We start from the raw sequence: 57,671 nt of genomic DNA on the forward strand, positions 1-57,671 counted from the left end.
GTGGCCTGGGTGCATCCGTTAACTTGCTCCATGTGTTGGTGGCTGGGGTATATTCATCAAACCATGCAACCTGGCCGTCCCAATGTCCATCCTGAATACCACAAACCAGATAAATTTTGTCGTTCATCGCGAAGGCACCGGCGGCTCCACGTCTTCGATCCGCGGGGATTTCCGGTCCCATTCGCCATTCGTTTTTTGCAGGGTTGAAAATGTAAATATTTGGAATAGGTAATTCATGAGGATAACTTCCTGTGAACGCGCCAAGTACATATATTTCATCTTTGAAGGAAACAGCCTGGAAATGGCTCATTTCAATAGGCGACTTGGCCAGGGTAGTCCAGTTGTCCTTTTTTGGATCATACTCGTCTACGGTTTTAATACCTCGTCCACCCAACAAATAAAGTTTTCCATTGACCGCCGCCATGGCGTTTTCGTGACGTTTGTCGGGTAAGTTTTCAGGCTCAACCACCTTCCATATTTGTGCCTGTGCTAATAAGGAAGAACTGCAAATTATACCAATCAGAATGGCAGATTTGAGAATGGTTTTCATGTTTGGCTTTATTGAGATGAAAAAGGGCTCATCCGTGAACAAGCCCTTTGGATCAATAAATATAAAGAATTCCCTGTTCTTTTGAGGGTGGGGTTTTCTTATTTCTCACCAAACATCAGGATTAGTTTATTAAGCCCTTTATGAACAGGTTTTGTATTGTAAACTTGATGTTCTCCTGTGTAGATCAGAGTTAACCACGGAGTGTACGAAGTGCGGCACTGAGTTACGCGGAGTTTGATTGGAAGCTATAAAAAAATGGGATAAATATTTTGTATTATAAACTCAGTGTTACTTCATGCATAACTCAGTAAACACCGTGGTAAATAACGGTTTCATAAAGTGGCGTGAACATCCTTTACTACATCTATATGAAAAACAAAATTTCATCCAACAGATTATCAATGAAAGTGTGCTTGATGATACATACACACTACCTAACAGTTAACCACGGAGTGTACGAAGTGCGGCACTGAGTTACGTGGAGTTTGATTGGGAGCTATAAAAAAAATGGGATAAATATTTTGTATTATAAACTCAGTGTTACTTCGTGCATAACTCAGTAAACACCGTGGTAAATAACGGTTTCATAAAGTGGCGTGAACATCCTTTACTACGTCTATATGAAAAACAAAATTTCATCCAACAGATTATCAATGAAAGTGTACTTGATGATACATACACACTACCTAACAGTTAACCACGGAGTGTACGAAGTGCGGCACTGAGTTACGCGGAGTTTGATTGGGAGCTATAAAAAAAATGGGATAAATATTTTGTATTATAAACTCAGTGTTACTTCGTGCATAACTCAGTAAACACCGTGGTAAATAACGGTTTCATAAAGTGGCGTGAACATCCTTTACTACGTCTATATGAAAAACAAAATTTCATCCAACAGATTATCAATGAAAGTGTACTTGATGATACATACACACTACCTAACAGTTAACCACGGAGTGTACGAAGTGCGGCACTGAGTTACGCGGAGTTTGATTGGGAGCTATAAAAAAAATGGGATAAATATTTTGTATTATAAACTCAGTGTTACTTCGTGCATAACTTAGTAAACACCGTGGTGAATAACGGTTTCATAAAGTGGCGTGAACATCCTCTACTACGTCTATAAGTAAAACCTCAAACAAAATCTCATCCAGGAAATTATCAATGAAAATGACTTGAGGATATATAGCCACTCAATAACATTTAACCACAGAGTTTACGAAGTATGGCACTGAGTTACCCAGAGTTTGATCAAATTACATATCGGATTTTAGCTTCAGCGTACTCCGTTCATACTGCACTGGGACCAGGATTGCTAGAACATGCCTATAAAGAATGTCTTTTCTATAAAATGATGAAAGACGGTCTTTTGGTTGAAAAGGAAAAACCGATGCCCTTGATTTTTGAAGACGTAAAACTGGAATGTGGTTACCGGATTGACTTATTGGTAGAAAATGCCATTGTGCTTGAGCTTAAATCCGTGGAGGCTTTGCACGATGTCCATTCGTCACAAGTTTTGACTTACATGCGGTTGGGTCAATATAAAGTCGGTTATCTTATCAATTTTATGTGAGCAGCTTAAAAAATGGGTTTAAGCGTTTTGTACTGTGAACTCGGTGGTGAATAATAGTTAACCACCGAGTTACTCGGAGTATGGCACTAAGGCACACATAGTTTGATTTGGAAGTTTAATGTTTTGTACTGTAAACTCGGTGTCGCTCCGTGCATAACTCAGTCAACTCCGTGGTAAAAAGCAGTAAACCACGGAGTTTAATTGGGTAAAAGCCCACACTCATTACCAACAATAAGCCCAATCACGTGCATCTAAAAGCTAATAGCTTTTCTTATCGGTTTCGAAACCAAGCTTTTTAAGCCCGGCCTGCACTTCAGGGTCTTTCATGAAGTACTTCCATAACAGTCCGGTTCGGTAGTTTTCAATCATCACGATGATAGGTCCCTGATCGATCGCCAGATGGGAGTCAGCATACCAGTTTTTGGTTTCGTTAAATGCATCGACAAAACCATACTCACTCCAGATCTTATCACCCAGATCATAATAAAAATGCCTCAAAGCTTTCATCGATTCTTTGGCGGTATATGGGAAAGATGAAAGTGCGGCAGTAGGAGTAATGGTTCCAAAGTCATTCGTCGGCGAATGGGCATTGTATCCGTCATACGTATCACTGGCGGTAAGCCCCCATGAGTTTTCACCATATCCTTTAAATTTTTTAGGGTTTTCAACACAGTACTTATAGTTAATTAAGGTATGGTTGGTGTTTTGTTCCCAGTAATTGGCATATTGATCCCGAAGACCTCGTGGATCCAGCCCCACAAATGAATAGTGGGCGAAAAATAGCGGTCCGCCATATTCAAAGCCTAATGGAAGGGTTATCCCGTAATATTGATGTCCATTTTTGAAATGTGAACTCTCCGTCCAACACTTTTCGTACGTCTGTTTTGTAATAGGGTATCGGGGTGATGAAGCACCTAATATATAGGTGATTAAAGTTTCATTATAACCCCTCAGTTCAAAATTCATCGCCCAGCCGTTGTTCGGACTCCAGTGCCAGAAGAGTTGATCGGGGTTTCCTCTCGTATACCAATCCCATTCGATCTCATTCCAAAGCCATGTAATGCGGGCACGAAGCGAATTTTCAACACTATTATCCTTGTCAAAATATTGTCGCGCCGTTAATAATCCTTGAAAGAGAAACGCGGATTCAACCAAATCACCGCCGTCATCTTTGCGTCCGAATGGAATGATTTTACCAGTGGCTCCATTAAGCCAGTGAGGAAAAGCGCCGTGGTAATTATCGGCTTTCGATAAAAATTTTACTGTTTTAAGCAATCGGGCAGCTACTGAATCACGAGGGTACCAGCCGCGTTCGGCAGCGACGATCATGGCCATGATACCAAACCCGCTACCTCCGGTTGTTACTACTTCATCTCCATAGTCAAAACTTTTATTGCTTCGCTCGCGAGCCAAACCACTTACTGGGTGAGCAAAATCCCAGAAGTATCTGAAAGTTTGTTTTTGCACGAGTTCCAATAACGCAGTATCAGAAAGGTTTTTAGGCCGATTGGCAGGATTGAAAACTACAGGTTTTGCCGGCGATTTGTCTTTTTTCTGTGCAAAAATGGGATGTGTTATAAGCAGCAGTGAAAAAAGTGCGGTATAGATGTAAAGAAATAGTTTTTTCATTAAATAAAAGTTTTCGCCACTCACCGTTTTTCGGTTTGTTGCAGGTTTAGGACTAGACGCATACTTGCATTGGATGGTTATTTGCGCCGTATAGTTGCCAGTTTATTTTTTGAGCATTGATAATCCAGGAATTTCCTGAAGACTCAGAGGCCGGGGCCAGAAAAGGCAAGTTTTTTTAAGCCCGTTTTCAGTTCCGGAGCACTCATCATGAGGTTCCATATCAATCCTGTTCTGTAATTTTCGATCATCACGATAATCGGACCCTGGTCGATGGCTAGATAGGAATCGGCAAACCAAAGTTTGTCAAGACTACATGCGTCGTAAAAGCCATATTGTCCCCAGAGTTGATCTCCCAGTTTATAGTAGAAGAAATGAAGCGCCTTCATAGATTCCTGGGGAGTGTATGGAAAAGCCGATAAAGCAGCCGTCGGCGTGATTACACCCAGGTCATTCGTTGGAGAGCTGGCGCTATATCCTCCGGGAATATCGCTGGCTGTCAACCCCCAGAAGCTGTCACTATATCCACGATATTTCAGCGGATTGGTTTTGCAATAGGTATAGTTGATCAGCGTATGGTTTTTATTTTGGGTAAAATAATTGGCATATGCATCAGACAAGCCGGTTGGGTTCAGACCTAAAAAAGAATATTGAGAGAAAAATAGCGGACCTCCATAGTTCTCTCCCAACGGAAGCGTGTAACCGTAATAAGTCTTGCCATTCCTAAAATTATCTTGTCCAGTCCATCCATTGGTATAAGTAACTTTGTCAATTGAATGAGTAGGAGAGGACGCCGCGAGCACATAAGTGATCAGACATTCGTTCCAGCCTCGGATCGGTAGGTTCATATCCCAGTTATATTCCGGGCTCCAATGCCAGTAAAGTACGTTCTCATTGTTTTTCCGAAACCAATCCCATTCCACGTTTTGCCAGAGTTGATTAATATCGTTTCTCAATTTTGTTTCGGCTGCGTCTGGGCCATCGAAATATTGCCGTGCCGTAAGCAAGCCAGCCATGAGGTAGGACGTTTCAACCAAGTCAGCTCCATTATCTTTTTGACTAAAAGGAACAACCTTTCCTGTACCGCCATCGAGCCAATGCGGTAAAGCACCATGAAACTTGTCAGCCTTTTCCGTCAGAAAAGTCACGATTTTTTGTGTTCTTTCTAATCCTTCTTGTCGGGATATGAATTTTCTTTCCACGGCAATCGGGATGGTCATTATTCCAAAACCACTTCCTCCTGAGGTAACTGTGTTTCCTGAAGTATTCCGTTCGCGCGCGAGTCCACTCACAGGGTGACCAAAATCCCAGAAATATTTAAATGTCTGTTTTTGAACCAGGGTAAGCAGTTCTTCGTCGGATACACGCGGAAATTTGTCGGTCGAGTCAAGCGCAGTGGTGAGTTTGACTGTGAGCTCGCTTTGCAACTTGCCGCCTGACTTTGATTTTAAATTGGTCGACACCGAAACTACATATTTGGTCAGTGCTTTAAGGTCTTGTTCTGGTTGGATAATAACGGTGCTGTCGCTGTCCTCAAAAAATGAAAGCCATGGCACAGCATCTCCGGTTTGGGTTCGGAACGATATGTTCTCCGTGGCAGACTGCTTGTCTAACGGGGCACTAAAGCTGATCCTTATTTCCGGTTTGGCAGATACGTCTTCATATTCAAACCCATCGAATGCGCTATCCACCTCCAAATTTGCAAAAGCAAAGGAAGCTGGTTTCTCAATTGGTGGCTCGGGATTCCCGTCTTTCTGACAGGAAATCCCAAACCATACAATATTGAGTAAGATGAAAATTTTCCTACAATTCATTACTTTCCGCGCGCTTCCAGCTTCACCAGCGCGTCAACGTCAGCATCTGAAAGAGCTATATCGTAAATTCTGACTTCGTCTAGTGATCCGGTTAGAAAACTCGCCCAACTTTGCGCATCAGCTGCAACTGTCTGGCTGGGATCGGTTTGGAACTGGGCAGTTCCAAAAACCATTTTCCCCGAATTTTTCCAGTTGATATTTCCAAAATCTTTAACCGCATTGGTGTAAGTTTTAGAACCGTTTACATATAGGTTGAATGTTGAAGTCGTCCCATCGTAGCTTACAGTAATATGATTCCAGGAGTCGAACAGATTGATCAGACCGTCTTTTGAAACCCAGGCATCCAATGAATCATTCTGAACGTGCGCCCTGAATTTCCCATTTTCGTTGGTTCCGCCATTCTCAAAAAACGTCTCCATATTTCCCCAGAAATTCTTGGTGTTCGAGAGTGTAACCAATCCGATAATCCCGCCCGAAGCGGTGGTTGACTGGCTGTTAACCCAATAAGTCATCGTGAAACTTTTCAAACCCAGGATTTTCGGCGTAGGAGTAAAAAGGACATACGCATTTGTGGCCCCTTTCAAAGCCTGGCCTTTTATCCCACCGGCAAATGTAGTCCCGGTATTTTCTCCGTTCGTTTTAGATACTGTCTCTGCATATGATCCATCAAATGGGAAATATGCGATCAGATTCGAAGGTGCGATATCTGCGGAAGAGGTATATCCGCCAATTGAGACATCGGGCGCGTAACTTTCCGGGTCGAACTTCTCGTAACAGGAATACAATCCTGTAGACAATATGCCGGACGCTATGATATATAAGATTTTACTTTTAGACATCGTATTAGAATGTTATGATGAAAATTAATAACCAGGATTTTGGACAAGCAGTCCCGCGCTGATATCGATCTCATTCTGAGGGATCGGCCACACTTCATTCTTGCTTGCTTTCCAGCCATTTGGTCCAAAAATCTCGGCGCCTCTTCCCTGGCGGATCACATCAAAGTAACGGTCAAACTCCATGGCCAGCTCTACCTGACGTTCATGCCATATGGCAGTTCTTAACGCAGCTTTATCGGTTACAGTAACTTTCGGCAGGATCGTTTTGTCGGCTCCTCTCGCACGGGCCCTTACCAACTCCAGTGAAGCAAGTGCCTGAGCAGAGTTGCCTAGTTCATTCGCAGCTTCTGCGTTCATCAGCAACACTTCTGCATACCTGATTATTCTTACATTCTGCTGTGAGCCTTCGTTATATCCACTTGCAAATAATCTGAATGGCACATACGACTTTTGATTGTACAAAGGATTGTCGCCCACGGCGGGAATTGCATCGCCATCTGGCGTAGTTTCGCCTCTAAAAATAATAGTTGCGTCTCTTCTCGGATCGCCTTTTTCAAATGCGTCTGCCAATTGTTGAGTGGGTACATTGAAGCCCCATCCGCCGCCAATTACGCCTCTTACGCCTTGAACCTGAGAGTATTGTGAGTTGGATGCGTCCGCGTTTCCAAGAATCAGTTCATTCTGTATTTCAAAAATGGATTCGGTCGAATTCTCATTTTCTACACGGAAAAGCGCTTCAAAATCCGGAAACAGGGAGTATGTTCCCAAGGCCATTACCTGGTTAGTTAAATCGAAAACTTGTTGCCAGTTAGCTTGATACATTGCTATTTTGGCATGAAGTGAAAGAGCAGCACCTTTCGTAACCCTCCCAACATCGGCTGATCCGTACGAAGTAGGCAATACAGTTTCGGCTTCAGCCAGGTCCGACTCAATTGCCTGATAAACTTCCGCTTTTGGAGTTCTTGGCAGGTTATATTCTGTGGTACCAGTAGGTAAATGTAGCCGAAGTGGCACGTCTCCAAAAGCTCTCACCAGCCTGAAGTAAGAGTAGCCACGAATGAATTTCGCCTCTGCAAGATATCTGGCTTTCAGATTGCCGTCCATATCTATTGCTGGGAGGTTGTCTATTACTTGATTGGCATAGTTGATGTTCTGGTATTGCCCGGTCCAAAAACCAGATAGCTGCCCATCACTGGATCCTACTGTGAAATCGTCATAATTATTAAAAAACGTGGCATCGGAGGCTGTGCTTCCCTTTTCTGTTTCGTCTGAACCAACGCTTTCTAATGCGATTGGCGCAAACGCCGTATTGTTCCAGCCCCGTAGGTTTGCATACATCGCATTGACTGCTTTTGTCGCATCTTCCTCATTTTGCCAAAAAACGGCACCCGCCACCTGCCCTTGCGGGTCGGTTTTTAGAAAACTATTGTCACAGGCAGAGGGAAGGATCAGCATACCAACTAACCCTGAGTATAATCCCGCTTGTCTGAATATATATATTAAGTCCTTTTTCATGATCTTTTTTTGAGTTATATCAGAATGTAACATTGATACCAAAGTTGTAAGTCGCCGAAAGCGGATAAACGTCGGCATCTATTCCGGCTCTGGTAGGTTTGTTTTCGTTAGCTCTTACCTCAGGCGATAACCCTTTGTATTTGAAGAAATTAAGAGGATTTTGCGTATTCACATATAATCTCAGTTTCTTCAATTTCAACTTCTCTGTGAGGGTTGTCGGGAAGGTATACCCAAGCTGCGCGTTTCTTACTCTGAAGTAACTTCCGCTCTGAACATAGAAAGAGTTTGGCAGGTAGTTACTTCCACCTCCAATATTGGCAGATGGATAGGTATTTGAGGTTCCCTCCCCATGCCAGCGATTGTCAAAGTAATCTTTGGTAAAGTTTTCATTTCCATATCGCCATCCCAGATTTGCATTATAAACGTCAACTTTTGCAACGCCCTGGAAATCAAGCATAAGGTCGAACGCTTTATAATTTGCGCTCATATTGATACCATATGTAAACTTTGGATTTGGATTGCCTATCACTACCCGATCGAGGCCAGTTATCGCTCCATCCGGACTGCCATCGGTTCCGCTCAGATCCCGGTATTTAAAGTCACCCGGCTTTGCACTTGGTTGTGCCGATTTGTTTACTTCATCCTGATTTTGGAAAATCCCGTCTACGATATATCCGTAGAAAGAACCGATGGGATCGCCAACGCGGGTACGTGTCGCCTGTGCACCGCCGGTAAGTCCCAAACCTCCGTCGTAGATAGGGTTAGCGCCTGTAGATACCGACAAAACTTTGTTATTGTTGACTGCACCGTTGACTCCGATAGAATAGCTAAAATCGGAATTGATATCATCACGCCAGTTCAATGCAAACTCCACCCCTTTATTTTGGAAGTCGGCCTGGTTGCCAATAATACTTCCGGATGCGGTTCCGATTGAGGCTAACACCGGGATATCGAAGATAGCTCTCTCTGTCTTTTTAATATAATAATCCAATTCAACAGAAAGCCGTGACTTCAGGAAAGCTGCCTCAATTCCGACATCGGTACCAACTCCTCTTTCCCAAACCGTTACAGGCGGGATGATCGAATTAATACTCGCTCCAGTGTAAAGCTGTCCACCGAAAATTGGAGATAAAGCTCCACCAGTTGCGACTGTCAGGGTCGACAGGTTAGATGGCACTGATGCATTTCCGATCTTACCCCAGCTCGCACGAAGTTTCAGGTTGTCGAATATATGCTGTGAGCCCATAAATGACTCATTGCTTATAACCCAGCCTCCGCCAATGGATGGGAAATAACCCCATGCATTGCCCCCCTGATAAAATTTCGAAGAGCCATCGGCTCTAAGGGAAGCATTTAAAAGGAAGCGGTCATTGAAAGAGTAGTTGACACGGCCAAAATAGGAAGCATATGTTGCCAAATCTCCTTTGTCCGTAACGTTGCGCCCATCGGTGTCGCCAAGTACCAGATATAAATCGCCCTCACTAGAATTAGGGACATTCAACGCGCTTGCCGTTAGTTCATACATTCTGTCTTTTTGCGCAGATTGACCCAAAAGGGCAGTGAACGAATGCTTGCCGATATCTTTTGTGTAAGTCAAAGTATTTTCGAAAATCCAGTATCGGGTTTGTGGCCTCACAAATTTCAGCGAGCTGATTGTATTCCTCTGCTTAAAGGTTGCAGTGTATTCCGGAACGTAAGTCCGTGTTTCGTCCTGCGTGTACTTTCCGCCAAAACTTGTCCTGAATGTCAATCCTTTAACGATGTTTATTTCGGCATATGCGTTAGCTGTTAACAGCGTCTTTTTCGTCACCTGGTTGTAAAAATCAACCGTTGCCTGTGGGTTGAAATTGTTACCATCACCCAAATTATAGTCAGTCGGGTCACCATATGTACCGTCAGAATAATAAACTGGAACTACGGGACCTGCGGCATATAACTGTCTGAAAATTCCACCAGCTTCGTCTTTGGAATTACTGAAAGCACCAGTAGCTGAGTACCCGATTTTCACATTCTTAAATACCTGAAAATCGTTTTGCAGACGGGCAGTATAACGTTTATAATTGTTATTTTCTACAATACCGTTTTGATCCAGATAGCCGAGCGAAAAGTTGTAAGTGGATTTTTCGCCACCACCGCTGACGGATAGCTGATGATTGGTCAAGAGCGCGTTGCGAAGTATCTGATGGTACCAGTCAGTACCTTCGCCATATTGAGAAGCATCGAGAATATCTCCTTTACCGTTGATTTGGCTCAATTCGTTGACCATTGTGGCATATTCATTTGCATTGGCCATTTTGATCTGGTTGGTAACTTTTTGATACCCAACGAATCCGTTGTAGTTTACAACCGCGTTTCCGGCTTTTCCTTTTTTAGTCGTTATCAAAACCACCCCGTTCGCAGCTCTCACACCATATATGGATTGGCTGGATGCATCTTTCAAAATATTCATCGATTCTATATCACCTGAGTTCAGGAAACTGATATCATCGAACCAAACACCGTCTACAACGTAAAGTGGGTTAGCGCTTCCGTAAGCGGTTCCTGCACCACGAATACGAATTTGAGGAGCCTCACCAGGTTTCCCTGAGTTTGTAACCTGAACCCCGGCCACTTTTCCCTGCAAGCCACTTACTGCGTTCATCGAAGACTGCTTTGAAATTTCAGCACCTTTGATCTGAATTACCGATCCGGTCACGTCAAGCTTTCTTTGAGCTCCATATCCCACTATTACTACCTCATTAAGCGCCTTCGCATCGTCCTGAAGGACTACATCAATATTGCTTTGAGTTCCAACTGTGATTTCCTGAGGGGCCATTCCGATCATGGAGTAAACCAGGATAGCACTTTGAGAGGGGACTTTTACACTATACAGTCCCTCCGCGTCGGTGGGAACTCCAGTTGTCGTTCCCTTGATTAAAACACTGACGCCGGGAAGCCCCGAACCATCAGCCGCAGTGACCTTACCGGTTACAGTGATGTCTTGCCCCACCGAAGCAAAACTCCACATCAACAGCAATCCTACAAGTGTGCTTCGTAGATAAGTTTTCATTGAATATTGATTTGTGATATAACTATTGTAAGAAATTATTGTGCCCAAATGTATCACTAATCGCTATTGCAATTCAAAAAGGGCACTACATCACCATTACATCAATGAGAATTATGCAATCATTTGTAGGATATGTAAGCGTATTTATTTCTTTTATTCAATACGCTAAATGTCCATCATATATTGAACAAGATTTGAATCTGCATCCAAACCGAGCTTTTTTCGCAGCCGGTAGCGTTTTATTTCCACACCCCGGGCTGAGATTCCCAATGCCGGTGCCATTTCTTTGGTAGATAAATTCATGCGGAGGCACGCCGCCAGTCTTAATTCAGATGGTGTTACGGAAGGGCAGGTAGAACGCAGTCTTGTGAAGAATTCGTCGTGTACTTCATTGAAGTTCTCTTCAAAAAGTACCCAGTCTTCTTTGCCGGCGACATTCTTTTCGATACTGTTCAGAAGCTTGTTATAATGGATATTTGGCAATTGCTGCCCCATCTCTTCTTTTACCTGTTTCAGCTCGTCTCTGATTTCTTCAAGTATTTCGTTCTTTCGGACCACGTTGATCGCTACGTTACTAATCTGCTGGCTCTTGTTTTTGATTTCTTTTTGGAGATTTTCATTTTTCATTTCCATGATTTTCTTCTCACTCTCGATACGTTGCTGCCTTAATTTCTCTTCCTGTTCTGCCAATAAGTTCTTTTTGTGCCTGGCCAGCCTTTTTTCCTGATAAAAAACGAGACCGGCCAGCAGAAAACAGCCTATAATGATGAAGGCAATTTTGGCGAGCAAGGTTTCATACCAATAGGGTGCGACATTGAATTCAAAAATTGTCGGCTTCTCGTTCAGCGTGTTGATGAGTTCAAACGTATAGGATCCACCTTGCAAATTTGTAAAGTCGGCAAAATTGAGTTCTGTCCATTCGGACCATTGGGAAGACAATCCCCGCAATCTGTATTTGTATTGAATATTGTTTCCATATTGTGGGGTAGAAAAAGTGATACGGATGGAACGGGCTTTATATGGAAGGGTCACATTGTTGGTTATATTGAAATCCTCCCCTGAATTCTGGAGGTTCGTGATACGTCTGATCACAGAGCCCGCCTGACTCTGATATGGTGCGTCGGTCATTTTTTTGTCCGAAAGCGCATATCCATTATCCAGGCACAGGAAATAAAAATGATCGTCCAGGCTAACGATGTTTTCATTATTCCTGACCAATGATACATTCAGAACCTGATTGAAAAAGTTAGGGTGATGGTATTCGAGCCTGTCATTAAAAACCCGGAACCAGGCCCCATTTGCACCTTCCCTGATTTTGTAAAACTCCGCCTGCACCGGAAATCGTTTGCTGGGCGTGAGATTACCATTGGTGTCTGCGTCGAAGAAGCGGTTGGCTGATCGCACATATATATTTTGTTCCAAGGAATTGATTTCTACAGAAAATTGACTGGGAAGCTCTTTCCCTGCCTCGTATTCTTTCCAGTAAAGTGCTGAATCGAGAGTAGCATTTAACCTTGTTCTGAATAGTCCTTTATATGCATGAGCAAGCCAGAATGCTCCACTTTTGTCTCTCGCCAGCTTGCGGATCGGAATAGTTGGTATGCCTTTTACGGCTCCTGAGTAAGTCCATTTTTGATTTTCTTTCTTTCGATAAGTATGCAGCCCATTATAAGAAGCCTGCAGGAGAATGGTATCAGATCCGCTTCTGGCAGGAATCAGAACCCAACCACCATTCACATTAGAAATTTTGTGGGCTCCGTTCTGATCAATTCTATAGGTACCGTCATTATGACCGCAGATGAGTTCACCTTTAGATACCGTGAGGTTCCAGGTTTGCCCTTCCAGGCCTGATATCGGAACGAATTTTTCCGCTGAATTCCACTTTTTTACGAAGACACCGTTGTTTGATCCTACGTACAGATTGCCATTCCATAGTGCAGCGGTGTAGGTGGTTCCCAGCTGATTATCTGCCGCTTGGTAGGTAAGTACCGGTGCAGACAGTTTGACCAGATCTATACCGTTGTCGAGTCCGGCCCATAGGTTATCTTCCTGATCTTTGGTAAACGAGAGCACTGTATTATTCTGTAGTCCATTTTCTTTACTGATCCGGTAAAGCAGTTTTCCCTCATGATCTGTTACGTATATCCCGTTTTTAATGGTTCCGAAAACATACAAATTTCTTTTGCTGAGATATACCGCCTTGTTAAGCACGTTTCTGGTTAATTCTTTCGATAGTGGTGTCGTCCACGGAGTAAGCTGATCCCCATCCAAAATATAAATGCCCTTTTTTGCCGTAGTGACCATTATCTTTCTGTTGTAAGGCAAAATGGAAGTTACGGTGGCTGAAGACAATTCCTGCGTTACTGACAGTTCCACAAATCTTGTGTCCTTCAACTCGTAAAGTCCTTTTCCTATAATTTGAATCAGCAGCCGATCATTGATGTAGTTCAGAAACATGAAATTGTGGTTGCCAGCCGCTCTGATCTCTACGATATGCTTTCCATCGTATCTATATATACGCGCAAAGGATTGGAAAAAGATGTATTTCGGGGTTTTTAGAATGCTCCATATCTCTTCAGTTTTCAGGCTGGCCAAGCCTTTGTTTTTACTTAGAGATATATACTTCAGTTTGCCGGTGGGTAGATTTTCCCAATATCCGAACTCGCCGTATCCACCAACATATATTCTTTTTTTTCCTTGCGGCGGGAACGATTGATGTTTCAAATCAACTGGACTTGAATTGTCGCAAAGAACGGAGCGAACAATTTGTCCATTGGGGAAAGGATATAGCTTCCAGGAAGATCCATCAAACTCAAGAAGACCGTCGGAATTGGCGGTGTATATAAAGCGGTCGGCACTTTGACTAATGCCCCAATTCTGATTATGGGCTTTATAAGTATCGAGGGAATAATTGGTGATCAACGGCGTTTCCTGACCGTATCCGTAATGGGAAAATATGACGAAAGTAAGTATACATATAATACCAACCCGTATATTTACCGTTCGGCTTAAGATAACCGATCGTGAGTAAGTATAGTTGGAGGTGTATTCAAAAGCCATTTAATAATCTTTTTTTTCCAGCTGGTAGACATGTTTTGGGCTACTGGCGCTGTTATTTATTGTAAACGAATTTTATGAGAAAAGTAATTTTTTTTATTGTTCTTTCCATATCAACTTCATGGGCTCAAATAAAGCCGTCTGATAAAAATACCCGAAATAATCTTAAATATGATTTGAATGAATCCGGTTCGCACTATATCCAGGCGACATTTTTAAATCAGGCCTGGGTGCGGTTGAATGAAAATAATCCTGGAACAACCGTTTTTGGTGATCCTCAATCCAATACATTCGATGTTGGTTTGCGCAGAACAAGGATTCAGCTTTTTGGTCAGCTGACGGACCGTGTCTTTTTTTATACACAGTTTGGTCAAAACAATTTCAACAAAGCGAGCGGTTACCCTGCCGGCAACAGAAAATTGCAATCCTTCTTTCATGATGCCGTTGCTGAATACGAAGTTCAGCGTAAAGGAACAAACTTTATCCGTTTCGGTGGAGGCCTGACCGTGATCAGTGGCCTCTCCAGATTTACGCAGCCCAGTGTTACTACGATTATGACGATGGATGTGCCCGTGTTTTTACAGGCAACTGTCGATCAAACGGATCAGTTTAGTAGAAAATTAAGCGTATACAGCCGAGGGCAGGTCGGGAAGGTCAATTATCGCGTAGTGGTTTCCGATCCTTTTCCGATCAATTCAAATGGAAGTACTCCTCCGGGTATCGGGGTCAACTCGGTTTTCGCGCAGAAGAATTTCAAAAAGCAGTTCCAGGGCATGTTGATATATAGCTTCTTTGAAACCGAAACGCTTACAACGCCGGGATATATGACGGGTACTTATTTGGGTAAAAAGAAAGTACTCAACCTTGAAGCGGGGATTATATCTCAGAAAAATGCCACATGGAGGCAGGAAGCTGGTGATACAGTTTACAATAATATGACCTTATGGTCGGTGGCTGCATATGCTGATATGCCGATTGACGCTACCAAGGGAACGGCTTTTTCCGGATATCTGGGCTATTTTCGAACGGATTATGGTAAGGGATATCTGCGTTACAATGGTGCAATGAATCCGGCAACCGGAACCAATATGCCGATCGCTGGTGCAAGCGGAACATGGGGAAACGCATTTCCAATGTTTGGAACCGGAAATGTCGTTTATGCGCAAGTTGGATATAAGTTTAGGGAAAATCTTCTGGGCAACCAGGGAACGCTGATGCCATATGCTTCTTATCAGCGCGGTGACTATGAAAGGTTAGACAAAGCCTCAGACTATTATAATATAGGACTGAACTGGCTCATTCAGGGGCATAATAGTAAAATCACGCTTAACTACGATAGCCGTACCGTTTACAAAAATAGTGCACCTGACCCGAATATCCTGACAAAGGATGGTAGAAAGGGTGGGTTTGTTATTCAATATCAGATCTTTATATAAGGAAAGTGAGAAAGTGGGGGTAAAGCGCTCTCGTTCGGGGCAAAAAAATACCCGATGATACTGAAATCATCGGGTGTTTTTTAAAGCATATCAGATTTAAAGAGTCAACGCGGCGTTCATATTGCGAACCGCTTCGGCTGATTTCTCAAAAGCAGCCTTTTCCGCATCGCTCAGGCGCAGGTTGACGATTTTCTCCCAGCCATTTTTGCCCAGAACAACCGGAACTCCCATACATATATCTTTCTGACCATATTCTCCATTCAGATAAACGCTGCAGGGAACGATTCGTTTCTGGTTGCGAACTATACTTTCTACCAGCATCATGGTGGCGGCTCCGGGAGCGTACCATGCAGATGTTCCGATTAGTTTGGTAAGTGTCGCGCCGCCAACCATTGTGTCAGCTGCGACTTTTTCAAGCTTTTCAGCAGAAAGAAAACGACTTACCGGAATGCCATTATACGTAGCAAGTCTCGTTAGCGGGATCATCGTCGTGTCGCCGTGACCACCGATCACCATTCCGTGGATATCCAGCGGTGATACGTCCATGGCCAGAGCCAGGTACGTTTTGAAACGTGCACTGTCCAGCGCGCCTCCCATACCGATCAGGCGTTTTTTTGGAATTCCGGATTCTTTGAATGCAAGGTATGTCATGGTGTCCATCGGATTGGATACCACAATTACTATGGCTTTCGGAGAGTATTTCAGGAGGTTTTCTGTAACTCCTTTTACGATACCCGCATTAATTCCTATAAGTTCTTCGCGCGTCATTCCAGGTTTGCGTGGAAGACCTGAAGTGATTACTACAACGTCTGATCCTTTGGTTTTTTCGTAATCGTTTGTTGATCCGATTGGCTTGGTATTAAAGCCGAGTAAAGCGGCAGTTTGATACATATCCAATGACTTCCCTTCGCTCACGCCTTCCTTGATGTCTAACAAGACAACCTCTTCGGCTAATTCGCGACGGATAATGTTATCAGCAGTGGTTGCGCCAACCGCTCCAGCCCCTACGACAGTAATCTTCATAAACAATCAGGTTTTAATGAAAAGAAATAGTATTCTAAATGTTGCCTTAAATTTAGAATACATAATTTGTTAAAACCACACTGAGTGAAATTTTTTATGTATAAAGTAATAGTAGGGAAGTGGCATGCAATTTTTTATGTATGTTGAAGGTTATATTGGTGTTTTTAAACTCTTTGGTATTGATCAATGGACAACGAATCGTTAATAAGTAAAATTTTAAAGTCAGTCTTTTTTAAGAAAGCGACCGGTAAGGCAGGGAAATATGCAGGAAATGCATCCAGAATGTATGGCTTGGCGCAGGACGTGTTAAGCAAGATGAACTCGACCGGGTTGAAAGATAATCTGGTAGCTGTGCAACAGAGCGTTTTACAATTGGTGAGGCTCGTAAAAGCATATGCATCGGGAGAATACAAAGGGGTGCAGTTAAAAAGTATCGTTGCGGTGATCGCAGTATTGATATATTTCGTATCTCCTATAGACTTTATTCCTGATTTTCTTCCTGTCATAGGAATTGCGGACGATATGGCGCTTATTGTATGGCTTATGAAGAGTCTCAGCGACGAAATCCAGAAATTCAGCGAGTGGGAGAAGAATGAAAAAACAATTAAAATAGGCTAAAGTCGGTCGTTTAATTTAATTTCTTAAAAAAGAATAGTTAAATTTGTAAACATAAAAAATTAAAGAGATATGGAATTTTCAGCCGTTTTAGCATTTATGGGATTAGGTGGTCAAGAGATCTTTTTGGTGGCATTGTTCGTGTTGTTGTTCTTTGGAGCAAAAAAGATTCCTGAGTTGATGCGTGGTTTGGGTCAAGGGATCAATGAATTCAAAAATGCAACAAAAGACGTAAAAGAGAGTATCGAAAAAAGCATGGACGACCAAAAATAAGGTCTGAGCTGTTTTAGGAAGGATATAGCAGAGCCGTTTAATTCAATCTTAAATGGCTCTGATTCTTTATTGATAACCCCACAAAAAAATAGATTTTGAAAGAATACCTGACGCTGACTGCCATCCAGAATGACATACGTGAAAATAATTTGACGTGTGTGGAGTTAGTGAGTCATTATCTTCAGCAAATAGAAGCAAATGCACATCTCAATGCTTTCGTAGAGGTTTACGGCGAAGAAGCACTTCAGAGAGCCGCGTTTGTAGATACCAAAATAAAGAACGGAACAGCCGGCAGGCTAGCAGGCTTGGTTATTGGCCTCAAGGATGTTTTCTCTTTCGAAGGCCATTCCGTTCACGCAGGCAGTCGAATCCTCGACTCTTATAAAGCCCCATTTACCGCCACCGCCGTTCAGCGATTATTGGACGAAGATGTGATTGTGATTGGAAGACAAAATTGCGATGAATTTGCGATGGGATCTTCCAATGAAAATTCATTTTTCGGTCCTGTTCTCAATGCATTAGATACCACAAAAGTACCCGGAGGTTCTTCCGGTGGCTCGGCAGTTGCTGTTCAGGCCGGGCTTTGCCATGCGTCGCTTGGGAGTGATACCGGTGGATCTGTGAGACAACCAGCTGCTTTTTGCGGTGTAGTTGGGACGAAACCATCATATGGTCGTATTTCAAGATGGGGACTTATTGCGTATGCGTCATCCTTTGACTGCGTTGGTCCGATCACCAAAAGTGTGGAGGATGCCGCTTTGCTTCTGGAAATTATGGCGGGTGAAGACGAATTTGACAGCACGGTTTCTGAAAAACCGGTTCCTGCATATTCTGCTTTGTTGGGAGGAGAGCAGAAAGTACGGGTCGGTTATCTTGCTGAGTCCGTCGAAAACGAAAGTATAGACCCTGCTATTCGGGAGCGTACTAAAAAGTTGCTGGATCAGCTTAAGAATGAGGGTCACACTGTGGAGGCGGTCAAAATGGAAACCCTCGATTTTTTGCTTCCCACTTACTATATCCTCACAACAGCCGAAGCAAGCTCCAATTTGTCACGATTTGATGGCGTGAGGTATGGTCATAGAAGCGAGGAAGCTGTTGATTTACAATCGTTATACAAGAAAACAAGAACCGAAGGATTCGGGGATGAAGTGCGGAAGAGGATTTTGCTCGGGACTTTTGTTTTGAGTGCAAATTACTATGATGCATACTATACCAAGGCGCAACGCGTTAGAAGTCTGGTAAGAGGCGAGACGCAAAGGTTTTTTGAGGACTATGATTTCCTTATTACGCCGGTAACACCTACTACCGCATTTTCGATTGGTGAAAAAACAGAAGATCCGTTACAGATGTATCTGGCTGATATTTTCACTGTTCACGCGAATGTTGTCGGCTGCCCTGCAATTTCAATACCCAATGGGCACGACCGTGACGGTATGCCAATAGGGATTCAAATCATGGCACCTTACTTTGAAGAAGCTAAAATGCTTTCGTTCGCTAAGTACCTACAGGTATTTACTCTTTTACATGAAGTAAATTCCTGATTTATTGGGTTTTAATATAATTTGAATAGAAATATAAAATATCATACCAGCAGAGAGAGTGATAAGGTATCGGTGTTAAATGAGTACCTAATGTGTAAAAAAGATTATTCTGATTCCAGGGAGCTTTGTGAGGTAATTGGGATTGTAAATTAAAAATGCCACGAGCATTTACTATTGGCCATTTGGAGTTTATAAAAGGAAAAGATTAACCTATATAAAACATTAATTGATGAAAATTTTAAGCAGAGCATTTTGGCTTGTTACCGTTTTGGCAGGGTTGGGGAATTTTTGCAACGCTTCTGAGCTGCAGGAACAAGTGAGTTGGGAACAAGATACGTTGGGTATCGCGGCTGCGGCTGATGAGATCAATGGAGCGAGCATGCCTGATATTGAAGTTTTTGGCTCAAGGACACCGGTAGAAGAGACGCTATTAAGATCCCGATTTGCAAAGCTTGAAAAGTCAATTCCGCTCACATATCACAAGTCTTCCCACGAATTCGTAGAATATTTCATTTATCAAAAGGCGGATTTCACTCGCCGGATGATGGAAAAAATGCCTCTGTATTTTCCATTATTTGAGAAAACACTTCAGAAATACGGCCTGCCTCAAGAGCTCAAGTATTTGTCGATGATCGAGTCCGGCTTAGAGCCAAGAGCTTTGTCTCGCGTGAGAGCTGGAGGTTTGTGGCAGTTTATGTCTGCTACCGGAAGAGAATTTGGCCTGAATCAGAATGGTTATATTGACGAGCGATTCGATCCTGTAAAGGCCACGGAAGCGGCCTGTAAATATTTAACTCAGTTATACCGGATTTTTGGCGATTGGGAACTAGCCCTTGCCTCGTATAATACAGGTCCAGGAAACGTGAAACGCGCCATGAGACGTTCTCGCGGAACTACTTTCTGGACTATTTATAACGCCTTACCCAAAGAAACCCGTTCCTATGTGCCTCAGTTCGTTGCAATGAACTATATGATGAACTATGGAAATGACCATGGTATTTTTCCCGAAAATCCCGAGTATATTATTCCAAGCGACACAATACATGTGAATGGATATGTGGATTTGGTAATGTTCTGCAAAAACAGCGGTATCGCATTTGAGGAATTAAATAAACTGAATCCGCAGATTACAAAAACAATACTTCCCGACAATACGAGAGATTTTGTTCTGAAAGTCCCAAGTGTTCAGTTTACATATCTGGTCTCTAACCGGAGCAGTATAATGGACTCGTGTACAAGGAAGTATGTGTTAGCCAAGTCCATGTTGGCGGCCGGATTGGATAGCACTGCGGTTGATTCGTTAGTTGCTACTCAGCTTTACGCAGTTCAGAACGCCGAGGAGGAGATGGATGAACCTGTGAGCCGGGTGAGGAGTAAAAAAATATCTCATACTGTGCGCCGTGGGGAAACATTATTATCGATCGCTAACAAGAATCGGGTGTCTGTTTCTGAGCTGAAAAAATGGAACCGTATGCGTAGCACCCGTATTAATAGAGGACAACGGCTGGTGATTTATAAAGATGTCAAGGAAACGGTAAGAGTAAGTGGAACCAGGGTAGCGGCAGTTTCAAAAAATGAGAGAAGTCCTTCAAGTAGCAAAAAATTGAGACTTCGTTACCATACTGTTCAGAACGGCGATACACTATGGACGATTTCCCAGCGTTATGGATTGCCATTAAGCCACTTGAAAAAGGCCAATAGAATAAGAGGCAATGAAATAAAACCTGGTCAGAAACTAATAATATCAGGCTAACGCAAGCCAGATTCTCACACATGCTGAAAAATTTATATGATTGCCTACGTTAACGGAACGGTTGTCCACAAGGATCCTGCCTATGCGATAATCGACGTAAATGGTTTAGGATATGAAATAAAAATATCTCTTCAAACGTATACTTCATTACCGGAGATTGGCGTACGTTGTAAACTTGTAACTTTCCTGAGTATTCGCGAAGATGCCCATGTGCTTTATGGATTCTGGGCTCAGGAGGAAAAAAAACTATTTCTCGATTTAGTGGGTGTCTCGGGTATTGGTCCGTCAACCGCATTGGTTATGTTATCCTCATTATCTTTTGAAGAAATAATGAAGGGCATTGCGGACGAAGATCTACGTTTGATCCAGTCGATTAAAGGAATTGGTTCCAAAACCGCTCAACGCGTAATTCTGGAACTGAAAGATAAGATGCGCAAGGAATCTTTTGTTGGAACAGGTGTCAAAGCCGACGGCTCTGGTGCTTCTCAAACCAGAAATGAGGCGCTGGCGGCATTAGTAATGCTGGGTATTCCAAAGGCAACCGCGGAAAAAAGTATAGATTTGATTATTAAAAAAGAAGGTAGAGATTTAACGGTTGAGCAACTGATAAAACTCGCGCTACGATAGGATTTACATGAATTTGTGAATTTTGATTTCTGATTTTATCACATGAAATTGTCTTGCCAGAACCTTCCTAAAAAAGAGAATTAGCCTTGTCATCAACTGTATACTCATTTCTTTTTAAGACAATAACATTCACTGCCGGAGCGATGCTGCTGGTCACTATTCCTGATACTACTCAGGAAGGATCGGAAGAGGAACCATTGATGGAATTGGCATATGCCGATACCATTATTGATTCTACAAAAAGAAACGGCGATAAGAACAACCAAATCAATACCCAATGGAAGGATTACTATTCCAATCGGTTTGTTCAACCACGCCCGCGCACACCTTTTTACCTCAAGGATCCGTCCAATATTTCAACCAATATTTTACTCGATAGCTCGGGAAAAATAGGGGTAACGGAAAGGATTACTACGCCTACAGGTGGCCTTGATTATCGGGCACCTGAGCTTATGGAATTCGAAACCTACGACAAGGCACTTGAGGAAAGGGCATATCAGAGTCTACTACGAGAATATTCAGCGAGGCAGGATGGAAAAAGTCCGATGGGAGCCAGGGGTTTACTGCCCAAACTGGATATGCCACCGGCGCTGTCGAAATTGCTTGGAGATAATTTCATCAATTTTAAACCAACCGGGTTTGTAGCGCTGGACCTGGGCGTAATGCACCAGTTCCTGGATAATCCGGCGGTACCTATCCGTCAAAGGAAGAATACACAATTCATTTTTAATCAGCAGATTAATATCAATTTTGATGCGAAACTGGGCGATCAGCTCGGGTTTCAGACCAACTTCGATACCAAGGCCAACTTTAACTTTGAAAATGCGCTGAGGCTGAATTATAAAAATCCCGAGGAAAGCTTTATCCGCAAAATTGAAGCAGGAAATATCAACTGGGCTATAAACAGTCAGTTAATTCCCGGTGTTCAGAATTTGTTTGGTTTGAAGACTGACTTTCAGTTTGGTCGTTTGAGCGCCACTTTCGTCGCTTCTCAGCAAAGGTCGAATAAGGAACGGCTTGTATTGAGAGGTGGTGCACAAAGTCGTGAATTTGAATTGAAAGCAGATACCTACGATGAAAACAGAAACTTCTTTGTTTCCCAATATTTCCGAAATAATTACGAAAAAGCCCTCCGTTTGACTCCTCAAATCACTTCTGGTGTAACAATTACCAGAATGGAGGTATATGTCACAAACAGGACTACCACCACATCTACACTGCGTAACATCGTCGGATTCACGGATTTGGGAGAGCCGGTGCCTTATCGAACACAAGCTACTTATCTGCAACCTATCCGGTCAAATCTTCCTGCTGATAATGCAACCAACGGCTTGTATGCCAATATTATAACCGGAACGACATATCAGGGTTTCAGGCAGGTTGATAATACCAACGCGACATTAACAGGCGCGGGGCTCGCCAAAGCGACTGATTATGAGTTGTTACGAGGTTCCAAAAAGTTGGTAAACGGAGTTGACTATACCTTCCATCCGCAACTTGGATATGTTTCATTGACTGCTGCGCTTAGAAACGACGAAATTCTGGCAGTAGCATACGAGTATACCCTGAACGGTCGGTCATATAAAGTGGGGGAGTTAACGGAAGACTATCAGAACCGGAAAGATGATGAAGTTATCGCGTTGAAATTGCTGAAGTCGTCGACCATCCGGAACAATGTAAACTTGCCGATGTGGGATTTGATGATGAAAAACATTTACTCGCTCAGCACGAGTCAGATCGAGAAGAATGGCTTTCAACTTAAGATTATATACAAAGACGATAAGACGGGGATAGATAATCCCAACCTCCAGGAAAGTAGTATTGCCAATATTCCCCTGGTAAAATTGATGGGACTTGACCGGTTGAATCCAGTCAATGATATCCAACCCGACGGGAACTTTGACTTTGTTGAAGGGGTAACCGTGGATAGTAAAGCGGGGAAAATCATTTTTCCGGTACTCGAGCCGTTTGGGTCGACGCTGTCCTCTAAATTTGGACCGACTGAGGATGATTTTCGGACCAAATACGTCTTCAGTGAGCTCTATGATAAGACGATGATCGATGCGCAGCAGGTTGTTGCGAAGAATAAGTTTTTCTTAAAGGGATCATTCCAATCCACCGCCGGAACAACGGTTCAGCTGCCATTCAATGTTCTCGAGACTTCGGTTACTGTTACCTCCGGGGGCGTACCGCTCTCGGCAGGGTCTGACTATATCGTGGAAGCACAGATTGGACAGGTACGGATTATCAACCCAAGTGTCCTCAATTCGGGCCGGGAGATTGTAATTGAATATGAGCGACCTGATATGTTCCAGAATCAGATCAGGACTTTAGTTGGTACAAGACTGGACTATGTCGCAAACAGGAACCTGAGTGTTGGTTTGACAGCCATGAAATACAGGGAGCGGACTGCCGGATTTTTGACACGTGTTGCAATTGGTAATGAGCCAGTTAATAATACATTAATTGGTTTTGATATTAATTACAGAAAGGATGTGCCGTTCCTTACCAAATGGCTGGACAAACTTCCCCTGATTCAGACGAAGGAAATGTCTTCAATTCAGTTTAAAGCTGAATTTGCAAAGTTGTTTCCAGGGGTTGCGAAAGATGTGAATAACAGATCGCTCGTCGACGACTTTGAATCTGCTCGAACTGTATATGATCTGGCACGCCAACCTCAAAAATGGCGTTTGTCGAGTGTTCCTGATACGATGGATTTTCGTTCGGGATCAGATGGGAAGACACTTAATTATGGGTATAAGCGTGCGAAGATCTCTGCATATACTATTGACAATGTTTTCAATGGCACGAATGGGCTTGGTGGAGGGTATAATCCACCCCCAAACATTGATGAAACAGACCGGAAAAATTTTTACGAAAGAACCTTTCTGCCCACAGACATCTTCCCCAACAGATCAGTTGCAGGATTAGTGACGTATCCAACTAACATATTGGATATTGCATACTTCCCAAGCGAAAGAGGGATGTATAATTTTAATACGGATCTGACTTCTGACGGACGACTTAAAAATCCAGCCAGGAATTTCGGTGGTTTAACGAGAGCTATTACTTCGGATAATGATTTTGATAATGCCAATATTGAGAATATCGAATTCTGGATGTTGGACCCATTTATTACAGGTGACAATGGTAAAGTAAGAGACGGCGTTGAAAATAAAAACAACAACACGGGTGGTAAACTGGTTTTTAACCTCGGTGATATTGCCGAAGATGCAATTCCCGACGAACGGTATAACTTCGAAAACGGACTACCTCTTGTTCAAAAGGTGGTCGGAACGAATGTCGACTCAACAGCCTGGGGCTACGCTACAAAGTCACAGTATCTGATCAATGCTTTTAATAACGAACCGGGCGCCCGTGAAAAACAGGACGTTGGCTTGGATGGTTTGAGCAATGCCGAGGAGCAGGTTTTCTTTAGAGACTATATCAACAGATTGCCAGCAGGCCTCACGGCAGAGGCAAGAGAAAGTATTTTGAAGGATCCGTCCGGTGATGACTTTCAATTTTTCCTTGGAGCTGAGTTAGACGCGGCTGATGCCAAGGTGCTACAGCGCTATAAAAATTACGTTGGGATGGAGAATAACTCTCCGGAAAGTCAGGGTGCAGGAACGAACATTACCCCTGCGTCGACAAACGTGCCTGACGGTGAGGATCTGAATGTGGACAACACGATCAACGACAATGAGGCGTACTACGAATATCAAATAGACCTGAAACCAAATCAACTTCAGGTTGGAAGTGGATATATTGTTGATAAAACGGAAACAGACGGACAAAATTGGTATCTGTTCAGAGTGCCTATTAAGGAATTCGATAGAGCGGTGAATATCAATGGCTTCAAGTCCATTCGCTTTATCAGGATGTATCTAACGGAGTTTCAGCAGCCGGTCGTTTTACGTTTTGCGCAGCTTCAAATGGTGGGTCAGCAGTATAGAAAGTATACTTATGACCTTAACAGCGGCTCACAGCAGACGCCAGAGACCTACAACGCCAATCTTACCGTAGGAACTGCAAGCATTGAAGAAAATAGTGAAAAGGGCTCAGTGACGCCTACTGGCCGAAAATATCAATATGACCTGCCTCCTGGTTGGCAACGGGATCAGGATAATACTCAAAGACCACCGGTTCTGCTAAATGAGCAATCTATGACTCTTTGTGTAACCGACCTGAAGGACGGCGACTCGAGAGCAGTATATAAAAACGTGAATCTTGATCTTCTTTTCAGAAAGAGACTTCGTATGTATGTGCACATGCAGAATGATCAGGACGAGAACAATATGGTTGGGACGTTCATGAGAATAGGAACTGATCTCACGCTGAATTACTACGAAATCGGTCTTGCCAAATTAAAGGCAACCCTCCCGTCGGCCAGTAACCGGGAGGATATATGGCCACAGGAAAATGAATTCAACATCGAGCTCGCTCAGCTTATTAATGTCAAATCTCAGAGAAACAGACAAACAGGTATTGATCAGAGCAAGCCTTATACAATCACTACCGCAGACGGGGTATATGAAATAACGGTCGTAGGAAATCCGGATTTAAGTGCTGTAAAAGTGATGATGATTGGTGTTAAAAATCCAACATCCGATGATCAGAGATCAAAGAGCTTCTGTATCTGGGCAGACGAAATGCACGTGGAAGGCTTCGATGATAAGGGTGGATTTGCCGCCATTGCCCAATTGAACGCGAAGTTGGCAGATTTTGCAACAGTAACGGCTTCTGGACGGGTTGAGACTTTCGGTTTTGGAAGTGTTCAGCAACGTATCGGTGAAAGGAGCCGAAACCTGACCAAGGAATTTGGAATATCCTCCAATGTGTCTTTAGATAAGCTTTTGCCGCAAAATTGGGGTTTCAGTATTCCAATGTTTGTCAGCTACGATATGCGAAATGTCAGTCCGCATTTTGATCCACTGAATCCTGATACGGAGCTATCGACTTCATTGGATAATCTTTCGACGGACGAACAACGAGACGGATACCGAAGGATGGTAGAAGAACATGCCGTTAAGCGGGGTATCAATTTTTCCAATGTCCGAAAAGTCAAGACCACGCCCGGCGCGAAAAATCACTTCTATGATTTTGAAAATTTCGGGTTCACATATGCATTCAGCGATGATAAACGCAGGAATGTCCTGACGCAGGAATATACCCAGCGGATGTACAAAGCCGGTATTATTTATTCTTTCAGCACCCAGCCGAAGGCGATTGAACCTTTCAAAAAATGGCAGACAACAAATCGTTGGGGAGAGTTTGTAAAAGACTTCAACCTTACATTGCTGCCGAATACAGTGTCAATCTCCGCTGACGTAGACAGGACGTATCAGAAAACACAGCTCAGAAATGCCGACCTGACAACAGATGGTATTTTGCCTTATTACCAGAAGTTTTTCTGGTTTAACCGGAATTATGACCTCGGTTGGAATTTGACCCGTAACATGACTTTGCTATATCATGCTACTGCAAGCGCAATTATTGACGAGCCATATGGTGATATAAATACACAAGCTAAAAAAGATTCCCTCTGGTCAAATTTCAAGAAGCTGGGCCGTATGAAGAATTATTTCCAGAAGCTGGATCTTACATACCGTCTGCCTTTGGATAAAATACCGCTGCTGGACTGGATGGCTGCTGATTATCGCCATTCTGTTTCCTATCAATATCAGGCCAATGCATTGGGACTTGTGGATACCACGGGCGCTCTTTTTGGAGATGTGATAAGAAATAGTCGAGATCGGGGAATTAGTGGTCGTGTGGATTTAGTGGCCCTTTACAATAAAGTGAGGTATCTGAAATTTGCCAACACACCTTCTGCGGGTAGGAAGAACTTTGCGAGAAGTCCGGGGGATATTGAAGATATTGATATGCGGACGAATAATGTTGCCAAAAACCTGACTCGTCTTTTGATGACGGTGCGCGGTATCAATTTCAGCTACGCGATACAGGAAACAACTGCTTTACCAGGATATCTCCGCGCACCAAAATATTTTGGGCTCGATAATGCCAATGCGCCTGGAATTGAATTTGTATTAGGACAACAGGATCGGAATTTCCAGAAAAAGGCGGCATATAATGGGTGGATTACCACGAGCAAAGAGCAGAATCAGCCTTTTGAACAAACTGTTGCCAAGAAATTTACCGCAAATACAACACTCGAACCGATACGTGATTTGAAAATTACGATTGACGCGCAGTTTACACGGCAAGATGCCTATCAGGAATTCTATCGACCTGACTCACTTGGAGTGTTCACTTCGCAAAACCCGCTAAGAAACGGACAGTTTAGTATGTCGTTTTTATCTTTCCGGACGGCATTCGAAAAAGCGCACAAGGACAATTCTTCAGATGTATTTAATAAGTTTATTTCCTATCGCGCAATTGTTGCAGAGAGGTTGAACAACGAGAATACTAATGGAGGGGAATACAACGAAAACTCTCAGGATGTCTTGATAACGGCATTTTCGGCAGCATATCGTGGTAAAGATCCGACAACGGTAAGTACCAATCCGTTCCTGAAATTTCCACTACCGAACTGGGACGTAAACTATAGTGGTTTATCGCGTCTGCCAGGTTTCAAGAGATTGTTCAGCTCGTTTGTTTTACGCCATAAATATTCAGCAAATTATAGCGTAGGTAACTTTACGTCTTCGTTGAATTATGATGCGTTATATGTAAACCTGGCCGTAAACGGATATCCGCTGTCCTCTAAACTGAATGATCTTGGTCAGTATATACCAGTTTTTTCAATGAGCACGATCACTTTACAGGAGCAATTCAGGCCACTGTTGGGTGTTGAATTCCGTACTCAAAGTAAGATAACCGCCAGATTCGAGTACAACCGGGATAGGAGTGTAGCACTTGGTCTTTCCAACTCACAGGTAGCCGAGTTGTTCAACCAGGATCTGACAATGAATATCGGTTTTACCAAGAACAATGTGCCGCTTCCGTTTAAGATAAATGGGGTTAAAAAGAAGCTGAAAAACGATATGACAATGCAACTGGGGCTTGTTTTCAGGGATACCCGCTCTATTCAGCGTAAGTTTGACGGAGAGAATGTGCCGATAGCAGGGAATATCAATTTCCAGCTGAGACCGACGATTCAATATATGGTCAACAATCGTTTGAATTTTACTTTCTATCTGGATCGGACCTTCAATGATCCGCTCGTGTCCAATTCGTTTTACCGGTCGAGCACCTCGGGCGGAATTCAGTTGAAGTTCAATCTGGCTGAATAAAATTTCGATTTGGAAAATAGGAGATACATGGTGTAATTTGCGCCCGAAAATATTTACTGAAACTTACTAGTAATATCATGAATTTTCCATCAGAACTTAAATATACCGAAGATCACGAGTGGATTCGCGTGGAAGGAGCAATTGCTTACATTGGAATCACGGATCACGCTCAACAGGAATTGGGTGATATTGTTTACGTAGATATTAACACCGTCGGAGATGAGCTTGCGAAAGGTGATGTCTTCGGATCGGTAGAAGCGGTTAAGACTGTTTCGGATCTTTTCATCCCGGTTGCAGGAACAGTTCTGGAAGTAAACGAAGCTTTGGACGGAGAGCCGGAGCTTGTCAATAATGATCCATATGAAAAAGGCTGGATGGTTAAAATTCAGCTTGTAAGTCCTGAGGACGTCGACGGATTACTTTCAGCCGAAGAATACAAAAGTTTTATAGGTGCCTGATTGAAGCTCCCCAGGGAGCTTTTTTTATATACTGTTATTTTGGAAATAGGGAGTATATCAGATCATTAAGATATAATACTGAAAAGAATAGAGCTTAAATGAAAATTTTAATTAAGTCGGCTAAGATCATTGAAAAGAGTTCGCCTTTGAACGGTCAGATAAAAGATATTCTGGTTGAGGGCGGAGTTATCACAAAGATAGGAGACGGCTTAGTGGCCGATGATGCAACAATATACTCGGCTGATAATCTCCATGTTTCGACAGGATGGTTAGATATGAGAGTTGCCTCGCGTGATCCGGGTTTCGAGCATAAGGAAGATCTCACTTCTGTAAAAGAGGCGGCCGCACGCGGCGGGTTCACGGAAATTGTACTACTCCCTAATTCATCGCCGGTTGTTCATAGCAAAGATACCATTCGATATATCCTCAATTCTGACGGAAGCAGGGCCGTTCAATTGCATGTAGCAGCTGCCGTTACGCGTGATGCCAAGGGCGTTGATTTCACGGAAATGATGGATCTGCACAAGGCAGGGGCGATTGCTTTTACCGACGGAGAACATCCGGTGCAAAATGCAGATTTGCTGCTCAAATCGATACAGTATCTGCAGCCATTGAACACGCTGCTGATCAACAGGCCTGAAGATTACTATCTGGCATTGTATGGACAGATGCACGAAGGAATAACCAGCACGCTTATCGGAACCAAGGGTATCCCGTCGCTGGCCGAGGAAATGATGGTCATCCGCGACCTGAAACTTTTGGCCTACGCATTGGAAAATAAGGAATATGCTTCTGATATACCGTTACTTCACTTCACGCTGATCAGTACCCGCGTCGCGCTCGAATTGATTCGTGACGCGAAGAAGCAAGGCCTTCCTGTTTCTTGCGATGTAGCTGCCCATCAACTAGCGTTCACGGATGCGGATCTCATCGGGTTCGATACGAATCTGAAAGTAAGTCCGCCGTTCAGATCTGAGGATGATCGCACAGCTATAAAGGAGGCGTTGGCCGACGGGACAATCGACGCCATTGTTTCGGATCACAATCCGCATGACGAAGAATCAAAAAACCTGGAATTTGATCACGCGGACTTTGGGATTACTGGTCTGGAAACTACATTTTCGGTAGCACAGATGAATACTGGATTGCCTCTGGAAATTCTGATACAGAAATTCACGACCAACCCAAGAAAGGTATTGCGTATAGCTCAACCTGTTCTCGCTGAAGGCAGCAAAGCTAACCTGACTTTCTTTGTTCCGGAAGAGAAATGGGTTTTTGATAAGACTTATTCAAAATCAAAGAATACGCCTTTTTTAGGCAAAGAATTAAAAGGTAAAGTTCACGGAGTAATAAATCAAGGCGAATCACTCTGGTTTTCCTAAAGAAGCATGAAGGGTGAGTAATCACTCATTCACTCAAAATCTAAAAAATGAAGTCCATTATAGCGTATTTTAATAAACCGATTTTAAAACTTTCCCTTTTGTTTGGTTTGGTTGCGGGGATTCTGGTGTTCGCGTTTTTCCTAGGGTTGTATGCAATGGGAAAAGTGCCGTTGGGTAATAATAAAGTTTTGGACTTCGGTATCAACGTCATTATGATGGCGGGCGCTTGCTGGTATTATAGAAAGACGGTAGGAAAAGGATTTCTACATCTTTGGGAAGCACTGACGATTTGCTATGTTGTCAATATAATTGCAGCTTTTGTCGCTGGTTGGGCGATATACCTTTTTGTAACTTATGTGGATCCGTCGCTTTTTACAAAGTACCTGGCGGAAATGGCAGCGTTAATGCAACAAGGCAAGGCAGATTTGGTGAAAAACATTGGCGAGGCAGAGTATGCCAAATTATTTGGTAGTATTCAGCAAATGAAAACTTCGGAGATAATAACGGACGAGATCAGCAAGAAAACCGTCATGGGGATTATTCCAATTCTGATTATTTCTCTAATATTGAGAAAACAGGATTACGGTTTGTATCAGGACAGGAAGTAGCTGTGGAGCTGTTAGCAAATAGCTTTTAGTTTTTGCATGGCAAAGTGATTGGGGAAGACATGATGCTCGTTAATAGCTGACATGATATTTCGATAGTTGATAAATCCAAAATGGTTTTGATGTTGAATCCATCAAAAACTAATACCTGACCACTAACATCTAACCGCTAAAAAAATGGAAGAAAAAGTTTCTACTGCCAGAGTTGCGCTTAAATACGGCGTTTTGTTTTCTGTCGTGATTATGATTTACACGACGATTCTTAATGTTGCCGGACTGTCACAAAATAAAACACTTTCGTCCTTGACCTTCGTGATTCTTATCGTTGCGATCGTTTTGGGGATGAGGAATTTCAAAGAACAGAATCATGGCTTTATGTCTTATGGCGAAGGCATAGGGGTTGGAGCTTTGATATCTGCCATTATGGGATTGTTGGGGTCGGCATTTGGCATGTTTTATATGCAGTTTATTGACAATACTATTTTGTCTCAAGCCCTGGACAAAGCCAGAGCGGATATGGAAGCAAAAGGCATGGACGACGCCCAAATTGACCAAGCCATGGAATTGTCTCAAAAATTCATGTCTCCCGGAATTATGTTCATAATTGGACTGGTGGGTTATCTCCTAATGGGCGTTATTCTGTCATTAATTATTTCTTTGATCATCCGTAAGGAAAAGCCGGTGTTCGAATAGGTCTTATATTGCTTTAGATTCTTTAAATACGCTGGAAGTGTTAGCAATTTTTCAAAAGGAAATTGGGTCGTTTTTCAATTCGCTCATCGCCTATATTGTGATGGCGGTATTTTTGACGTCGGTAGGGTTGATCGTATGGGTTTTTCCGGATTCAAACGTGCTGGACTATGGATATGCCGACCTGGCTTCCTTTTTTTACCTGACACCATATGTGTTGCTGTTCCTGATTCCGGCGATTACCATGAGGTCATTTTCAGAGGAAATCAGAAATGGTACACTCGAACTATTGCTTACCAAGCCTTTGCTCAGGCGGGATCTGATACTGGGGAAATTTTTCGCCAACTGGCTATTGGTGATATTGATGCTATTGCCGACAGCTCTTTATTATTTTAGTTTGTTTGAACTAGGAAACCCGAAGGGTAATATAGATTCGGCTGGCGTTTTCGGATCTTATTTGGGACTTGTTTTATACAGTGGCGTGGTCGTGTCGATCGGAATATTTACTTCCTCACTAAACAGCAATCAGATTGTCGCCTTCATCTTGGGCATATTTATCTCGTTTGTTTTTTACATTGGTTTTGGATCTGTTTCTAGTCTGTTCGGGAGCGGTATCATGGCCCAGATTACCAGTGGACTTGCTTTGGATGAACAATATCGTTCGCTCGGTAAAGGTTTAATCGACTCACGGAATGTGATTTATCTAGTCAGTCTGATCACGTTTTTTATTTTTCTTACATTATGGCGGATCAAGTCTATGCAAAACTAGTTCGCATATTTCCCTATGATGTGGCTCAGGGCTAAATTTACGGGGATCGCCAAAAATCTTTTCCGCTCATAAACTCTTATTCAATCTAAACGTCTGATTTTGTTCGTATATAAACAAAAGAACGCGACAAATGATGATGATAGATCTCGCACATAATTCGTATTTAATTTTGCAACCGTCACGACGGTTGTTCAGGCCCTCTTTAAGGTACCAATCAAATAATTATGGCGATTTAACAGAGTGGAACGGAAATTTTATTAGCTTGCTAATAATCGAAAAACTACACAGTAATAAGCAGCATCTGGTGACTGGTAAGCTAAAATACTCGGAAGAGGAATTGGTGGCCGCTCTCAAACGAAATGAGAGGGTCGCTTTTGAATTCCTGTACGACCATTATTCCGGAGCCCTGTTTAATATTATCTCAAAGACTGTTAAGGACGGAGAAAGAGCGGCAGATGTATTACAGGAATCGTTTCTGAAAATATGGAAGAATATTGCATCCTATAATCCTGAGAAAGGTAGATTGTTTACCTGGCTCATGAACATTGCGCGGAATTCTGCGATTGATGCAGTGAGAATGGAGGGGAGAAAACCGGTGATGAATGATATTCATGATCCGGTAGCGCAAAATGAACCTGACGAAAGTGACTATCATCACACTGGATCGACGGAGCTAAAAGCAGTCATTGATTTGCTTAGACCGGAGAGAAAAGTATTGATAGATCTGGCATATTTTCAGGGTTTCACACATGAGGAGATATCGGATCAGCTCAATATACCATTGGGGACAGTTAAGTCGCGGATCAGAACAGCTATTCAAGAGTTAAAACAATACTTTGAAGTATGAATATCCAAGCTTACATAGAGTCTGGAATATTGGAAGAATATGTCTTGGGCATTGTTTCTACGCAGGAGAAACAGGAGGTAGAGTGTATGTCACATATTTATCCTGAAATAAAGGAAGAATTGTTACGTACTGAAATGGCTTTGGAGGAATATGCTTTACGACACCGAACAGAACCGCCGGCTGGATTGAAAGATTCGATCTTCGGGAAAATGACGTTTGGAGGAGAGTTACCAAAAGCAAGTGAGGAAGAAGCGGAAGAATTGACCGAGAACGAAATTTCTCCAGAACCAGTGATTGAGCGCCGTTTGGACTCAACAGTATTGGAGCGCACAACAGTAATTACGCCTATGTGGGCCAAATTCGCTGCAGCTGCGTCGGTTGTGTTGGCCTTGCTTCTAGGATGGCATGCGAATAAGATCAATACGATGAAAGCGGAAGCCAGCCGGATGGCAGAGCGTATTGATACGTTGAAAAAGGAAATGGATTATACCAATCAGGTTGCACAGGTATATCGCAATCCTGCCATGAAAGTAATTCAGCTGAAGGGGCTTGAAAAATCCCCGCAAAGCGCAGTCACTGCACTTTGGGATGTGAATACGAATGATGTGATGCTGGATGTGCACAATCTGCCCAAGCCTCCTGCCGGCAAACAATATCAGTTATGGAGTATTGTAAATGGAACTCCGGTAGATATTGGGATGCTTGACAGCGAGTATGAGGGCAAGATTCTTAAAATGAAACAAACTAAGGCCGGTCCGGTTGCATTTGCAATTACGTTGGAAAAAGAAGGGGGAAGCCCGGTTCCTACCATGGACCAGATGTTTGTGATGGGAAGCGTTTAACAAATGAGTTAACATAGAATGTTATATAGGGAGAGCGGATCTACAAAATCCGCTCTTCTTTTTTTGAATCCATGTCATTAAGCTGGAGTACATTTCGTCTAAATTTCAAAAATGAAGCGCGTAAGATTCGAAAAATGGAACAACATTTAAGATATTATACGTTGTATTTATGCAGCTTTTGCAGGATTTATATTTAAAAAACAGGTAGAGTTAGGAGTTGATAAATGGTTATTGAGATGATATTGATGAAGTTATCCAGGATCGTCGATCCAATAATATTAAAAATAGATGAGTGGCTGGACTCAGGTATTAAGATTTTCCCGAACCTGATAGCGGCGTGTATTTTGATGATCGGGTTCAGATTTTTGGCCAATTACGGGAGCAAACTTGTTGGTCGTTTTTTGACGAGGATTTCAAGTAATGAAGCGTTGGTCAGCCTTTTGTCAGCACTCACCCGCATTGTCATTGCTGTTATCGGATTGTTTTTTGCGTTAGGTATATTGGGTCTGGAGAAAACAGTTGCCTCACTTCTGGCAGGGGCGGGAGTTTTGGCTTTGGCCGTAGGTTTTGCCTTTCAGGATTTGACTACCAACTTCATTTCCGGAGCCTTCATAGCGATTCAACGGCCGATTAAAGTGGGTGATATTATTGAGACGAACGGATTTATGGGGAAAGTAAAATCCATTAATCTACGGTCTGTAACACTGGACAATTTTGCCGGACAACAGGTTGAACTTCCTAGTAAGGATATATTTCAGAAGCCTATAACGAACTATTCCTTCACAGGTGAGCGACGGGTCACGGTAGATTGTGGCGTCGATTACAATACAGATTTAACGGTTTCGGAACAGGTTGCGCTAGCCGCGGTTCGTTCGCTCGATTTTTTGAGTAAAACACGTGTCGTGGAATTTAACTATACCAAATTTGGCGACAGTAGCATTGATTTTCAGATTCAATTCTGGATTGATCAGGATAAAACGGGACCTGGGCCAGCAAAGAGCGCGGCTATCAAGGCGATAAAAACTGCATTTGATGCAAATAAAATTTCAATTCCATTTCCGGTTCGGACACTGGAATATGTGCCTATTAAAGAACCGGACCATCAGCAATCTCACGCCGCTGAATAAATTGGGTACAAAAAAACTCCTGAGCGATCAGGAGTTTTTTTGATATCAGAATATTCGAAACTTCTCAGTAACGGTAAGTTTCACCTTTGAATGGGCCTTCTGTGGAAACACCGATATAAGCCGCTTGTTCATCAGAAAGGATATCCAGTTTCGCTCCTACGTGAGCCAGGTGCAAAGCAGCTACTTTTTCATCCAATACTTTTGGAAGCACATATACCTTTTTCTCGTAGGCAGCTGTATTAGTCCAAAGTTCAAGCTGAGCAAGCGTCTGGTTCGAGAACGAGCATGACATCACATATGATGGGTGACCCATTGCGCAACCAAGATTAACCAAGCGACCTTCCGCCAACACGATAATATCCTTTCCTTCAACAGAATAGATATCAACTTGTGGTTTGATCTGAGACTTCGTGTCGCCATATGTTTTGTTCAACCAAGCCATATCGATTTCATTGTCGAAGTGACCAATGTTACAAACTACAGCTTTGTCACGCATGTTCAGGAAGTGACGATCAGTAATGATCTTGTAGTTTCCTGTTGCAGTGACGAAGATATTTGCACGAGGTACAGCTTCGTCCATAGTTACCACTTCGTATCCGTCCATTGCAGCCTGAAGTGCGCAGATTGGATCGATTTCAGTAACCAAAACACGGCAACCAGCTCCTCTTAATGATTCGGCAGAACCTTTACCCACGTCACCATAACCTGCTACTACTGCAACTTTACCAGCAAGCATCAAGTCAGTTGCGCGACGGATAGAATCTACAAGCGATTCACGGCAGCCATATTTGTTGTCAAATTTAGATTTCGTAACTGAGTCGTTAACGTTGATTGCAGGCAAGTGCAAAGTTCCGTTTTTGTAACGCTCGTATAGACGGTGAACACCAGTTGTAGTTTCTTCCGACAGCCCCTTGATGCCTTCGATCAATTCAGGATATTCGTCGAAAACCATGTTGGTGAGGTCACCACCATCGTCTAATATCATATTAAGTGGTGCGCGCTCTTCTCCGAAAAACAAAGTTTGCTCGATACACCAGTTAAATTCTTCTTCGTTCATCCCCTTCCATGCGTAAACCGGAATTCCAGCTGCTGCGATAGCCGCTGCTGCGTGATCCTGAGTTGAGAAAATGTTACAAGAAGACCAGGTAACATCAGCTCCCAAAGCTGTTAACGTTTCGATCAAAACGGCAGTTTGGATGGTCATGTGCAGACATCCTGCGACACGCGCTCCTTTCAAAGGTTGAGAAGGGCCATATTCTGCACGGATTGACATCAAGCCCGGCATTTCAGCCTCCGCAAGGGTAATTTCTTTACGACCCCATTCAGCCAACGATATGTCTTTTACTTTGTACGGAATGTACGTTTCTGTGGACGTTGCCATATTTATAAGTTTATAGTGATTCCTATTTGTGGCAAAAATAACTATAAAAACTAGGCAAGGGAATATTAGTAGATACTAATTCCGGATTCTATCTAAAATTTAGATAATTTATCTCTGTATGCCTGTTATCTCAGATATGGGGAGTGATTATTAGAAGTGAGGCAGTTGGAAGTAGATATTTTGTCGTGGAGCTTCGGCAGACGAACTTCGGCTATCAGATGGTCGATCATTAATAGATTAGTGACGATATACGGTTTTCTTGATTTGGGGACACCGTTATAATACAAATCGGCTCAAAGCGACCAGATTAAGGTTGCTCTGAGCCGAAAGCCGACTGCCGAAGGCTGAAGTTAAATCAGCACTGCAAAACTCTTAAAAATCGCCCCGATACGAACTGCGTCAAAGATTCTTGCCTGGCTTCCGCCGTGGTTTAATACCGATTGTTCGTGTGAAGTCACGCACATTTCGCAACCGTTTAGAGACGAAACAACAAGGCTTAGCAATTCAAAGAATTCTTTTCCCAAAACCGGATTCACCATTATACTCATTTTGATTCCTGCCGGTGCAGTATTGTAATATTCCTTGTCCATGAAGTGACGGAAACGGTAGAATACGTTATTTGCGTTCATCAAAGACACACAAGCAGTAACTTCTGCCAATTCTTTTTCGTCAGCTCCTTCATTGACGGCCAGTTCTTCGATAGCAGTTATTAAAGTTGTATTTTTTTCATTTACAGCAACAGACAAGGCTATCAGTAAAGACTCTTTTCTTGCGATGTTTTGAGATTTCAAAACGTTTCCAAGATTGATTTTCAGGTCTTTTAAATAGCGGTGATCAAGTGCTGCAAGCTTGTCGATTAATACGCTTTCGAAATCCGAAGGCAAATTATTTTCTTTATACAGCGAGTCTTTGGTACTCCCTGTTGTTGCAAATGGATACATGATTTTTGGAGATTGGAATTGGTGAGAGCATTGTAGACTTTCCAGATCGCGATAATCTGGAAAGTCTTTTAAAGCCGGAGAGGCTACCTGGCTTATGCCAAAGTTGCTTCTCCTTTTTGCCAGTTACATGGGCAAAGTTCGTCAGTTTGAAGTGCATCCAATACACGGATAACTTCTCCTACGTTACGTCCTACTGAAAGGTCATTTACGCTTACCCAACGAATAATTCCTTGTGGATCAACGATATATGTTACACGGTAAGCGATTTTTTCGTTTGCTTCAAGAATACCCAATTCTTCCGCAAGAGACTTGGAAGTGTCAGCAAGCATAGGGAAACGAAGATCACGAAGATCGTCGTGGTTCTTGCGCCATGCCAGGTGAACGAACTCACTGTCAGTAGATGCACCGATCAAAATAGTATCACGATCAGAGAAATCATCAACATGCTTTCCGAATTCAGCGATCTCGGTAGGGCAAACAAAAGTAAAGTCTTTTGGCCACCAGAACATCACCATCCACTTGTCAGCATTTTTATGATCGTCTGAAGTGATATCATAAAATTCATTTCCTTTTTCAAGAGAAACTACCGCAGTCTTTTTAAATTCAGGGAAAACTGACCCTACTGATAACAGTCTATTAGCCATAACTTTTTTGATGTCTGTGTTTTGTACTTTATTGTTGGTTACAAAACTAGTCATGACCGCTCTGCCTGTCAAGTATACACGTGGTACTATTAAAGGAAAGACTTGACTCAAATCAACGAATTTGATTTCTTCTATTATGATTCGCTATTAATAGATATTATCTATATTGTCATCAAATTTGATAATATGAATATTTTTATAAATTAATATAAAAATTGTTTATCCGGGAAGCAGCCCCAGGATAGTTTCCAACGCCATACCGCGTGATCCTTTAATCAGAAAATGGGTATTTTCCTGCGGGTTGTCCATGACCCAGTTATGAAGCGAGAATTTATCAGGGAAATAGTATGCCTTTGGAAGTGCAGCCAGCGCATGTTGCATATGCTTGCCAGCGAGTATCACGATATCAAATGAATGTCCTGCGATGAGTTTTCCCAAGGCTTCATGTTCAACAGCCGATTCGTTACCTAACTCAAGCATATCTCCCAAAATGACAATCTTTCTTTTCGCATCCAGTTTGGCGAAGTTGTCTATCGCTGCGGCCATTGATGACGGGTTTGCGTTATATGCGTCCATAAGAACCATATTGCTGCCCTTTTGAACGAATTGAGAACGATTGTTATCCGGCGTATACCCAGAAACAGCTTCCAAAGCGTCTGCATCTTCCACTTCAAAATACTTTCCTACAGCCAAGGCAGCACATATATTATCGAAATTGTATTTCCCAGGAAGATGAGTAACGGATGTTTTATTGGCAGTTTTGAAAACAACGACGGGTGACTCTTCTATTAATTCGGGGTTGATAATGCCGGAGGCGGAGCAATAAAAAACGATCTCGCCAAAAGCGCGACGCTTGCTCACCATTTCCATCACAGTGTCATTTGTCGCATTTACAAAAACAGTACCCTTCTTTTTCGACAGATAATCGAAAAGCTCACCTTTTCCCTTCATAATCCCAGCAACACCGCCGAAACCTTCCAAATGCGCTTTGCCTATATTAGTGATCAAACCGTGAGTCGGCTGGGCAATACCACATAACATCGCGATTTCCTGTTGGTGATTGGCACCCATTTCAACAATGGCCATTTCGTAACGTTTCGGATCGATGGCGAGCAAAGTAAGTGGTACGCCAATATGATTATTCAGATTCCCCTTTGTCGCGTAAGTCTTGTACTTCATCGAAACAACCTTGGAAATCAATTCCTTAGTCGTCGTTTTTCCGTTACTTCCGGTCAGGGCGATTACTGGAAATTCGAATGTTTTACGGTGGTGTTTTGCCAATTCCTGTAGTGCCGTCAGCACATCTTCCACCAAAAGAAACCTGTCGTCTTTTACCGCCTCGTTATCGTCGACCACGGCAAAACTTGCTCCGCCTTCAAGCGCCTGAGCGGCATATTTGTTGCCATCAAAATTATCGCCTTTCAAAGCGAAAAAGATACCGCCCGCTACAACCTGACGGGTATCAGTAAATACAGACGGATTTTTGAGGTATATCGAGTAAAGTTCTTCGATAGAAGTAAACATATGAAAGCTGGAATTGTAAAAACAGTCTATTAAAGTTTGTCACTGCGCTCAATCAAAACGTATATGTTTTCGTTAGGTTTACATATTCTATTCGTTTCTGCCACACAGGCGGGACAAAATTAACGGATTATTCAACAACGATGCGAATCTACTTTACCTCTTTCTTTTTGTGTTTGTCACTACTTTGGAATATCATACCGACATTGGCGCAGGACGGTTGGTTTAAACCGGACACCGCAATTGTAGTGACAAAAGGAGGAAGTAATTTATTGAATCCTTGGGCGGGCGGGTTAAATGCCATGCAGTTTTGTAAAATGGATCTCAATTTTGACGGCACCGAAGATTTGGTGGTTTTCGACCGTACGAATAGCAAAATCAGCACCTACACTGCCGAAGCTGCCGTGGGCGGTGTGAACAAAGTGTATCAGCATGCACCTGCATATGAGCTCAAGTTTCCTCATATGGACAACTGGATGATCCTCGCCGACTATAATAACGATGGGTTGAAGGACCTTTTCGCCAGTACTTCCTTGGGCATAACGGTATATCAGCAGGTGAGGTCGGGAACGTCATTTGAGTTTGTTCTTCAAAGGGATGCACTATATACCAAAGGATTGTCAGGTCCGCTGAACCTTCAGGTCGGGGGAACAGATATTCCGGCTATTACGGATATAGACGGAGATGGCGATATGGACGTGCTCACTTTCGACTTTTCGGGTACATATATAGAGATGCATCAAAATTTGAGCATGGAAAAGTTTGGTGTACCTGATAGTCTGGGCACTTCTGGCGCTCCGGTCTATGCCAGAAACGGCCAATGCTGGGGGAATTTTCATAAAGGAGATAATAACGATTTTGTTTTTGGCGACGATTGTGGCGTGGTCGATATGTCCGGAATGAAAATCCTGCATGCAGGAAATTCGATACTATTACATGATGTTAACGGCGATGGATTTAAGGACTTGTTGGTCGGGCATATCAGTAATGATCATATATCGGTACTATATAATACGGTCCCCGGCATGGCAGCCGACTTTACGAGTTTTACTCATAACTATCCCGTGCCGGACCCGATTCAGTTTCAGATTTTCCCGGCCGTGTTTATGGAGGATATCGATTTCGATGGTGTAAAGGATTTGATTGCTTCCCCGAACGTATCTTCCAATGAAGGTAATCTGATGGATTTTCAGTCCTCAAACTGGTATTATCACAACAATGGAACGGATGGCAAGCCCGTCTTTGAACTTAAGCAAAAGAACTTCTTACAAGATCAGATGGTGGATGTTGGTGAAAACGCCGCTCCCTCATTTTTTGATATCGACGGAGACGGAGACCTTGATATGGTTATTGGAACTGGGGGAATAGCAGGCTCCGGAGATTTTAAAGGCAAATTGATTCTTTTAAGAAACAACGGCACCGCTGCCAGACCGTCATTTGATTATGAATCAGATAATTACCTCAATATCCCGGCGTCCTTTTCGATTTATAATATCAAACCGCAATGGGCAGATTTCAACGGAGACGGAATTTTGGATCTGGGTTTTGCAGGCATATCACCTGTTACTTTGAAATTTGAATACAGGTATATCCCAAATCGCTCGACTTCCGGTGGAGCTCAATTAAATCTGAATGAGGCAGTTACGATTGCCATGTTAGATACACAAATTGGTGATTCGCCATTTTTCTATGATACCGATCGAGACGGCGATCTGGATTTGCTCGTTGGCAAACCGCAGGGGAATATTGTGTATTACAAAAATACGGGTTCTTCCAAGCAATACACTTTTAACCAGGAGACAGACCAATTCGCCGGAGTTTCAGTGAATTATGAAGGGCGGTATGTAGCTCCGGTTATTGCAGATATTGATCTGGACGGCAAACTGGATCTGCTGACTGTTGATCATACTGGCAGCATCCGTATGTTTTATGATGGTGAATTTGGAGCCTGGACAAAACGGGAAAATTTGCTCGTGAAATATAATGGAAAAGGAACTGCACCTGAGTTGGGCAACTATCTATATGCTTCCGTAGCCGATTATAACCAAGACGGGAAGCCGGACGTGGCGGTCGGAACTAATGCCGGAGGCGTGCGAATCTTCGCAAATATTCTTCCCGTAGTTATAACCGGTGTTGAGCCATCTACTGGTTTTGACGCAAAAACATATCCCAATCCTGCAGACGAAATTGTCACGGTTTATTCCACCGAAAATGCATTATTAAACATTGTCAATCTGAGTGGAAGGCTCGTGCGGAAGAACATTTCAATCGCAAAAAATCAGGAAAATCGGATTGAAACCAAAAACTTGCCCACTGGTTTATACCTATTTGAAATCCAGTATAATGACCAAAAGTTGGTTAAGAAGGTTTTGATAAAGTAGCAAAACTGGTTCTTAAAGCTGGTAATCAATATTGAAGTTTGAGTAAACAAGTTGCCCGAAACACTTTTGTAAGCTGTTCAAATTGATTCACTAATCTCATCCTAAATGAATACTTTCAATATCAATCGCCGTAGTTTTTTGCAGGGCGCCACGGCTGCTTTGGCTTTATCTGCTTTTGGGGCGCAGGGAATGGATATCATTAATCCTGCAAAACCATATCGAGTGGGGTTGATCGGTACAGGATGGTATGGGAAAAGTGATCTTTTCAGATTAATTCAGGTAGCGCCGGTAGAGGTGATCGCGCTTTGCGATGTTGATAAAAACCAGCTGAACGAAGCTGCGGATCTGGTGAGCAAAAGACAAAAATCGGGAAAGATACCGAAACTGTATTCTGACTACTACAAGTTGCTCGCTGAAAATGAACTGGATATTGTACTAATCGGAACACCTGACCATTGGCACGCATTGCCGATGATTGATGCCGTGAAAAAAGGGGTGAATGTATATGTGCAAAAGCCGATCAGCGTGGATGTGATGGAGGGAGAAGCGATGGTGGCCGCTGCCAGGAAATACAAAAAAGTGGTGCAGGTTGGCACGCAGAGAAAAAGCACACCGCATCTTATCGAGGCTAAAAAAAATATTGTAGACGCAGGTTTGCTGGGAAAGATTTCACACGTTGAAATGTGTTGTTATTACCATATGCGCAACAATGGTAACCCGCCGGTTGAGAAAGTCCCTGAATTTTTAGACTATGAAATGTGGTCAGGTCCGGCACCGTTAAGACCCTACGACGGACTTCCGCATATCCGCTGGTGGAGAACCTTTATGGAATATGGAAATGGTATAACCGGTGATATGTGCGTCCATATGTTTGACACAGTCCGCTGGATGTTGAAACTGGGCTGGCCGAAAAAGATCAGTTCGACAGGAGGTATATATGTTCAGAAAGAAGGGAAATCGAATATATCAGACACACAATCAGCGATTTTTGAATACGATGAATTGAATTGTGTTTGGCAGCATCGCACCTGGGGGACGGCGAATAATCCGGATTATCCATGGTCGTTCACGCTATATGGCGAAAAAGGGACACTTTGGGCAAGCACAATGGCCTATGATTTCATACCGGAGGGCAAAGATCAAAAACGAATTCACAAAGATGTGATTTATGAAAAAGAGAAATATCCGGAAGATGTAAATGAAAAAGGTATCGAGTTGAACGCTGCCCCTGCAACGCGTTTGCATATGTTGGATTTTATAGGTGCAATTGAAAATGGTGGCCGGCCAATAGCCGATATTGAAGAAGGACATATCTCGACAGCCAGTTGTATATTGGCTAATATGTCCATGAAGCTTGGTCGCTCGTTAGTATATGATCCTGTTAAAAAGGAAATAGTGGGTGACAAGGAGGCGACCGGTTTGCTGGCTCGCCCATACCGCGCCCCTTATATCCATCCGGATTACAGGAAAGTTTAGCCTAACAAGACTTTGATTCCAGTGGTCTGATGTAAAGGATGTCACTTTTTTTATATAATCCCGGCCCGAGTGAAGGTGGAAACCACAACCTGAATTGCTGGAAAATGTTAATAATGAAACAATTAAAGCGGTTTCAGTACTATTTAGGTCTGATCCGCTTTAATTGCCTCGCTTAACCTAAAAGATCAATGGCTTCCGTGTTACCTTGCTGGATCGCAAGATCGAACGCGGTCAATCCACGAGTGTCTGTGAGCTGGGTATCCGCACCAAATCCGAGGAATAATTTCACCAGATCGTTTCTGCCAAACATCGTTGCAAACATGAGTGCTGTCCCTCCATTGCCATGTTGCAGATTGAGGTTCGCTCCGTTGTCGATAAGCAATTGAGCAATATCTGCATATCCCTTAAAAGCAGCTCCCATTAAGGCAGTATTGCCGCCGAAATCAGCTGCGTCCACGTCCGCGCCAGCCTGAATAAGAAGTTTTGCGGCTTCCAATCTGTTATTGTAACACGCAATAATAAGAGGAGTATATCCTTTTTCATCCTGCACGTTTACGTCTTGGTTTCTAGCGATAATTTCCTCTAAAACAGGCGTATTTCCAAGACGGGCGGCATGTATAATTACATCATCAAGGTTTTCCATTATTGATATTATAAGATTATAGGTTGTTGACTATACGTTGATAATCAGATAATTGATGTGTGTAAAAACTGTACCACAGTTGTGTGGAGGCACGGGATTTTAAATGAAAAGCTGATAGCAAACTATCTTTTTTAAACCTTAACTTTTTATTTGATTATGAAAGCGACTAAAAATAAAACCACAAAAAAAATCACTGAGGAAGACGGTGAAAAGCTGAAAGAACTATTTGTTGATGGGCTTCAGGATATTTATTGGGCCGAAAAACATTTGGAAAAGGCATTGGTAAAAATGTCAAAAAATACAACATCTGAGGAATTGGCTGCCGCGTTTGTGAAACATACCACGGAAACCCAGGAACATTCAGCGAGACTGGAAGAAATTTTTGGCTTGGTGGGAGAAAAAGCCAAGGCTAAAAAATGTGCCGCCATGGAAGGATTGCTCGAAGAGGCTGATGAAATTATTTCGAGCACAGAGAAAGGTACAATGGTGCGCGATTGTGGGCTGATTATGGCTGCGCAAAAAGTGGAACATTATGAGATAGCCTCCTACGGAACGTTGAGAAATATCGCCCGTACACTCGGCCACGGTGATGTAGCAGACCTGCTTCAGGTAACGCTAGATCAGGAAGGCGAAACAGATCATTTGCTGACGGAGATTGCTGAAAGCTATGTAAATGAGCAAGCAAGCGCAGAATAGATAATAATCGGTTTTTTGAGCCGGCCGTCTGAAAGGATGGTCGGCTTTTTTTATGGTTGAATATGTTGTCGCAAGTAATTAGTTATCGGTAACATATGTGGGCAATTAAATATGCTTATCCACGTTTTTTGACAAACTAATCAGCCATACCATGAAGTCAATTTTCATTGCCTTGTTTGTTGTCTGCTCCTGGTATGCCAATGCTCAGATACTACCGGATTTTAGTACGAAATCTACACAACTGGATGAAAAATCAGTTTCCAAAAAGGAATGGAGTGCCTTTCTTCAGTTCATAAAATCGGACGAGAGTTTTTCAAAAGAATTTGTAAGATCGATGCTTCCTGAGGGATGGGTTCTTGGCAACGTTAATTTGAAAAATCAGGATCAGGCAGTAGAAGGTGTCAGTTGGAGTCAGGCGATGGAGTATTGTAAATGGAAAAGCGAAGTGGCGACTTATCTTCATACACATAAGAAAACGGTAACATTCAGTCAAATGAGAACTGATAATCAATTGGCCAAAACAGTAATTGTCTGCCGACTCCCAACCGAATCTGAATTCGTAAAATTAACTACTAAAACCGTTAAAAGTGGTGCTGGATTTCGCTGTGTTTACGACGTCCGAAAAAGCGCTTGATAGTGTATAACTGCTAAAGATTGGATTCCTGCTTTTTCGCTCAGGCTTCGATCTGTTATATTGTCTAATTCACCATTAAAAATACCTTTCTGGTCACAGAATGGTTCGTTGTTCGGAAATATGATCGGGATGTCGAATTTGTGAGGATGCTTGGACCCAAAACCCCGCCATTCAGCCATTTAGCCCCAATAATTTATATTTGAGAACTTGCATACCAACTTTTGTTGTTTCTTAGTTATATCTGTATTCTGACCCGGAAGTTTTAAACCCAACTGTCCGGAATTTGTCAGATCATAGTAAACTTTAATTTCAAACAACGATGAAAAGCATAGTGAAGTGGGCAAAGTCTCTGATGGTGATGGGCCTCGCCGGGATTTTGATGATGGCTTGTAGCCAGGCGTTACAGGTTAGTTATGACTACGACTCCTCAGTGAACCTCAAGCAATTTAAGACCTTTAATGTAGAACCGGAGCATAAGATTGAACAGGATCCATTATTGGGCAGTGAGCTGAACAGGAGGAGGTTGAGTGATGCGGTGATAGAAGTGATGGAGTCGAAAGGCTACAAGCTCGAAACAAATAACCCTGAGTTGATTGTAAGGTTCATGACGGACGTAAAAGACCGTCAACAAGTTCGCTCGAATAATATGTACTCTCCATATATGTGGTGGTATGGTGGTGGAAATAATATCTCGACCTACAATTATCAGGAGAGCCGTTTCATCCTTAATATTTACCAAAGCAACGGCGACCATATGATTTGGCAGGGCTGGGCTTCAGGAAAAGTGAAGGCACCTACTAAAAGAGATGACCGTGATAATATGGTAAAAAATACGATGTCTGATATCCTGAGAACTTTCCCTCAGGCCACGTTAGACACCTATAGCAGGAAATAATAAACACTTGGTTAAAATTTAGAAAACGGGTCGATGTATTTTGATCCGTTTTTTTATGCCTAAAAAAACAAAGAGGAGCCTAAACTCCTCCCGTCCGTGTGCATATATACTATTGCGCCTGGGCTGTCAGTTTGGGTTTCCCTTCTAAAGTCTGACCTTCCCTAATCTCTTCTGATGCCTTTTTTACAATAAAGTCGCCGGCGTGTAAATCACCGAAAACTTCAACCAGCGAATCCACAACTGTTCCTTTTTTTACAGTGACCCATTCTGCTTTGTTGTCCTTTTGACGAATCACAAACATGCTTTCGCTGGATGTTACTACCGAACTAACGGGTACAAACAAGGTGTTCTGCTGACGTTCCATATTGATTGTTACTTGTGCATACATTCCTGCTTTCAATTGATTGTGGTGATTATTAACATCAAATTCAGCCATCATCGATCTGTTTTCTTCCGAAAGACTCCGTGAACTTCTTGCAAAAACACCGGTATATTGGGTTTCGGGGCTAGCCGGAACGGTGAACTTGACACTGCCCTTGTTTTGGACAGTGCTTGTCATATTTTCAGGAATGGCCAATGTTAAGCGCAGTTTTTTATTGTCTTCCAAAACGAAGAGGGGATGTGCACCATTTTCCGGGCCGACCAATGCGCCAGGGCTGATATTTCTTTCTGTTATAACGCCATCAAACGGAGCAGTAACTGTTAAATATTGAGCAAGTTGCGATTTGGTTTCCATATTGGATTTCGCTGCTTCCAGGTTCCCTTTCGCAACGGCTGCTAACGAGCTGTCGGTCAATACGCGCGCATGTGCTACATCCAACTCGTTCAGGGATACTGCTCCCTGCGTCTTATTGGTTTTCAATAAACGGTTGTAAGTGAGGCTGCTGGTTTTATATTTTGTTTCAAATTCGCTCACAGACGCCCCCACTGCGATCAATTGTGCTTTAGCCTGATTGAGTTCCGTCAAAATTTCGGGCGCTTCCAAAACGGCAAGTACCTGTCCTTTTCTAACCAACGTCCCGCGATCTACTAGTATCGTTTTTACAAAACCTTTGACTTTCGGGTGGATGCTTACTTTATTCCATGGCTTCAATTCTCCCGGTAGTGAAATGGTTTTCGCTGGTTTCAGGCTCTGAACGGTGGTCAGTTCTGCCTCCGCCGGAGCTTCGGTTTTTTGACTGGTTTCATTGTGTTCAGTTTCAGCCTCAGAGGTGCAAGCCGATATCGCCAGCGACGCAAGGATTACGATAACGAGAGATTTAAGAGTTGTCATAGACATGGACGGATGTAAGTTTTTACGAAAGAAATTGCTTGAAGAATCCTCAGGATCAAGGGATACCGAGTCGATGGATGCTTTTTTCTGAACCATCGTGAAGATTGCCGGGAGGATCAGGAGAGATGCCAAAGTTGAGGCGATCAGTCCACCAATAACAGCCTGGCCGAGAGGAGCGATCTGGTCGCCACCGTCTCCCAATCCTGAGGCCATTGGAATCATTCCGGCGATCATGGCGATACTCGTCATTAATATCGGTCGAATCCGGCTTCCGGCTGCGAGCGTCACAGCTTTGCCGGCGTCTTTGATCTCGAGGCGAATATTTTCAGCATTTGTGACCATCAAAATGGCATTGGCAACCGAAACCCCAACGGACATGATCAAACCCATATAAGATTGAAGGTTCAAAGTAGCACCGGTTGTAAGAAGCAGCCCGATTGATCCCACTACCACCGCTGGTATTGTAGAAAGTACAACCAGTGATAGTTTAAACGACTGATAAGAGGCAGCCAGCAAAAGGAACATGATTATGATCGCGATCATCAACCCGGTTTGCAAACTTGTAAGTGTATCCGTCAACAGATTGGACTGTCCTTTGAGCTCAACCAAAACTCCGCGTGGAGGTTCTCCGGCATTTTTAATGGCTTTTTTAACTGCGTCTGTAGCCGTTCCCAAATCCTTTTTATACAAGTTCGAAGTGATTGTAACCAGACGGTTTGGTCCTGCGCGGTCGTATTCTCCGGGCGTTGTCTTTTCGGAGAAAGTGGCTACATCTGCAAGCAACGGATTGCTCACGCCACTTTTCAAAGGTATTGTTCCAATATCTTCCACCGACGTCATTTGATATTCAGGGATTTGTACCTGAACCTGATATGCCAAGCCTTTCGCATTGTCGAGCCACAAATTTTTGTCCGTAAAACGGCTGGACGAGGTTGCTGCCACCATAGATCTGGCTACCTGCGTGGAAGTAATACCTAACTGACCAGCACGTTCGCGATTGATATCTACGTTCAGAACCGGATATTCAAGCGGCTGAGCGATTTGAACGTCCCGCAAATACGATATCTCTTTCATTTCAGCCTGAATTTTTTTGGCAAACCGACCGGCTTCTTCAATATCTTTCGCTGCAACACTTACTTCGATCGGGGTGGAAGAGCCTTGGCTCATGATCTTGTCAACCAACTCGATCGGTTCAAAAGAAATACTCAGTGAAGGAAGTTCTTTTGAGATATTAGCACGAAGTTTCTCTTTCAACGCATCCATTTTTACAGGAAAATCTTCCCTTAGAGACAATTGAAGTACTGCTTCATGCGGACCACTATTGAAAACGAATATGTTGGAGGTGCCATAGCTGGAAGGCACGGTGCCGACATATGCAGACGATATCTCGACGTTTTCTTTGCCAACTTCCTTCTTGATCAAATCCAGTACTCTCAGCGTCGCCTGTTCGGTACGTTCAACCCTTGTACCATCGGGAACGCGTAAACGCATCTGAAATTGGTGACTATTTGCTTTTGGCAGAATATCTGTTCCTATCAATAGAAATCCACCGATGATCAGCAAAACCGAAACAACGAGGTAAACAGGAACGACAAAATTTCTTTTGTTCAATATGCCTGAAAGTGAATCCAGATATCTCAGTTTGAATTTCTCAAATCCTTTCACTGGCAGCGACGGATGCGCACCTTCTTCAATCACATCGTGAATTTCAGTGCTGTCCAGGGCCAACGTTGGTGCCTCGTGTTTTGGATGGTCTTTCAGAAGCCAGTTTGCCAATACGGGTACCAAAGTTTGCGATAAAAGGAACGACGCGATCATCGCAAAACCAACAGCCAGTGACAGTGGCAAGAACATACCTCTTGGAATACCCGTCATTACAAATGATGGAGCAAAAACGGCTAATATGGCCAAAAGGATAAGGAATTCGGGGAAAGCGATTTCCTTACACGCATCCCATATGGCCTGTTCTTTGGGCTTACTCATTTCCTGATGCTGGTGAATATTTTCAATCGTCACCGTGGCCTGATCTACCAATACTCCAATAGCCAGTGCTAATCCGCTCAGCGTCATGATATTGATCGTTTGACCAAACAAATTCATCAATATCACCGCTGAAAGAATAGATATCGGAATCGTAACAACCACGATGATCACACTCCGCCAATCGCGAAGAAAAAGCAATACCATCAATCCGGTAAGTAACGCACCCAGAATACCCTCCGTGATCAGACTTTTCAATGAGTTCGTTACATATACCGACTGGTCAAATTCGTAACTGATTTTAATATCTTCCGGTACAGCATTTCTCAACTGAGGCAAAGCCGCACGGATATTGTTTACAACGTCAAGTGTCGACGCGTCCGATTTTTTTACGACCGGGATATATACCGCTCTTTTCCCATTGACCAGCGCATAACTCACGGTCACGTCGGCGCCGTCTTCCACGGTACCCACGTCACGAACAAAAACAGTCGGGCCTGAACCAACGCGAATCGGGATATTGAGGAAGTCTTCAGGTTTGCTGATCAGGGAGTTAACAGGTGTCATGAGCGTTTTCTCACCGATGCGGATATTTCCGGCAGGGGATGGCTGGTTATTGGCGACAATGGATTTGATGATTTCCTCAGGTGTCAGGTGATAACTTCTGATTCTTTCCGGATCCACACGAACGACGATTGTTCTTTGATTACCTCCAAAAGGCGGCGGGCTGGATACCCCTTCAATACGGGAAAACATTGGGCGAACACGAGATGAAGCAAAATCCTGAATTTCATTTAGCGAGCGGGAGGAGCTTTCAAAAACCATTTGTCCGATGGGAACAGAGCTGGCGTCGAAACGAACCACTTGGGGAGGAACGGTTCCTTCTGGCATATATGCCTTCGCACGGGAAACGTTATTTGCCACTTCCGCCGCCGCCTGGGCCATATCTGTGCCCGGATAAAATGACAATTTGATCAGAGACAATCCCTGAATGGTTTTTACATCGACATCTTTGATCCCCGATACATATAAAAAGTGATCCTGATAACGGGTCGCGATGAAGCCGTCCATCTGGTCGGGAGCCATACCACCATATGGTTGCACCACATAAATAGTCGGCAGGTCAAGATTCGGGAAAATGTCTACCGGAATCGTTCGGATTGACAATATCGAAAAGAACAGGATCCCGATCACCACCACAACTATGGAAATGGGCTGTCTCAGAGCAGTTCGAATGAGTTGATACATATCTTTGGGTTATATATTTCGACTTAAATAATGGGCGGTAACTGTCAGAATGCAATCTGATCAGTTACCAGTCTGGTTTAGGAATATGGTCAGGTCACCTGCAGAAGCAGCTTCCATGAGTAAGGCACGCCAGGCGTTTCCGTTTGTGACATATCGGTCAATTTCCGCGCGGTTCAGCGTGTTTACACTTTGAGCCAGCGTAAACAAATCTGTCATGCCGTTGCGATATCTCGCTTCTGCCTGATTGAAAGCCGTTTGCGCGGCCGATAATTGAACTGGAGTAAGTCGTGCCTGCGCTAGTGAAAGATCAAATTGGAGCTGAGATTCGCGCTGCTGTCTGCTGAGCTGGAGTTTTTGGGTATTGTATAATTCCTTAAAACGCTCAGCCTGAAATTGTTCGCTTTTATAATCATTACGAACTTTCAGGATATTGGTCAGGTTCCATCTGGTGGATATGCCAAAAAGATAATTGTAAACCTGAAACTTGACGCCACTCCCAAAGTTGGAATCAAAGCTGTCGTCCTGATTGGAAACCCCTGAACCGCGGCCCCATCCGGCAGCAACGAGCGATATCGATGGCAGTGCTGAGCGGTGTATTGCCGTACTTCGGGCATTTGAAAGGTCGATTTGAGCTTGCGCCAAACGCAAAAGCGGATTCTTTTGAAACTCCCCTGAAAAGGTCGCTGACACGGGAAGTTTGGAATAAAAATGCAGGGAGTCTACTGTCAGATTCTCTGTTAGTTCGCCACTTAACTCTGCGAGGCGAAGTTGTTGTGTTTTTTCAGAACGTTGACTTTCCAAAAGTAAAAGTTGGGCCTTCGCATATTCCGCGCTGGCGAGTGAGCTGTCGACGCCCGGTCTCATTCCTGAGGTAACATTGGCGTCCGTCACTTCCTTAAAAACACGCGCTCTTTCCAGGTTTTGGAGCTGAGCATCTACAAGCTTTTGATTGATCAGCAAAACCAGGTATGCATCAATAATCTTTATCTGATGCTGGAAAAGTTCGTTTTCATAGTCAAACTGACTTCTTGCAATATCTGAATTGACCGCGTTGATATTGGCTTTGATCTTTCCAAAATTGAATACTTTCCAATCCACGATTGCCGAGGTAAAACTTCCGAAAACTCCCGTATAGATGTTTTCGGGCCTGATTCCGCCGGAGGGTGACAGTGCAGAGCCTTCGTTGGGTAAGTAAGCGCCGGCTACACTATTGCTGGTCGAAAAAGTGTACTGGTCCTGAACGACAAATGACGGCAGATAGTCCGTTTTTACGGATTTAAGTTTACTTTCTGCGCTTTTAATTTCAGCCTTTTTAGCTTTCAGAAACGGGAAATTTTGTTTTCCCTTTTCGAGAATATCGTTTAAAGTAACTTGCTGTGCCATAACACCCACCGGAACGCATATCCATAAAATCAGGAAAGTAACCAGGCGTTTGACATGAGAGCTTTGTGTTGATAAGCATCGGCTTTCTCGTTGGAGGCACTTCTCCGACCCGAAAAATCGCGGCTGACGTGGATAATTCATGAAGTAATCGACTTTATTTTAGGAATAAATTTTGGTCGAAACTATCAACCAAATTGGGAAACATTTGGGAAGAAAGGCCTTGGAGAACTTTTATGGGCTAATTTTATACTTTCCCAAATGTTTCCCATTTCGCCGGGTAGTTTTGTGATGCACATTCTGTATTCTGATGAAAATACTTATTGTAGAAGATGAAAAAGGACTGGCCGAAAGCATCTCGGATTATCTGGGCAGGGAGGGTTTTGTTTGTGAAATAGCCCACACGTTTTGGGAGGCCGATGAGAAGGTAAGTATCTATAATTATGATTGCACGATTGTCGATCTGATGCTGCCTGATGGCGAGGGATATGGAATTATCCAAACACTCAAAAAAATAGCCGCTACCACGGGGATTATCATAATATCTGCCCGTAACTCACTGGAAGACAAGATTAAGGGGTTGGAGATCGGCTCGGACGATTACCTTACCAAACCGTTTCATTTATCCGAGCTGAACGCACGTGTGAAGTCGCTGATCAGGCGGAGAAGTTTCGGGGGGAATAATGATATTCAGTGGAATAGCATCACCGTCCAGCTTCAGGCTAGAAAAGTTTTCGTGGCTGGAAAAGAGACTGCACTTTCTCGTAAGGAATATGATTTGCTTTTATATTTTCTGGCAAACATTGATATGGCGTTGACAAAAGAATCCATCGCCGAACACCTTTGGGGGGATCATATCGATTCTTCCGATTCGCTGGATATGGTGTATTCGCATATTAAAAACCTGCGGCGGAAGTTGCTCGAAAAAGGTGGAAAGGACTATATTCAATCGATTTATGGTATCGGATACAAATTTGCAGCGCCTTGAAACTCTTAGCAAAAACCAGTCGGCTTTATTTGATCGTATCGTTATTCATCTACCTGACAGCGGGAATTACTTTTTACTGGATCGTCAAAACCATGATCTACGACGAAGTAGAAACCCGTCTGCGAGTAGAACGGCGCGATTTTGAGGCCTATCTTGCTACCCATAATACCTGGTCGAACAATTCATACTTCGTTGAAAACAAGATCGAAGTTTCTCCGGTTTACGGCACATTTAAAAATTCTCCGACATTTACCGACACTTTGATTGTCAATCAATATGATGAGTCGGTGGATCCATTTCGGCAGCTAACCTTTTACACAATGATAGGTGGTGTACCGCATCGGGTGGAAATCCGGAAATCCATGATTCAGTCATATAAGCTGATAGAGGCGATATCTGTTGTGATGGTGTTGTTTTTGGGTATGCTGATGCTGAGTATGTTTTTCTTCCAGAGGAAATTGTCGGGCAAATTATGGCAGGCGTTCTATGATACCCTTGCTAAAATCAAACAGTTCGACTGGACCAAAGAGCAGCCCCTCCACCTTACGGAGACTGAAATTGATGAGTTTGCCGAGTTGAATGATGTGTTTACCAAAATGGGCGACAAGATGCAGCATGACTATCGCAGTCTCAAGGAATTTACAGAGAATGCGTCTCACGAAATTCAGACTCCGTTGGCTCTGATCAATGCCCGTGTAGAGCAATTTATTCAATCAAAAGATCTGGACGCCGAACATACCTATTGGATTGAGGAAATATATCATGCATCCAGACGGATGTCGCGCCTCAACCAGGGATTGCTGTTATTAGCAAAGATTGATAATCAGCAGTTTGGTATAGAGGAAGAGCTTGATTTGACCCAGTTGATAGAAGACAAATTACAGGATTTCGAGGATATTGTAACGCATCGCGAAATCGAGATCAAAAGAAATTGGAATAGCCATTTTGTAAAGAAAATGTCGCCAAGCCTCGCCGATATCCTATTGACAAACCTTATCAATAACGCTATTCGTCATAACCATGAATTTGGCAAAATTGAGATAAACGGTGGTGCCCACTATCTTCAGATCAGCAACACGGGAGCCGAATTGAAAAGTGATCCTGCACGTCTCTTTGAAAGATTCAAAAAAGAATCAGCGAAGACAGAATCAGTTGGCCTTGGGCTGGCAATTGTCAAGCAAATATGTGACAATTCGGGGCTGATCGTTGAATATGACTACCATAATTCAATTCACCTGATCAGTATTCATGACAATCAGGAATGGAGGTAAATGATAATTGTTAAAACAGGTTTGCCTTATTTCACCCTTTCAGGGTTGTCCCTGTGAAGAAAATATGCCGTTCTATAATAATACCACCACTTCGTGGTTATTAGAGGGCCGAATTCGTGAGATTATTTGAACTGAGTTATCAAATACAACCAGAATCGAGACTGTAAAAAGTCCGAAGGACTGACATTTTTATAGCAAGTTTATCAAAAGCAAACAGGATCGGCACGTGTTTGGAGAAGTGCGAAGGGCTGACATTATTGTAAAAAAGTCTGTTAAAAGGAAAGCCGAATCAGCATTTGCTTGGAGGAGTGCGAAGGGCTGACATTATTGTATAAAAAAGTCTGGTAAAAGGAAAGCCGAATCGGGACTTGCCTGGAGAAGTCCGAAGGACTGACATTGTTATAGCAAAGTGTCGCTAAAAGAAAAATCTGAACCACGAAGGTGAAATCGCCTATCCAAAATTCACACTAAACTCTGCTTTGGGTATCCGCTTAACAGCCAAACCGCATTTGCACAGCCTACTGAATTGCAGCTTTTTGCAAATCTGCATCCAGCGTTTTATTGGTGGGGAATTCCTGTGGTATCCACCGATTAACGATTTTGCCGGAAGCATCAGTTACCAGGAAAGGGTATCTGATATCAATTGCGTATCGTTGTTTCAGTAAGTCGATGGTCTCGTCAGAAACCCAGTAATGTTTCGCGTCCGCACGGTCTTTGGTATACTGCTTCAAGGTTCCGAAAGGAAGGCCAGGTACTACCGAAACGTATGCAAAGTTCACTTTGTCCTTATATTTTTCTTCCAATACTTTCAGAGAAGGCTCGTGCTGGCCGATACTGAAAGCAAAAACCATAACCATCGGTTTTTTCAAAGTGCTCACTGCGACAGCCGTGCTGTCCATTCCCAGCATAGTAAGTTCAGGTAGATCCTGGCCAGGAGAGAGCGATTCTTTGGTTTTGATTAAGTCCGTGAAATATTTGTTTAACGGAGATTGGGGAAAAGTGCTCTGAAAATCAGCGAGCAACGTCTTTCCTGTTTCAACTTCTGGGGTGGCGGTTACCGCGTAATTAAGCCAATAAGTCAACAGGTATTCCTGCTGTTTCGGGTTCGAAGCCAGCTTCTCCTTGCTATATGCATAAACGTCTTTTAAAGCATCCGGACTAATTTCATACCTGCTACTTTCGTCCAGTGGAAATTTGCGGATCGACGGTATCAAAGCCCAGTTTCTAAGTTCGTCACGATAAGCTTTACTAAGCAACGCATCGTCCGAAAGTATTTTGAAATCTGTAAGTGTCAGATCTTCTAATTCTTTTCGTTGTACCGGATCCAGTTTCGTTACCTTATTTTTTCGCATAATTCTCTCTGCCATCAGGTTTCGTATCACTAATGGCTCGGTAAAAGTAGTGGCCGTCACATAAGCTTCAAATGCGGGAACTGGCGATGCTTCGGTTTTGAATTTCGCGTAAGATGTTGTGCGTAAGTTTTTCAAACTATCACTTTGATGCACCACAGTTTTACTTTCAATAGCGTATGGTTTGTACCCAAAAACAGGAAGATACTGATAATGGTTTTCAAGGAAATGCGTGCTCAAAAAAACCTGATAATTGGCATTCGTACCAGCGAAAGCGACGTCATTGTTGGCAGAGAACATAACAACTAGATTGTCTCCCGGCTGCATAAAAAGCATATAAGTCCGGTTTCGACCATTCCCAACAAACTGCAGGCGTACCATTTTTGGCTCCTTAATCGACAATTCTACTCGGTCATTCTGAATATCTTTAAAGTTGATCGTGGCGATTGTTTCATATTCGATCTCCGACAAGCCAATGCCCAAACTGGGGTAAAATCCAACATTTTCAACCACCAACGTTACGATTGCGTTAGATACACCCGTTGATCCAACCGTGATGCTGGTAGGCTTGTCGGCGCCTTCGGAAGAGGCCTGACAGGTAAAAGCAATGAAAGAACAGATGGTCAGGATTATAAAAATGGTCGATCTTAGTCTCATATTTTGTTAAATGTGTGGAAACAGCTTTGTCGTTAACCGATTAGGATAACGGACAATCGACGGTAAAAGTAAATAATTGTGCCATTATAATATTTCTTTACTGAAAGGTACTGCGCAATTAACCCGAAGCTTCTTTTTTTTAATGTGACGGGGTTATATTTGATATTCGAATTTGCAAGTTTATAACACTTATAACGAAGTTACGGTTTAGACTGCCACTTCTCTCATCATGAACCGCGTTACCTTACTGAATTTTAATACGTTACATTCTCAATTCAACGGAGAGCTATATTTTGACGATTCTACACTTCACCGCGCTCAAAGGACGGTTTACGCTACGGATGCTTCGGTATATCAGGAATTGCCCATTGCGGTGGCGCTTCCAAAAACGGAAGCCGATATTCGTTTGCTGATTTCTTTTGCCAATGAAAATAAATTGACGCTGATTCCGCGTGCAGCAGGAACTTCGCTGGCTGGCCAGGTAGTGGGAAAAGGTATAGTGGTCGATATCTCCAAATATTTCGGGAAAATCATTGAGGTCAATAAGGAGGAAAAATGGGTGAGGGTGCAGCCCGGAGTTATTCGGGATGATTTGAACAAGCATTTAGCGCCGTATGGTCTGCTTTTTGGACCTGAGACTTCTACTGCCAGCCGGGCCATGATCGGTGGGATGATCGGGAATAATTCGTGTGGGTTGCATTCGATCACCTGGGGGGCTACACGTGACCACCTTATGGAGGTCAAAGCGATATTGTCGGATGGAACTGAAACGGTTTTTAACAATAAGACTGTTGCAGATTATTTGAAAAAAGTTTCCAATTCAGCGGAGTTAGGTCAGCGCGAGCGAGGTATATATGCGGGCATGTGGGGGATGCTTTCCAATCCGGTCGATCAGGAATTGATTAAGAAGCAATTTGGGAAACCGACTGTGACGCGTAGAAATTCCGGATATGCTTTGGATGCCATGGTTTCCCATCTTGAAAAGAATGAGATCAATCTTTGTCAGCTAATTGCAGGTTCGGAAGGGACGCTTTGTTTTGTGGTGG

General features: G+C 43.1%; 40 protein-coding genes (2 of these 40 running past the window's edge). 24 read left to right on the top strand and 16 right to left on the bottom strand.

Annotation, left to right across the window (positions count from 1 at the left end):
- Positions 1 to 550: the 5' portion of a Kelch repeat-containing protein gene (locus tag AC1XUD_RS15380; RefSeq protein WP_483361910.1), read on the bottom strand. 431 nt of this gene lie to the left of the window's left edge; only the first 550 of its 981 coding nucleotides appear in the window; its start codon is at positions 548 to 550; its stop codon lies off the left edge, out of view.
- A 1,225-nt stretch (positions 551 to 1,775) separates the two neighbouring features.
- Here AC1XUD_RS15380 and AC1XUD_RS15385 point away from each other — a divergent pair.
- Positions 1,776 to 2,123, top strand: coding sequence for a GxxExxY protein (locus tag AC1XUD_RS15385; RefSeq protein WP_483361911.1), 348 nt, complete (start codon positions 1,776 to 1,778; stop codon positions 2,121 to 2,123).
- Between the two features lie 258 nt (positions 2,124 to 2,381).
- Here the strand turns inward: AC1XUD_RS15385 and AC1XUD_RS15390 are convergent, their stop codons facing one another.
- The 6 genes from AC1XUD_RS15390 to AC1XUD_RS15415 all read right to left on the bottom strand — a co-directional run bounded on the left by AC1XUD_RS15390 (position 2,382) and on the right by AC1XUD_RS15415 (position 14,026).
- The gene (locus AC1XUD_RS15390) at positions 2,382 to 3,752 is read right to left on the bottom strand and encodes a glucoamylase family protein (protein WP_483361912.1); all 1,371 of its coding nucleotides are present in this window, start codon (positions 3,750 to 3,752) and stop codon (positions 2,382 to 2,384) included.
- 143 nt (positions 3,753 to 3,895) lie between these two features.
- Positions 3,896 to 5,563 (bottom strand): glucoamylase family protein, encoded by a 1,668-nt coding sequence (locus tag AC1XUD_RS15395; protein WP_483361913.1) that lies wholly within the window; start codon positions 5,561 to 5,563, stop codon positions 3,896 to 3,898.
- On the bottom strand, positions 5,563 to 6,402 hold the full coding sequence (locus tag AC1XUD_RS15400) for a LamG domain-containing protein (RefSeq protein WP_483361914.1): 840 nt from the start codon (positions 6,400 to 6,402) through the stop codon (positions 5,563 to 5,565). The genes AC1XUD_RS15395 and AC1XUD_RS15400 overlap by 1 nt, the downstream gene beginning before the upstream one ends.
- 24 nt (positions 6,403 to 6,426) lie before the next feature.
- Entirely contained in the window at positions 6,427 to 7,917 is a 1,491-nt protein-coding gene (locus AC1XUD_RS15405; RefSeq protein WP_483361915.1) for a RagB/SusD family nutrient uptake outer membrane protein, read from the bottom strand.
- A 19-nt stretch (positions 7,918 to 7,936) separates the two neighbouring features.
- Positions 7,937 to 10,966, bottom strand: a complete 3,030-nt coding sequence (locus AC1XUD_RS15410; protein WP_483361916.1) for a SusC/RagA family TonB-linked outer membrane protein — start codon at positions 10,964 to 10,966, stop codon at positions 7,937 to 7,939.
- 165 nt (positions 10,967 to 11,131) lie between these two features.
- Entirely contained in the window at positions 11,132 to 14,026 is a 2,895-nt protein-coding gene (locus tag AC1XUD_RS15415; protein ID WP_483361917.1) for a triple tyrosine motif-containing protein, read from the bottom strand.
- Between the two features lie 74 nt (positions 14,027 to 14,100).
- Here AC1XUD_RS15415 and AC1XUD_RS15420 point away from each other — a divergent pair, with 74 nt between their 5' ends.
- Positions 14,101 to 15,459, top strand: coding sequence for a hypothetical protein (locus AC1XUD_RS15420; RefSeq protein WP_483361918.1), 1,359 nt, complete (start codon positions 14,101 to 14,103; stop codon positions 15,457 to 15,459).
- A gap of 96 nt (positions 15,460 to 15,555) precedes the next feature.
- Here the strand turns inward: AC1XUD_RS15420 and mdh are convergent, their stop codons facing one another.
- Positions 15,556 to 16,482 carry a malate dehydrogenase gene (gene mdh / locus AC1XUD_RS15425; protein ID WP_483361919.1) on the bottom strand — a complete coding sequence of 309 codons (927 nt, stop codon included), beginning with the start codon at positions 16,480 to 16,482 and terminating at the stop codon, positions 15,556 to 15,558.
- A 186-nt stretch (positions 16,483 to 16,668) separates the two neighbouring features.
- Between mdh and AC1XUD_RS15430 the strand changes: the two genes are divergently transcribed.
- From AC1XUD_RS15430 to AC1XUD_RS15495, 14 genes are all read left to right on the top strand, one after another.
- The gene (locus AC1XUD_RS15430) at positions 16,669 to 17,100 is read left to right on the top strand and encodes a YkvA family protein (RefSeq protein ID WP_483361920.1); all 432 of its coding nucleotides are present in this window, start codon (positions 16,669 to 16,671) and stop codon (positions 17,098 to 17,100) included.
- Positions 17,101 to 17,169: 69 nt separating this feature from the next.
- Positions 17,170 to 17,370, top strand: a complete 201-nt coding sequence (locus tag AC1XUD_RS15435) for a Sec-independent protein translocase subunit TatA/TatB (RefSeq protein WP_483361921.1) — start codon at positions 17,170 to 17,172, stop codon at positions 17,368 to 17,370.
- Positions 17,371 to 17,465: 95 nt separating this feature from the next.
- Complete coding sequence (gene gatA, locus AC1XUD_RS15440; protein ID WP_483361922.1) at positions 17,466 to 18,911, top strand: Asp-tRNA(Asn)/Glu-tRNA(Gln) amidotransferase subunit GatA; 1,446 nt, start codon at positions 17,466 to 17,468, stop codon at positions 18,909 to 18,911.
- Between the two features lie 229 nt (positions 18,912 to 19,140).
- Positions 19,141 to 20,664 (top strand): lytic transglycosylase domain-containing protein, encoded by a 1,524-nt coding sequence (locus AC1XUD_RS15445; protein ID WP_483361923.1) that lies wholly within the window; start codon positions 19,141 to 19,143, stop codon positions 20,662 to 20,664.
- A gap of 36 nt (positions 20,665 to 20,700) precedes the next feature.
- Positions 20,701 to 21,291 (top strand): Holliday junction branch migration protein RuvA, encoded by a 591-nt coding sequence (ruvA, locus tag AC1XUD_RS15450; protein ID WP_483361924.1) that lies wholly within the window; start codon positions 20,701 to 20,703, stop codon positions 21,289 to 21,291.
- A gap of 86 nt (positions 21,292 to 21,377) precedes the next feature.
- Positions 21,378 to 28,547 carry a T9SS outer membrane translocon Sov/SprA gene (gene sov / locus AC1XUD_RS15455; protein WP_483361925.1) on the top strand — a complete coding sequence of 2,390 codons (7,170 nt, stop codon included), beginning with the start codon at positions 21,378 to 21,380 and terminating at the stop codon, positions 28,545 to 28,547.
- Between the two features lie 77 nt (positions 28,548 to 28,624).
- Positions 28,625 to 29,005 carry a glycine cleavage system protein GcvH gene (gene gcvH / locus AC1XUD_RS15460; protein WP_483361926.1) on the top strand — a complete coding sequence of 127 codons (381 nt, stop codon included), beginning with the start codon at positions 28,625 to 28,627 and terminating at the stop codon, positions 29,003 to 29,005.
- Positions 29,006 to 29,103: 98 nt separating this feature from the next.
- Positions 29,104 to 30,387: a dihydroorotase gene (locus tag AC1XUD_RS15465; RefSeq protein WP_483361927.1), complete on the top strand. Its 1,284-nt coding sequence runs from the start codon at positions 29,104 to 29,106 to the stop codon at positions 30,385 to 30,387.
- A 47-nt stretch (positions 30,388 to 30,434) separates the two neighbouring features.
- Entirely contained in the window at positions 30,435 to 30,995 is a 561-nt protein-coding gene (locus AC1XUD_RS15470) for a DUF4199 domain-containing protein (protein WP_483361928.1), read from the top strand.
- Between the two features lie 174 nt (positions 30,996 to 31,169).
- Positions 31,170 to 31,685 carry a DUF4199 domain-containing protein gene (locus tag AC1XUD_RS15475; RefSeq protein WP_483361929.1) on the top strand — a complete coding sequence of 172 codons (516 nt, stop codon included), beginning with the start codon at positions 31,170 to 31,172 and terminating at the stop codon, positions 31,683 to 31,685.
- Between the two features lie 37 nt (positions 31,686 to 31,722).
- Positions 31,723 to 32,451, top strand: coding sequence for a gliding motility-associated ABC transporter permease subunit GldF (gene gldF / locus AC1XUD_RS15480; protein WP_483361930.1), 729 nt, complete (start codon positions 31,723 to 31,725; stop codon positions 32,449 to 32,451).
- A gap of 304 nt (positions 32,452 to 32,755) precedes the next feature.
- A complete protein-coding gene (locus tag AC1XUD_RS15485; protein WP_483361931.1) occupies positions 32,756 to 33,298 on the top strand; it encodes an RNA polymerase sigma factor in 543 nt (180 codons plus the stop codon).
- The gene (locus tag AC1XUD_RS15490; protein ID WP_483361932.1) at positions 33,295 to 34,140 is read left to right on the top strand and encodes an anti-sigma factor; all 846 of its coding nucleotides are present in this window, start codon (positions 33,295 to 33,297) and stop codon (positions 34,138 to 34,140) included. Before AC1XUD_RS15485 ends, AC1XUD_RS15490 begins: the two co-directional genes overlap by 4 nt.
- Positions 34,141 to 34,385: 245 nt before the next feature.
- Entirely contained in the window at positions 34,386 to 35,267 is an 882-nt protein-coding gene (locus AC1XUD_RS15495) for a mechanosensitive ion channel family protein (protein ID WP_483361933.1), read from the top strand.
- Between the two features lie 64 nt (positions 35,268 to 35,331).
- Here AC1XUD_RS15495 and ahcY read toward each other — a convergent pair whose 3' ends face one another.
- The 4 genes from ahcY to AC1XUD_RS15515 form a co-directional block, all read right to left on the bottom strand.
- Complete coding sequence (gene ahcY / locus AC1XUD_RS15500; protein ID WP_483361934.1) at positions 35,332 to 36,648, bottom strand: adenosylhomocysteinase; 1,317 nt, start codon at positions 36,646 to 36,648, stop codon at positions 35,332 to 35,334.
- A gap of 350 nt (positions 36,649 to 36,998) precedes the next feature.
- Entirely contained in the window at positions 36,999 to 37,589 is a 591-nt protein-coding gene (locus tag AC1XUD_RS15505; RefSeq protein WP_483361935.1) for a carboxymuconolactone decarboxylase family protein, read from the bottom strand.
- Positions 37,590 to 37,681: 92 nt separating this feature from the next.
- Positions 37,682 to 38,233 (bottom strand): peroxiredoxin, encoded by a 552-nt coding sequence (locus AC1XUD_RS15510; protein WP_483361936.1) that lies wholly within the window; start codon positions 38,231 to 38,233, stop codon positions 37,682 to 37,684.
- A gap of 219 nt (positions 38,234 to 38,452) precedes the next feature.
- The gene (locus AC1XUD_RS15515; RefSeq protein ID WP_483361937.1) at positions 38,453 to 39,757 is read right to left on the bottom strand and encodes a UDP-N-acetylmuramoyl-tripeptide--D-alanyl-D-alanine ligase; all 1,305 of its coding nucleotides are present in this window, start codon (positions 39,755 to 39,757) and stop codon (positions 38,453 to 38,455) included.
- 140 nt (positions 39,758 to 39,897) lie between these two features.
- On the opposite strand from AC1XUD_RS15515, the gene AC1XUD_RS15520 reads away from it, so the two are divergent.
- Together AC1XUD_RS15520 and AC1XUD_RS15525 are read left to right on the top strand one after the other, a co-directional pair.
- Positions 39,898 to 42,135, top strand: coding sequence for a T9SS type A sorting domain-containing protein (locus tag AC1XUD_RS15520; protein ID WP_483361938.1), 2,238 nt, complete (start codon positions 39,898 to 39,900; stop codon positions 42,133 to 42,135).
- A gap of 105 nt (positions 42,136 to 42,240) precedes the next feature.
- The gene (locus AC1XUD_RS15525; protein WP_483361939.1) at positions 42,241 to 43,611 is read left to right on the top strand and encodes a Gfo/Idh/MocA family oxidoreductase; all 1,371 of its coding nucleotides are present in this window, start codon (positions 42,241 to 42,243) and stop codon (positions 43,609 to 43,611) included.
- A 172-nt stretch (positions 43,612 to 43,783) separates the two neighbouring features.
- Here AC1XUD_RS15525 and AC1XUD_RS15530 read toward each other — a convergent pair whose 3' ends face one another.
- A complete protein-coding gene (locus AC1XUD_RS15530; RefSeq protein ID WP_483361940.1) occupies positions 43,784 to 44,254 on the bottom strand; it encodes an ankyrin repeat domain-containing protein in 471 nt (156 codons plus the stop codon).
- Between the two features lie 156 nt (positions 44,255 to 44,410).
- On the opposite strand from AC1XUD_RS15530, the gene AC1XUD_RS15535 reads away from it, so the two are divergent.
- From AC1XUD_RS15535 to AC1XUD_RS15545, 3 genes are all read left to right on the top strand, one after another.
- Positions 44,411 to 44,950, top strand: coding sequence for a YciE/YciF ferroxidase family protein (locus tag AC1XUD_RS15535; RefSeq protein WP_483361941.1), 540 nt, complete (start codon positions 44,411 to 44,413; stop codon positions 44,948 to 44,950).
- A gap of 151 nt (positions 44,951 to 45,101) precedes the next feature.
- Complete coding sequence (locus tag AC1XUD_RS15540; protein WP_483361942.1) at positions 45,102 to 45,584, top strand: SUMF1/EgtB/PvdO family nonheme iron enzyme; 483 nt, start codon at positions 45,102 to 45,104, stop codon at positions 45,582 to 45,584.
- Between the two features lie 319 nt (positions 45,585 to 45,903).
- Positions 45,904 to 46,479, top strand: coding sequence for a DUF4136 domain-containing protein (locus AC1XUD_RS15545; protein WP_483361943.1), 576 nt, complete (start codon positions 45,904 to 45,906; stop codon positions 46,477 to 46,479).
- 109 nt (positions 46,480 to 46,588) lie between these two features.
- On the opposite strand, the gene AC1XUD_RS15550 is transcribed toward AC1XUD_RS15545, so the two are convergent.
- Positions 46,589 to 50,980 (bottom strand): efflux RND transporter permease subunit, encoded by a 4,392-nt coding sequence (locus AC1XUD_RS15550; RefSeq protein WP_483361944.1) that lies wholly within the window; start codon positions 50,978 to 50,980, stop codon positions 46,589 to 46,591.
- Positions 50,981 to 51,040: 60 nt separating this feature from the next.
- Complete coding sequence (locus tag AC1XUD_RS15555; RefSeq protein WP_483361945.1) at positions 51,041 to 52,363, bottom strand: TolC family protein; 1,323 nt, start codon at positions 52,361 to 52,363, stop codon at positions 51,041 to 51,043.
- Between the two features lie 307 nt (positions 52,364 to 52,670).
- On the opposite strand from AC1XUD_RS15555, the gene AC1XUD_RS15560 reads away from it, so the two are divergent.
- Complete coding sequence (locus tag AC1XUD_RS15560; RefSeq protein WP_483361946.1) at positions 52,671 to 53,348, top strand: response regulator transcription factor; 678 nt, start codon at positions 52,671 to 52,673, stop codon at positions 53,346 to 53,348.
- Complete coding sequence (locus AC1XUD_RS15565; RefSeq protein WP_483361947.1) at positions 53,345 to 54,619, top strand: sensor histidine kinase; 1,275 nt, start codon at positions 53,345 to 53,347, stop codon at positions 54,617 to 54,619. The genes AC1XUD_RS15560 and AC1XUD_RS15565 overlap by 4 nt, the downstream gene beginning before the upstream one ends.
- A gap of 518 nt (positions 54,620 to 55,137) precedes the next feature.
- On the opposite strand, the gene AC1XUD_RS15570 is transcribed toward AC1XUD_RS15565, so the two are convergent.
- Positions 55,138 to 56,625 carry a hypothetical protein gene (locus tag AC1XUD_RS15570; RefSeq protein WP_483361948.1) on the bottom strand — a complete coding sequence of 496 codons (1,488 nt, stop codon included), beginning with the start codon at positions 56,623 to 56,625 and terminating at the stop codon, positions 55,138 to 55,140.
- 229 nt (positions 56,626 to 56,854) lie between these two features.
- Between AC1XUD_RS15570 and AC1XUD_RS15575 the strand changes: the two genes are divergently transcribed.
- Positions 56,855 to 57,671, top strand: partial view of an FAD-binding and (Fe-S)-binding domain-containing protein gene (locus AC1XUD_RS15575; RefSeq protein ID WP_483361949.1) — the 5' portion only. Its footprint extends 2,138 nt past the window's final position; 817 of the gene's 2,955 nt are visible here — the first part of the coding sequence; the start codon lies at positions 56,855 to 56,857; the stop codon falls past the right edge of the window.

The organism is Dyadobacter sp. HNCC25DJ184, from assembly GCF_056895215.1.

What these genes read in the sequence shown, in the direction of transcription:
- AC1XUD_RS15385 (WP_483361911.1), top strand. Translation starts at nt 1,776, where the DNA reads ATGGCACTGAGTTACCCAGAGTTTGATCAAATTACATATCGGATTTTA.
- AC1XUD_RS15390 (WP_483361912.1), bottom strand. Translation starts at nt 3,752, where the DNA reads ATGAAAAAACTATTTCTTTACATCTATACCGCACTTTTTTCACTGCTG.
- AC1XUD_RS15395 (WP_483361913.1), bottom strand. Translation starts at nt 5,563, where the DNA reads ATGAATTGTAGGAAAATTTTCATCTTACTCAATATTGTATGGTTTGGG.
- AC1XUD_RS15400 (WP_483361914.1), bottom strand. Translation starts at nt 6,402, where the DNA reads ATGTCTAAAAGTAAAATCTTATATATCATAGCGTCCGGCATATTGTCT.
- AC1XUD_RS15405 (WP_483361915.1), bottom strand. Translation starts at nt 7,917, where the DNA reads ATGAAAAAGGACTTAATATATATATTCAGACAAGCGGGATTATACTCA.
- AC1XUD_RS15410 (WP_483361916.1), bottom strand. Translation starts at nt 10,966, where the DNA reads ATGAAAACTTATCTACGAAGCACACTTGTAGGATTGCTGTTGATGTGG.
- AC1XUD_RS15415 (WP_483361917.1), bottom strand. Translation starts at nt 14,026, where the DNA reads ATGGCTTTTGAATACACCTCCAACTATACTTACTCACGATCGGTTATC.
- AC1XUD_RS15420 (WP_483361918.1), top strand. Translation starts at nt 14,101, where the DNA reads ATGAGAAAAGTAATTTTTTTTATTGTTCTTTCCATATCAACTTCATGG.
- mdh (WP_483361919.1), bottom strand. Translation starts at nt 16,482, where the DNA reads ATGAAGATTACTGTCGTAGGGGCTGGAGCGGTTGGCGCAACCACTGCT.
- AC1XUD_RS15430 (WP_483361920.1), top strand. Translation starts at nt 16,669, where the DNA reads ATGGACAACGAATCGTTAATAAGTAAAATTTTAAAGTCAGTCTTTTTT.
- AC1XUD_RS15435 (WP_483361921.1), top strand. Translation starts at nt 17,170, where the DNA reads ATGGAATTTTCAGCCGTTTTAGCATTTATGGGATTAGGTGGTCAAGAG.
- AC1XUD_RS15445 (WP_483361923.1), top strand. Translation starts at nt 19,141, where the DNA reads ATGAAAATTTTAAGCAGAGCATTTTGGCTTGTTACCGTTTTGGCAGGG.
- ruvA (WP_483361924.1), top strand. Translation starts at nt 20,701, where the DNA reads ATGATTGCCTACGTTAACGGAACGGTTGTCCACAAGGATCCTGCCTAT.
- gcvH (WP_483361926.1), top strand. Translation starts at nt 28,625, where the DNA reads ATGAATTTTCCATCAGAACTTAAATATACCGAAGATCACGAGTGGATT.
- AC1XUD_RS15465 (WP_483361927.1), top strand. Translation starts at nt 29,104, where the DNA reads ATGAAAATTTTAATTAAGTCGGCTAAGATCATTGAAAAGAGTTCGCCT.
- AC1XUD_RS15470 (WP_483361928.1), top strand. Translation starts at nt 30,435, where the DNA reads ATGAAGTCCATTATAGCGTATTTTAATAAACCGATTTTAAAACTTTCC.
- AC1XUD_RS15475 (WP_483361929.1), top strand. Translation starts at nt 31,170, where the DNA reads ATGGAAGAAAAAGTTTCTACTGCCAGAGTTGCGCTTAAATACGGCGTT.
- AC1XUD_RS15490 (WP_483361932.1), top strand. Translation starts at nt 33,295, where the DNA reads ATGAATATCCAAGCTTACATAGAGTCTGGAATATTGGAAGAATATGTC.
- AC1XUD_RS15495 (WP_483361933.1), top strand. Translation starts at nt 34,386, where the DNA reads ATGAAGTTATCCAGGATCGTCGATCCAATAATATTAAAAATAGATGAG.
- ahcY (WP_483361934.1), bottom strand. Translation starts at nt 36,648, where the DNA reads ATGGCAACGTCCACAGAAACGTACATTCCGTACAAAGTAAAAGACATA.
- AC1XUD_RS15505 (WP_483361935.1), bottom strand. Translation starts at nt 37,589, where the DNA reads ATGTATCCATTTGCAACAACAGGGAGTACCAAAGACTCGCTGTATAAA.
- AC1XUD_RS15510 (WP_483361936.1), bottom strand. Translation starts at nt 38,233, where the DNA reads ATGGCTAATAGACTGTTATCAGTAGGGTCAGTTTTCCCTGAATTTAAA.
- AC1XUD_RS15515 (WP_483361937.1), bottom strand. Translation starts at nt 39,757, where the DNA reads ATGTTTACTTCTATCGAAGAACTTTACTCGATATACCTCAAAAATCCG.
- AC1XUD_RS15520 (WP_483361938.1), top strand. Translation starts at nt 39,898, where the DNA reads ATGCGAATCTACTTTACCTCTTTCTTTTTGTGTTTGTCACTACTTTGG.
- AC1XUD_RS15525 (WP_483361939.1), top strand. Translation starts at nt 42,241, where the DNA reads ATGAATACTTTCAATATCAATCGCCGTAGTTTTTTGCAGGGCGCCACG.
- AC1XUD_RS15530 (WP_483361940.1), bottom strand. Translation starts at nt 44,254, where the DNA reads ATGGAAAACCTTGATGATGTAATTATACATGCCGCCCGTCTTGGAAAT.
- AC1XUD_RS15535 (WP_483361941.1), top strand. Translation starts at nt 44,411, where the DNA reads ATGAAAGCGACTAAAAATAAAACCACAAAAAAAATCACTGAGGAAGAC.
- AC1XUD_RS15540 (WP_483361942.1), top strand. Translation starts at nt 45,102, where the DNA reads ATGAAGTCAATTTTCATTGCCTTGTTTGTTGTCTGCTCCTGGTATGCC.
- AC1XUD_RS15545 (WP_483361943.1), top strand. Translation starts at nt 45,904, where the DNA reads ATGAAAAGCATAGTGAAGTGGGCAAAGTCTCTGATGGTGATGGGCCTC.
- AC1XUD_RS15550 (WP_483361944.1), bottom strand. Translation starts at nt 50,980, where the DNA reads ATGTATCAACTCATTCGAACTGCTCTGAGACAGCCCATTTCCATAGTT.
- AC1XUD_RS15555 (WP_483361945.1), bottom strand. Translation starts at nt 52,363, where the DNA reads ATGGCACAGCAAGTTACTTTAAACGATATTCTCGAAAAGGGAAAACAA.
- AC1XUD_RS15560 (WP_483361946.1), top strand. Translation starts at nt 52,671, where the DNA reads ATGAAAATACTTATTGTAGAAGATGAAAAAGGACTGGCCGAAAGCATC.
- AC1XUD_RS15570 (WP_483361948.1), bottom strand. Translation starts at nt 56,625, where the DNA reads ATGAGACTAAGATCGACCATTTTTATAATCCTGACCATCTGTTCTTTC.